We start from the raw sequence: 56,299 nt of genomic DNA, 5'->3' as shown, positions 1-56,299 counted from the left end.
TATTGATAATCCGCATAAAGATCTGCGCAGGGCCAGAGGCTGTACACAATCGATCATCCCGACGACGACAGGGGCAGCCAAAGCACTTGCAGAAGTGCTGCCCCATCTGAAGGGCAAGCTGCATGGCATGGCCTTGCGTGTTCCGACTCCGAATGTCTCGCTTGTCGATTTGGTCGTGGATGTGGAAGAGGATGTCACTGCAGAACAAGTCAATGATGCATTCCGCACGGCAGCAGAAACGGATATGCGGGGCATCATAACCTATAGTGAAGAACCGCTGGTTTCCATCGACTATACGACGACACCACAATCCGCTGCGATCGATGGCTTATCGACAATCGTCATGGAAGGGAAAAAGATAAAAATAATTGCCTGGTACGATAATGAGTGGGGTTATTCCTGCCGGGTGGTTGATTTGGCCCAGCTGGTCGGCAGCGGTATAGTCAAGGCCGAGCGGGCAGAAGTCATATAAGCTGAATTTCCCCTCTTTGTGTTATTTTTGAACGTATGCTTGCCAAACGGGTACAAACACTATATACTACTTTTTGCATGCATTCATTGCTGCACACAAGCATATTTTCAATAATGTTTTCCCGAAGGATTTATGCATTAAGTGACTGCTTAAAGGGTTAGGACCTCTTAGGACTAACTTTCCCCCGTGGCAACTCACGCATCTATTTTTTGGGTAAATATTCAAAGGGGGAAGTTTATATTGGATACAATGGGAAGACATGTAATAGCGGAATTATGGGATTGTAACGCGGAGAAATTGAACGACATGCAGCTGATCGAGCAAATCTTCGTTGATGCAGCTTTGAAATCAGGAGCTGAAGTGCGGGAGGTCGCTTTCCACAAATTTGCACCGCATGGTGTGAGCGGAGTGGTCATCATCTCTGAATCGCATTTGACAATCCACAGTTTTCCGGAACATGGCTATGCCAGCATTGATGTTTATACTTGTGGCAACATCATTGACCCGAACGTGGCAACAGATTATATCATTGATGCACTTGAAGCTAAGACATGTGAGAAAGCAGAGCTTCCGCGGGGCATGGGTCCTGTGGCAGTGCAGCCAAAATCACATTGATATGAGTACAACAACCCTGCTCTCTTTTGAGGCAGGGTTTTTTAATGTGCATATGGCGGGGTATCCGGATTGGGAAAATGGGGAACCTACATAAAGGCATGAATAGCTTTCGGTCGCTTTTTAATTTGACTTCCGATATAATAGCAGGTACTAATAGTTACTGCTAGAAAGAAGGTATATTCTTGAATAGACGTGTTGTAGTTACTGGATATGGTGCTGTCACACCGCTTGGAGCGGATGTAGAGAGCTTTTGGGATAATATCAAGGCTGGTAAGTCTGGCATCAAGAAGCTTGATCCGGAAAAGTTTGCTGGTATAGCTTCGCGAATCGGCGGAATAGTCAGCGGATTCAATCCGGAGCAATACCTTGATAAAAAGGAAATCGAACGTTTTGACCTCTACAGTCAGTTTGCTTATGGAGCAGCTGTCCAGGCGATGGAACAAGCGAATCTGTCAGCTGATACAGTGAATCCCGAACGAGTCGGCATCTATATCGGTTCTGGAATCGGCGGAGTGAATACCATTTTAGATAATCATCAGACGATGCTCGATAAAGGGCCGCGACGTGTGTCCCCATTCATGGTGCCGATGATGATCAGCAACATGGCATCGGGAATCGTTTCTATCAAAACGGGCTTCAGCGGACCCAGCTTTGCTCCTGTATCTGCTTGTGCGACTGGCAACCATGCCATCGGGGAAGCATTCCTGAATATCAAGCATGGCTATGCAGATGCCATCCTTGCCGGCGGAGCGGAGGCCTCCATCACGCCATTCGCTTATGCAGGCTTTACAAAGATGCGGGCGATGAGCACCCAAAATGATGCACCTGAGACTGCAAGTTCCCCATTCGATGCCAATCGAGATGGATTCGTCATGTCAGAAGGTGCAGGCATCCTTGTATTGGAAGAACTCGAGCATGCCCAAAAACGCGGTGCGACGATCCTAGGCGAAATAGTAGGCTATGGTTCGACTACTGATGCGCATCATATCACGGCGCCTAATTACCTTGGTCCTGCCCGTGCGATGAAACTGGCAATGCAAATGGCTGATATGGGGCTTGGGGACGTGGATTATATCAATGCACATGCCACAAGCACACCGGAAGGCGATAAAGTAGAGACAAAAGCAATCAAGGAAGTATTCGGGGATAAAGCAAGCGAATTGCTCATCAGCTCGACGAAATCGATGACAGGGCATTTGTTTGGTGCAGCCGGGGCGGTCGAGGCAATCATAACGCTCAAAGCACTGCAGGATGGCATTGTACCGCCAACGATCAACTATAGGGATGCTGATCCGGAATGCGACTTGTCTTATGTACCGAATGAAGCGGTGGAGCAGGAATTAACCGCTGCGCTGTCGAATGGCTTTGGTTTCGGCGGACATAATGCGGTGCTGGCACTGCGTAAATGGAAAGGGTAGCCCTTGGCTGCCTTTTTTTGTTGGCTGAAGAACGCTTCGATTTTTCACTTGAATCGTGGTAGAATAGGAAAAAGACGATACATAAGTGTCGCAAATGCACGAAGCCTGCCGTGGCTTCGCGGAAGTAATGGGGTGGATCGGCATGAGATGTCCAAACTGCCAATATAAAAGCACAAAAGTATTAGACTCCCGTCCCATCGAGGAAGGGCGTTCCATCCGGCGGCGCAGGGAATGTGAAGACTGCGGCTTTCGCTTCACCACGTTTGAACGTATCGAAGCAACTCCGCTGATTGTTGTGAAAAAGGAAGGGACGCGCGAAGAATTCAGTAAAGAAAAGCTCTTGCGCGGCTTGATCAAAGCATGTGAAAAACGCCCGGTTGCATTGGAGCAAATCGAATATATCGTAGCAGATGTGGAAAAGGAATTGCGTAACAGCGGTACATCCGAAGTTCAGAGTAAGGAAATCGGCGAAATGGTCATGGAACATTTGTCGGAAGTGGATGAAGTGGCCTATGTACGTTTTGCATCTGTTTACCGTCAGTTCAAGGATATCAGCGTCTTCCTGGAAGAGTTGAAGGACTTGATCAAAACCGATAAGAAAGAGTAAGACTTTGCCAGAAGGAAAGGACAGATTGTATGAACAGTCAGCATATCGGGAAGCTCCTGCCGGCTGATGGTTATATGATCCGGATGAAGTCAGCGCTCCCGGAGGAATACTCGGTGGCATTGACTCATCTGTATCAGCCGCTGCTCGGGATACGGGCGGTGACATTATATCAGACGCTAATCAATGAATATATCGTTCATCATGGCACATGTGAACCGAAGACGCATCATATGCTGATGACTTTGCTGGATATACCGATGGATCAATTATATGAGGCAAGGCTGCAGCTGGAGGCGATCGGACTCATCCGGACGTTCCAAAAGCAAGGGGAAGAGGATATATACATTTATGATTTGTACGCACCGTTTCCGCCAGAGGCCTTTTTCCGGGATGACATGCTGTCCCAGCTTTTGTATCACCAATTAGGGGAAAGCAGATTCAAGCAGATGCGCGATGTGCTTATCAGGGAGGAAGAGCTGCCTGAAGAGGCTGAAGAAATCACGGCATCGTTCGAGGCTGTTTTTTCGGCTGGAAAGCTGACGAAGCGTTCTGTCCAGCCGATGGTGACAGCATCAAATGCTGCTGATCAAAAGCGGGGACCTTCCATCGACAGTGATGTAGTCGATTATGACTGGCTGCGTCAATCGCTGAAGCAGCGGATGCTCGATCCGGAATTGATTCTTACACCGCGGAACCGGAAACTGATGGAGTCGATGACGGTCCTGTACAGCCTGACCTCTTTGGAGCTGGACAAGGCTTTGCTTTGGGCGGTTTCGGATAAGCATGAGCTGAATCCAGCAGAGTTCAAAGCAGCTTGTCACGATCTGTTTTTGGCCCGTCCTAAAACAGCCGAGCCAAAAGTCATGGAGCTCCCGCAAAAAGACACGAAACAGCAGCTGCACGCATCGACCAAACAAGAGCAGCTCATCCAGCTGCTGGAGACGATCTCTCCAAAGCAGCTGCTGGAGGACATATCCGGTAATGGAACAGCAGCAGCAGCCGACTTGAAGATCATTCGTGATGTGATGGCCGAGCAAGGCATGGCGCCTGGAATCATGAATGTGCTTGTTTATTATGTTCTGCTGAAGTCTGATATGAAGCTATCGAAAGCTTATATGGAGAAAATCGCGGCACATTGGGCACGTAAAAAAGTCAGCACTGTCCGGGAAGCGATGGAGCTAGCCAAGAGCAGCAACCAGCCGTGGAACACAGCGAGCAGCACGAATCAACCTGCAGCAAGGAGGAAGACAGCTGGTCGTGCGGAGGTTGTCCCGGAATGGTTCGACCAAAAAGACAAGGCAGAAGCACCTGCCGATACAGTCGTGCCGGATACGGATGTAGCAGAGATGCTCAAACAGTTCAATGCGAATAAGCATCGAGTTTGAGAGTTAGCAGGAAGGGGGTGCACGCATGGAACCCATTCAAGCATCCTTACGGAAATGGATGCAGGAAAACAGTAATTTCAAAGAGAATTTCGAGCGCATGCAGCAGCAGGTGAGGCGGGACCCAGAGGTGAAAGCTCTGTTGGAAGCAAATCCGCAGCTTACCGAACAGGATATCCAGCGGAATCTGATGCGCCTTTATGAATATACGACACAATCGAAGCAATGCCAGGACTGTCCATCGCTTGAGGAATGCCGGAATATACTGAATGGCTATACACCGACGCTGGAGGTGGAGGGGAATGTCATTCGTATCGCTTATGACAAATGCCACTCCCGCCTGCAGCATGAAGAGCGGCAAAAGCAGCAATCACGCATCAACAGTCTGTACATGCCGAAGGATATCCTGGAGGCGACGACTGAAATGCTTGATCATGGTGATCCGGAACGTCAGCAGGCCATCCTGAAGACGCTGCAGTTCCTACAGCAGACCGACGATGCCATCCCCGAGAAGGGTCTGTATTTTTATGGACCATTCGGAGTTGGTAAAACATATTTCCTTGGAGCCATCGCCAATTATCTGGCCGAAAGGAATATCTCCAGCATGCTCATATATATGCCGGAGTTTGTACGTGAAATGAAAGCATCCCTCAAGGATGACTCTGTCAATGAGAAAGTCGAGCTGTTCAAGAAGACACCTGTACTGATGCTGGATGATATCGGCGCTGAATCGCAGTCGGCTTGGTTCCGGGATGAGATACTCGGCTCCATCCTTCATTATCGGATGATGGAGCGGCTGCCGGTCTTCTTTACATCCAATTATTCCATTGCACAGCTGGAGCAGCAGATTGCCACGACCAATCGCGGTGATGTGGAGCGTGTGAAAGCAGGCAGGATCATGGAAAGGATCAAACGAGTCGCAACCGAAGTGCCGTTGTTCGGAAAAAATAGAAGGAACGATTGACCTAAAAAGACAAGCCAAAGCCGGCTTGTCTTTTTTTAGGCTCATATTTCCCCTTTCCGCCCATATAATGTAACAGTTGATAGTGGCGAGGGTGGTTGATATTGCGTAAAGTGTTTATCAAATCAAAAAAAGAGATGGATACATTCTGTTCTTGCTTGGCCATGCTGGATGGGACGAAGCAGGTCTATGTGGATGAAGATGATCGCTGGGGCTATGTGGCGACAGTCCATGATGGCTATCATAGGCGGATTGCGATGGCCTTGGTTGAAACATTCCTGCATCATCGAGAGACGGAATGGATCAGACAAATTGCGAAGGAAGTCTATTATTATAAGGATGAAGAAGCGATAAAGCGTATAGCTGAATTGACACATACGATGATCGTCGGGGATAGGTATGAGGAGAAAAAAGAGCCGAGTGTATCCCGCCAGCAAATCACACAGACTTTTCAGGAGATCGCTGCCAAGCATATCAGGGTGTTTTTTGATGCCGTCATCCAATTTCGCAGCAATGGATACAGAGAAGCGCTGATTGAAATAGTCGGTGATGCGATAGAAGAATACAAGCGGGAAGAAGAATATCAAATGTATGTAGAATCGCTGCGTGAATATATCGGGAAAAAACCGATTGATTCCCTTGTGGTACATGTCATCCAAGGCCGTGATTTTTCTTTTTATAAAAATGACGGCACACGATTTTCCGACGATGAAATTGCTGCCTTTGCGGAGGAGGAGCCGCTATTCCTTGCTGGAATCGGCAAACAGGAAAAAAATATAACACCGCTGATTGCCATGTCTCCAAAAAAGATCTATTTATATGGTGAGCACCCTTCTGAACCCAAAACACTCACTATCATCAATATTTTTCAGGAAAGAGCCGCATACCTTCCCTTGCATCAATTTCCCTTCTCCTTGTTTTAGCATGTCCTTGCATTTTCCTGAAATAGCGCTTATACTTAATTTATATCAAGAAGCGACAATAAAGGACATGATGGCAAAATCATTTGCGCTCATAGAGAGGGAAGCCTAGGCTGGAAGCTTCCTGCACAAGTTTTGCTGTTACCGCCTTTTACAGCTCTGCCGGGGGACGAAAGGAAACCGGCGGCGTCTGATCTGCGTTACAGATCCTTGAGCCGGTGAACGTCACCGGGAATTAGGGTGGAACCACGAGACGAATGCTCGTCCCTTTGCATAGTATATATATGCAAAGGGACGGGCTTTTTTATATTTAGGAGGAAAGAACAATGGCAGAAGTATTAGAATTCATTTTCCCGGATGGAGCGAAAAAGGAATTTCCCGCTGGAACAACTGGCGAAGATATCGCCGGCTCCATCTCATCAGGCTTGAAAAAGCAGGCGATCGCAGTCAATGTCGACGGTGCTGCATTTGATTTGCGCACTCCGCTTCCAAACGGCGGTGCAATCGAAATCATCACACTCAAGCAGGAGCAAGGTGTGGAAATCATGCGCCACTCTGCTGCTCATTTGCTTGCACAAGCAGTGAAACGCCTGTATGGCAATGTTCAATTCGGGGTAGGACCGGTAATCGAGAATGGCTTCTATTATGATATGGACCTGGAGGTTTCCCTTACACCGGAAGACCTTCCGAAAATCGAAAAAGAAATGCAGCGGATCGTTGATGCGAACCTTCCGATTGTCCGCAAGGTTGTCAGCCGTGAAGAAGCAAAAGCAATGTTCCGTGAAATCGGTGATGAATTGAAACTGGAATTGATCGACGCCATTCCGGAAGATCAAGATGTAACCATCTATGAGCAAGGCGAATTCTTTGACCTGTGCCGCGGTATCCATGTTCCATCCACTGGCAAAATCAAAGTGTTCAAGCTGCTTAGCATTTCCGGTGCTTACTGGAGGGGCGACAGCAACAACAAAATGCTGCAGCGTATTTACGGTACTGCTTTCGAGAAGAAAAACGAGCTGGAGCATCACTTGAAAATGCTTGAGGAAGCGAAGGAACGCGATCATCGCAAACTAGGAAAAGAATTGGAATTGTTCACTGTCAATCAGAAAGTCGGACAAGGCTTGCCGCTATGGCTGCCAAAAGGTGCGACAATCCGCCGTACAATCGAGCGCTATATCGTCGATTTGGAAGAAAAGCTTGGCTATGACCACGTGTATACACCAGTGCTCGGCAGTGTGGATCTTTATAAAACAAGCGGACACTGGGATCATTACAAAGATGATATGTTCCCGCCGATGGAAATGGACAATGAGGACCTTGTGCTTCGTCCGATGAACTGCCCGCACCATATGATGGTGTACAAAAATGAATTGCACAGCTACCGCAGCCTGCCGATCCGTATAGCGGAGCTTGGCACGATGCACCGTCACGAAATGTCCGGGGCCCTTGCCGGCTTGCAGCGTGTACGCGCCATGACATTGAATGATGCGCATATTTTCGCGCGCCCGGATCAATTGAAAGATGAGTTCATCCGTGTCGTTCAACTTGTACAGGCTGTGTACAAAGACTTCGGTATCGAAGATTATTCCTTCCGTCTTTCTTACCGCGATCCGGAAGACAAAGAGAAATATGTCGATAATGATGCAATGTGGGATAAAGCACAAGCGATGCTCAAAGAAACAATGGAAGACCTTGAGCTTGATTATGTGGAAGCAGAAGGCGAAGCAGCATTCTACGGTCCGAAGCTTGATGTGCAGGTGAAGACAGCCCTTGGTAAAGATGAGACATTGTCCACTGTTCAGCTGGACTTCCACTTGCCGGAGCGTTTCGATCTGACTTACATCGGTGAAGATGGCAAAGAACACCGTCCAGTCGTGATCCACCGCGGTGTCGTATCGACAATGGAACGTTTCGTTGCCTTCTTGATCGAAGAATACAAAGGTGCCTTCCCAACATGGCTTGCACCAGTACAGGCGAAAATCATCCCGGTTTCACCAGAAGCACATTTGGCATACGCACGTCAAGTGGAAGATGCTCTTCGTATGGAAGGCATCCGTGTGCAAGTGGATGAGCGCGAAGAGAAGATCGGCTATAAGATCCGTGAAGCACAAGTACAGAAAATTCCATTCCAGATCGTCGTCGGCGACCAGGAAGCGAGTGACCAAGCGGTGAACATCCGCCGTTACGGAGAAAAACAATCCGAAACGAAAGATCTGAAAGCATTCGTTGCGGATATTAAAGAAGAAGTAGAGAAACGCGTATTGCGTAAATAACTGGAAAAATCCTTTCATCGCTGCTTGCAGTGGTGAAAGAATTCTTTTGTTTGGAAGGCTTTATGCGTGCTGAGGAAGTGCAATGCCTATTAGGATGAGAAGCTCACTTTATTTTGCGCTGCTTCATCAGGCCTTCGACGATAGGATAAAAAACAGCAAGCACCATAATTATCATCAGCCAGGCATGACCATCATTTATCCGGCCAAGAGCTATCAGGGTGAATTCCACTTCAATGAAACAAAAAATCAGTATCATAATATTCTTTATCTTATTGACCATTTTCCGGCTATTTAAATAAAAAGAAGCCGCATTTTTTTCATTCAGTCTTGCCGGGTAATTGTGTACATGAGCATTTTTGCCCAATAGATGCAGGAGTGTAAACATAGGTATACTGATTGCTGGGAGAAGAAGCAGACTTTCTTTTGCCGCCCAGTCATCGACGTGTCCGGTCAGACCCATGTGGAGAGGCACCTGTTCAGGCAGCTGCCGCCAGATTATGATCAAGAAGATGACAGTAGCTAGATAACTTCCGATTCCGATAGTATCCCATACTTTTTCGCCGCGTGTTTTCGGTATGCTGAGCTGTTTCTGCATCTGAATATCACCCCTTTGTTCACTTACGGAATAGCTGGGGAATAGGTTCCGGCTATATTATTTTAAATCGACGGTTGTCAGTATCCAAAGAATGTGTTACATTAGTTGAGCAGGATTACTGGGCTTCAATATGATTGACAGCATACATCAGCTATGATAAGATTGTAAAAGTGAAATAAATATGTGATCTGAGACAAGCAGAAGTACCCACTTCTCACCTGATTGACGCCGTTTGGCAGTTGGCAGGTTTGATAAACAGTGTTTTAGGACTAGTGTGGGTGCCGTATGTGTACCGGCATTTTTTTTATGCTTTTTTACAACCATGTTTAACTGATAAGCGGCGGATATCTTGTCCCCGATCATAAGTTTCCCAAAATATCCTGGAGGTGGATGATTATTAGCAAAGAAATGAACGTCAATGAGAAAATTCGCGCACGTGAGGTTCGACTCATTGATTCCAACGGTGACCAGCTTGGCGTTAAATCCCGTCAGGAAGCATTAGAAATCGCTCAGACGAGAAATCTTGATTTGGTGCTTGTGGCTGCGAATGCAAAACCACCAGTTTGCCGGATTATGGACTATGGTAAATACCGCTTCGAGCAACAGAAGAAAGAAAAAGAAGCGCGTAAGAACCAGAAAGTAATCAACGTGAAAGAAGTACGCTTGAGCCCCGGTATCGAGGATCATGACTTCAACACAAAACTTCGCAACGCGCGTAAGTTTCTTGAAAAAGGCGATAAAGTAAAGGCTTCTGTTCGTTTCCGCGGACGTGCCATTACGCATAAAGAATTAGGCCAACAGGTTCTCGAGAAGCTGGCTGAGGAATGCAAGGACATTGCAACGGTCGAAATGAAAGCGAAAATGGAAGGCCGCAGCATGTTCATGATGCTTGCCCCGACAGCAGAGAAGCAGTAAGCCGAAGGATATAAGGAGGAAATACGATGCCAAAAATGAAAACCCACAGCGGGTCTGCTAAACGTTTCAAAAAAACAGGTTCTGGAAAAGTAAGCCGTAACCACGGTTACACTAGCCACTTGGCTGCCAATAAATCCACTAAACAGAAACGCAAGCTTCGCAAAGATGCACTTGTTTCTGCTGGTGATCTTAAACGTATCAAACAAATGCTGCCTAAATAATAAAATCCAAGAATTTTTTGTCCTATAGGAGGGAATACAATGCCACGTGTAAAAGGTGGAACAGTAACGCGTCAGCGTCGCAAACGCGTTCTTAAGCTAGCTAAAGGTTATTACGGTGCGAAACATGCACTATTCAAAACTGCAAAACAACAAGTAATCAAATCCGGTCAGTATGCATACCGTGACCGCAGACAGAAAAAACGTGACTTCCGTAAACTATGGATTGCACGTATCAATGCTGCTGCACGTATGAACGATCTTTCTTACAGCCGTTTGATGCACGGTCTTAAACTTGCTGGTATCGAAGTAAACCGCAAAATGCTTTCCGAGCTTGCAATCTCTGACGAAAAAGCATTCGCGCAACTAGCTTCCAAAGCAAAAGAAGCATTGAAATAAGTCGAAAAAGCCGCTATCGATGGATAGCGGCTTTTTCTATAGTGAGGGATTCGAATGTGGCTGTTGATTAGTCTGTATCTGCTGGTTGTCAATATCCTGCTCTTCAGCTGGATGGGAATCGATAAACAAAGAGCAAGAACGCATGCGTGGCGTATCAGTGAACGCAGGCTCTGGATCACCGCTGTGATCGGGGGTGCACTCGGAGGCTGGGCGGGGATGCAAGCCTTCCGACATAAAACGAAGCATGCCGCGTTCGTTATCGGGTTTCCATGCCTTGTCGCCATGCATGTCCTGCTTATTCTCTATTTCTTGTAAGATAAATCCCGTGTGCTTGTCATAAAGGCTCGTCTCATGTCATATATATTAGGGACATCTTAGAGGGAGTGAGCAGCGATGGATCAGGTAGGTTCGGCAATGTTGACGGTCGTCGCAACAGGCGGATTGTTTGCACCACTCTTGTTCATCCTCCTGTATCTGCTTCGACCTGTTTTATTTCTGCCTGTCGTTTTTCTATGCATATCAGGGGGGATTCTATTCGGAGCAGTAGCAGGTACGATTCTGTCCATCATCGGCATTACAGCATCCAGTCTGCTATTCTATGCGATTGCCCAGCGTTTTCCGCAATCCGCCAATCGAATTCTCATGCTGAAACAGAAGCTGATCGGCAGGCATACGAGCTTTACGACGACACAAGTCGCACTGATGCGGCTGGTTCCGTTCATTCACTTCCACATCCTGAGTGTATGCTTGATGGAGACAAATCGCAACTGGAGGTCATATGGGAAAGCTTCATTCTTATCGAGCATCCCGCTTGCTGCGGCTTATTCTTTTGCAGGCACTTGGCTTCGCTACTTGCCGCCGGCAGCAATCGGGGGAGTCATGATCATCCTCCTGATCTGTATCTATCTGATGCGCAAGAAGGAATTCACGATCAAATGGGAAGAGTTTTTCAGGGAAAGTGCATAAAACACTGGTGCGCTATACAAGCTCCAGTGTTTTTTTAGATTTCTGTCAGGACGAGCTCCTTTATCGGCTGCTTCCATTCAATGGATGCATAAGGAAAATGGCTCAGGATGCATTCTTCCATTTTATAGAGATCATTCCGGGAAAAGCCGGATAGCTGATCGGGCTGCACTGCGTTCATCACCACCTTGGTCACCTCGATGCTGTCTTCCCTTGGGTGTAAATATTTCTTCCCGATCATCCGATAGCCGCAGTAGCTGAGGGTGAAATGATGATCATACTGATCACGGAACTCCACTTCGCCGGCATCCAGGCAGGAGGGGGCGTGGGTTGAGTTACTCCTTGCTTTCAGGAATGTGTAGGACAAAAGAATTGCTGCACCTGCCAGCAACAGGAGAAAAATAATCTTCATAGCGAGCAGGCCTCCTTTACTTTTTGTATAGATACGATTACGCTAAAGAAGAAGTTTCATCCGTTTTACTATACCCTCACTACATAGGAATAACGCAAGAAGGAGTCTTGACCATGGATTATGAATATCTTTTCAGTAAACAGCGTGAGCTGGATGCCTACATCGAAGACAAGCTGGAAATGGCAAACCGCAGCGATCTTTTCAGAAAGAAGATACTGGCATTGCAAGTGGAAATCGGGGAGCTGGCCAATGAGACCCGCTGTTTCAAATTCTGGAGCAGGAAAGGCCCAAGCGAACAGAACGTCATTTTGGAGGAATATGTGGATGGTCTGCATTTCATCTTATCGCTCGGACTTGATAAAGGTCTTACGTATGCGCCGGCTCCGCTGCCTGATGACCAACTTGATCAGACTGATGCCTTCCTTGAGCTGTATCGTACAATCGGTGCTTTTTATGCTGAACCGGTACAAACAACTTACGAAGCGCTTTTCCAAAGCTTCCTTGTCCTTGGTCGGATGCTTGGCTTCAGTGAAGTTTCGATAGTGGAGGCTTATAAGCAGAAAAATGAAGTGAATCATACAAGACAGGATCAAGGCTATTAATCGGGGAGGTCTGCATGATGAATGATAAATTGAAGATGTTGAAAAGTTTGACTGATGCACCAGGAGTTCCGGGAGATGAGGCAGGTATCCGCAAGGTGATGCGCGATTATATCACCCCATTTGCCGATGAGGTAACGACCGATAAGCTTGGCAGTCTGATTGCCGTCCAAAAAGGTGCCAGGGCAGACGGTCCGAAAGTCATGGTGGCCGGTCATCTCGATGAGATCGGATTCATGGTGACGCGTATCGATGCCAATGGCTTTTTGTACTTCCAGACGCTCGGTGGCTGGTGGAGTCAGGTCATGCTGGCGCAGCGTGTAACTGTCCATACGAAACAAGGGGAACTGGTTGGCATCATCGGCTCCAAGCCGCCGCATCTGCTTTCGCTCGAGAAACGGAAAAAGCCTGCTTCCGTAGAGGAGATGTTCATAGACATCGGAGCCGGCAGCAAGGAAGAAGCAGAGGCATTCGGTGTTCGTCCCGGAGATTCGGTTGTGCCATATTTCGAATTCACGAAGATGAAAAACGAGAAATTGCTTCTGGCAAAGGCTTGGGATAACCGCATTGGCTGTGCCGTGGCGATCGATGTCCTGAAGAATTTGCACGGCACTGACAAGGAAGCGACGGTTTATGGAGTCGGCACCGTCCAGGAGGAAGTCAGACGGCGCGGTGCGACTACTTCTGCCAATAAGATTGGTCCAGATATTGCGTTTGCTGTTGATACAGGGATTGCTGGCGATACTCCGGGTATCAGTGACAGGGAAGCGACAGGCAAGCTGGGCGCCGGCCCGCAGATCGTATTGTACGATGCTGCGCATATTGCACATGCAGGCCTGCGTGACTTGGTCATCCAGACAGCAGAAGAACTGGAAATCCCTTATCAATACGACACGATAAAAGGCGGGGCGACAGATGCAGGCAGCATCCATCTGACTGGTAACGGTGTTCCAAGCATAACGATCGGGATCCCGACGCGATACATTCATACACATGCGGCCATGCTCCATGAAGACGATTACGATAACACAGTGAAACTGCTCACTGCGGTCATCCGCAAATTGGATAAAGATACCGTCGAAAAAATCACTTATAATTAAGAAAAACCAGCTTCCAAATGGAAGCTGGTTTTTTATGCCAGGTAATTGCCCATGATTTTGCTGACATATTTCGTTGTTTCGCTGAGTGGGGGAATGCCGTTATATTTATCGACATTTCCCGGTCCGGCATTATAAGCTGCCAACGCGAGGCTGGTATTGCCGTTATAGCGGTCCAGCATTTGTTTCAGGTATTTTGTGCCCGCCATGACATTCTGCTCCGGATCGAAGCTGTTTGTGACGCCGAGTCCAGCTGCCGTAACCGGCATCAGCTGCATCAAGCCCTGGGCGCCTGCAGCACTCTCTGCCAATGGATTGAAGTTCGATTCCGCTTGAATGACGGAACGGATGAGTTTTTCGTCTACTCCGTATCTGTCGGCTGCTTCCGAAATGATGGCATCGATCTTCTTATTGCCGGAACTTTCGAAGGTGCTGCCTGAACTGCTCTTCGAAACGGATTGCACAGCAGGCGTGCTTTGTGTCATTGTGTCCATTGTTACATATGGGTTCAGCCGAACCTGAGAACTTGCATTCATCATCATCGACTGTACAGCGGGTGTGCTTTCCGCCTGCATCGTGGTGCCCGCGGTTACATATGGGTTCAGCCGGACCGGTGAACCCGCCTTCATCGACTGTACGGCAGGCGTACTTTCCGCCTGCATCGTGGTACCCGCAGTTGCATATGGATTCAGCCGGACCGATGAACCCGCCTTCATCGTCTGCATGAGCGAGTCGCTGAAGGCCTGGCTGGAACCCTGGGACGATGAAAAGGCTGTTCGCTGCTGAGTGGTAGCAAGCGTTGTCGGATTAAGTGTGGAAAGCAGATAAGATGTATCCAAAAAACATATCTCCTGTCACATATTGTTAATCCAATTGTAGCTCAAACGTACCTGGGAGACAAGACCTATTTCACTCGCTCTTATGCCTGGGATTGGACACCCTTGGCTAGTGCATCGACCATTTCCTGCTTTTCCTGGTCGCTGGCATTTTTCCAAATAAGCTCGAATAATACACCCAGGCCAGGCAGCAGGACTTCTCTCCCGTCAATGGAATCCACAATTGTAGCCTCCAGCTGTTCTTCGCTATTATCCTTGATATTGGCATAGATGGCACTACGAATATTTATATCCATGCATGAGCACCTCCTCCACTTTTTTATAGTTTGACCGCTGCTTGTAAAACTATGTATGATAGAGGATATGTCAAGATAGAGGAAGTGAACGTGCGTTGATCACATCGACCCAAAATGCCCAGGTAAAACAATGGCAAAAATTGAAACGGAAAAAGGAACGGACAAAAACGAATACCTTCATGATAGAAGGCTTCCATCTTGCGGAGGAAGCAATCAAGTCCGGCTGGACGATCGGCCAGCTCATTTTGCGGGAGGAGACGGAGCTGCCGGAATGGGCCAAGCATCTGGAACCGATCCGTGTATCGGACCATGTCTTCAAATCGATCACGGAGACAGAGACACCGCAAGGAATCGCGGCTGTCGTACAAATGCAGGATAAGAAACCAAAACGGCATGATCGTATTTTGCTGCTTGATGCAGTGCAGGACCCTGGTAATTTAGGTACGATCATCCGCACTGCGGATGCAGCAGGCTATGACGCTGTCTATGTTGGGGAAGGTTCCGCTGATCGGTATAATGACAAGGTGATCCGTGCGACGCAAGGATCGATCTTCCATTTGCCGGTATTGACTGCCGATTTGGCTTTATTATTACCGGAGCTGCAGGAGAATGGCTATACGGTGTGGGCCGCTGCTTTGGAAGGGGCTGTCGATTACCGCGATTTGAAGGCACCGGAAAAAACAGCATTGCTTGTCGGGAACGAAGGAGCCGGCATCGACAAACGGCTGATCGCCCAAAGCGATATGGCTGTGAAAATCCCGATTTTCGGGAAGGCTGAATCCCTGAATGTGAGTATTGCGACTGGTATCCTGCTGTATCATACAGTGAAAAGATAAAACCAGGTTGCAAGTTGTCCCGGGATTTCCTATAATGAAACAAGATTCATATTGAGATGCGTGGAAAGAGCCAGTAATCCCTGCGGATCGCGAGCAACAGGAAGGCGTGCCTTGACTGAGAGCATGCTGGCAGCGGCAGCGGATGAACCTTCACTCTGGAGCAGGCACCGGGACCTTGTCATTGGGCAAGTAAAGGTGTATCCGGATTGCTAGATCCGTTATCAAGCTTCAAGTTGGGTATACATGTATACCAACAAGGGTGGTACCGCGAATGAAAGCTCGTCCCTTTTCAGAGGGAGGGGCTTTTTTTATGCTCAAAAATCATAGGAGGCAAAAGCATGAGAGAAAAGCTCGAAGCATTACAAGCAGAAGCCATCGAAAAAGTACAGCAAGCAGACAATCTGCAGAGTTTGCAGGATGTGCGTGTCGCATATTTAGGAAAGAAAGGTCCGATCACCGAGGTACTTCGCGGGATGGGGAAACTTTCTCCGGAAGAACGCCCTGTCATCGGGGAACTGGCAAATAAAGTCCGTGAGGCAATTGCAACGGCATTGGATAATAAGAAGAATCTTTTGGAAGAAGCAGCACTGAATGAGCAGCTGCAGAAAGAGGCGATCGATGTCACGCTGCCAGGACGACCAGTCAAAACAGGCGGCCCTCATCTATTGACCAGCATCATCGAAGAAGTGGAAGATCTTTTCCTTGGCATGGGATTCGAAATCAAAGAAGGACCGGAAGTGGAAACGGATTACTTCAACTTCGAAGCTTTGAACTTGCCGCAGGATCACCCGGCACGTGATATGCAGGATAGTTTCTATATTACCGATCATTTGCTATTGCGTACACAGACTTCGCCTGTGCAGGCTCGTACGATGCGCGAATACGATGGCAATAAAGCCATCAAAATGATTTGCCCGGGTATCGTGTACCGCCGTGATACAGACGATGCGACACATTCCCATCAGTTCACGCAGATCGAAGGCCTGCTGGTCGACAAGAATGTCCGCATGAGTGACTTGAAAGGCGTCCTGCTGGAATTCTCCCGCAAACTATTCGGAGCTGATAGGGAAATCCGCCTGCGTCCAAGCTTTTTCCCGTTCACGGAGCCCTCTGTCGAGGTGGACGTGACATGTAAGGTTTGTGACGGAAAAGGATGTAATGTATGCAAGCATACTGGATGGATCGAAATCCTTGGGGCCGGCATGGTGCATTCCAACGTCCTTCGTATGAGCGGCTATGATCCGGAAGAATACTCCGGCTTTGCATTCGGCATGGGGGTAGAACGTATCGCGATGCTCAAGTACGGTGTCGATGATATCCGTCACTTCTATACGAATGATGTACGATTCCTATCGCAATACCATAAGGCATAACGGGAGGCAAAAACATGTATGTATCTTTGAATTGGTTAAAACAATATGTAGATATAGATAATATTTCACCGGAGGAGCTGGCAGAAAAAATCACACGCTCCGGTATCGAAGTGGAAAGCATCGAGCGCGTGGCACCGGAAAGCACGAAGGTTGTCGTCGGGTATGTGGAGAGCTGTGAACAGCATCCGAATGCAGATAAATTGAATCTTTGCCAAATCAATGTCGGCGCAGAGACCTATCAGATCATTTGCGGCGCGCCGAATATCGCCCAAGGACAAAAAATCGCAGCTGCCCTGCCGGGAGCACGTCTTCCGGGCGGTGTGAAAATCAAGAAAGCGAAGCTGCGCGGCGTGGAATCGAACGGTATGGTCTGCTCACTGCAGGAGCTTGGCATCGACGAAAAATTCGTACCGAAGGAATTCGCAGAAGGCATCTTCGTATTCCCGGAAGACACGGAAGTCGGCACACCAGTGGCAGAATTGCTGAATTTGGATGATGTCATACTGGAGCTTGGCTTGACACCGAACCGTGCCGATGCGATGAGTATGCTTGGCGTTGCCTATGAAGTCGCAGCAATCCTTGACAAGGAAGTCAAATTGCCGGAGGAAACATATCCGACAAGCGGCAGCAAGGCGGCTGATCTTGTCCAGGTGAAAGTGGAAAACGGGGAACTGAATCCATATTACGGGGCATTCGTCATCGAAGACGTGACGATTGCGCCATCGCCGCTTTGGATGCGTAATTATTTGATGGCAGCAGGTATTCGTCCGATTAACAACGTTGTTGACATTACGAACTACGTGCTGCTAGTTTACGGACAGCCGCTGCACGCATTTGATTATGACAAAGTGGCCACGAAGGAAATCGTTGTGCGTCCTGCTAAGCAGGGCGAAAAAATCCAGACTTTGGATGACCAAGAGCGCACTCTAAAAGGTGATGAAATTGTCATTACAAACGGTAAAGAGCCGGTTGCTCTTGCAGGTGTGATGGGCGGAGCCAACTCTGAAGTTTCCGATGATACGAAAACAGTATTGCTGGAAGCTGCATACTTCGATGCACGTGCCATCCGGCGTGCGAGCAAGCATCATAATTTGCGCAGTGAAGCGAGCACACGCTATGAAAAAGGGATCGACCCGAATCGTGTGGAGCGAGCAGGAGCCTATGCAGCTCGTCTTCTTGCTGAGTATGCTGGCGGCAAGGTTGCACAAGGTATCGTGGCATTTGATGAGCTTGATCGTGAAGAAAAGAAAGTCAAGATCGATACAGCGAGTGTGAACGCCCGTTTAGGCACAACGATTTCTGATGAGGAAATTGCTTCCATCCTGACAAGATTGCAGTTCGGTTTTGAACAAGATAACAGCCAGTTCACTGTCTCCATTCCGACAAGACGCGGTGATATCAGCTTGTTTGAGGATATGCTGGAAGAAATCGCCCGCATTTATGGCTATGACAATATTCCATATACTTTGCCTGAAGGAGAAGCCTTCGCTGGTAAGCTGACGACAAAGCAATACTTGAAACGTCAGCTGAAGCAATATCTGCAAGGCGCTGGTTTGATGGAAACAATCACCTACTCGCTGACAAGCAAAGCTCGTACAGAAATGCTTGTCAGCCCGGATGTGAAGGAGCAAGAAGTGCATCCGGTCGCATTGAAGATGCCGATGAGCGAGGAACACAGCCATTTGCGGATCAGCCTGCTTCCAGAGCTTGTGGATACACTTTCCTATAATGTGGCGCGTAAGCAAGAGAACTTAGGCTATTTCGAATTTGGCCGCGTATTCCTTTCCAAAGAGGAACGGATAACGGAACAGCCGATGGAAACGGCACGACTTGCCGGTGCACTGACTGGAACCTGGGTGGAGCAGCCATGGCAGCAGGAGAAGAAGCCAGTGGATTTCTATGTGGCAAAAGGCATCGTGGAAGGCATCTTCGCACAGCTTGATCTGGAACCTGTCTTCCAGCAGGCACAGCTTGATGGATACCATCCGGGTCGTACGGCAGTTGTTTCCCATAACGGACGTGCAGTAGGTGTCGTCGGCCAGCTGCATCCGACCGTTCAAAAAGCATTCGATCTCAAGGAAACATATGTGTTCGATTTGGATATCGCTTATTTGATGGATCAATACGAAGAAGCACCAAGCTTCCGTACCATCCCGCGTCATCCGTCCGTTACACGGGATATCGCGCTTGTTGTGAATGAAGCAGCACATGCTGGTGACATCCAACGCACAATCCGGGAAGCAGGCGGAGAACTTGTTCAGCAGGTGCAAATCTTTGATGTATATCAAGGGGAGCACATGGAAGCTGGCAAGAAATCAATCGCGTACACAGTGCTTTACCAGGATCCGACTCGTACATTGACAGATGAAGAAGTGGAAGCATCTTATAACAGCATCATTCAAGCAGTGAAAGAAAAGCATGGTGCAGAATTGAGAAGTTAAAAGAAAAGGATGGCAGGGTCTTTGAGACTCCGTCATCCTTTTTTAGTACATGCAAAATCATAAGTGCCTCACCGAATTTCGATACGGTGAAATCGTGTCTGGCTCCTTTTATCAAATAAAAATGCCCTCCATCCGAGGCGGCGGTTTTGACTACTCCTCCGCTGGACAAATCGTGAATCACAATGACGCTGCATTGGACTTTTGAGGGGGCATTTGTCTTGTCTTAAGCGACCAAGCATGCAATAAGATCGATTCTATATGAGCGGTATTCATCGGTGCACTCCTTGCTTTATTCACTGAATTTTGGGATTATTTTCCGTGGATGACTATAACCGGAACATAATAAAATGGAGGGGAAAGTATGGAAATCATCAAAGCCGAAATAGCGCATGCGGGAGAGATTGCACGTATTTGCGCCACGGGCTGGAGACAGACCGTGGAAGGGAAGCTTAGTGAAGAGGCACAGAAGCAAACTGTCGATGAATGGTATAACCTTATGTTGCCGTGGCAGCAGGAGAAGTGATCGGGGTTATCGGCGGCGGGATGACAGCGCCGGATACTGGTGAAGTGTTTGTGCTGTATGTAGATGAGGATCATCGCTATCGGGGTACGGGCACATTGCTGCTGGAGGCTTTAACCCATGAACAAAAGGAACGGGGTGCTGTCAGGCAATGGGTTTCCGTGAAGGAAGGGAATCGACGGGGCATCCCATTCTATGAAGCAAGAGGTTTCCGCTGTAGGGATCGAAGGACAAAGGTAATGGACACAGGAGAGACGCAAGTGTCGCTCCGCCATTATCGGGAATTGGAATGACAGACGTTAAAAGGCATGATTCCTGTCTATACTGGTAGGAAGAGAGGGGATGGGCTGGCAGGACAGCAAACAGGATGAAGCGAGCTCTGTCAAATGGATTGGGCCGCCTTGACAGAGCATCATCTAATCCCGAAAATATTGACGGCATATTCCAGGACACCGCTTGATCCCATGCCTTGAGCAAATCCATGTAAGGAGCCCGGAGACCTGCTGGTGCGGGACAGCCGCAAGCAGAGCAGGGATGTCAGACGTACTTCTCCGCTTTGGCGCTATTGGCAAAATGCATCTTCGTGAATGCAGGCAATGCTTGCCGGCCCTTTGTCCGGATGAGGCGTCCGGCTGCTTGATCGACAGCTGCACTGGCCCCTTTGGGAATCGTAAACCCTGCTTGCTTGGACAGTTTATCCATTTCTTTTATGAAGCTTGCCCTTGAAATGATCGATGCAGCAGCAACTGCAAGCGAATGGCTTTCTGCCTTTGTCATGAAGTAGGCATCCTGCTGCAGTCTTTCTCCTTCCGTTGCAAGATGCTTGATATAGGTTGCAGGCAGCTGAAATTGATCAATCAGTATCCCATCCGGCTTGGTTGGTGCAATTTTTGCCAGCAGCTTCTGGATGGCATGGTGATGCAGCATCGTTTTCATCTTCCCTTGGGACCAGCCCCGCTGCTGGAGCTGGTTGTATTTTTCATTGCGCAGCACAAGCAGGGAATAGGGAAGCCCGACATGCATCAAATCCTTGGCGATGCGCTGAATGCTGTCATCCTTGAGCAGTTTGGAGTCTTTGACACCAAGCTCCTTCAAAAGGGCGAACTGGCTATGATCGACATATACACTCGCCACTGTAATCGGTCCAAAGAAGTCGCCTGTCCCGGCTTCATCCGATCCGATATGGGAAGCGGTGAAAAGACCTGGGGCAGGAGCATACTTGTGTTCGTTGACGCTTGGTTTCGCCGCGGGGGACTTCTTCGGGGCCGAAGGTGCGCTTCCCCATTTATCCGCCTCTGCTTCCGGTGCTTTGCCCTGGAAAAGCACTTTTCCTGATTTGTAGGCAGTGATGGCGCAGCTTGGCGTCTTTGCTGAAAAGACCGCTCCCGGAGGCGCAGCTTTTTCAGCGTGGCTGTATGTTTCTTTCATTTGCTGGATGGTGTCCAGCGGCAATTGCAATACGATTTGTCCCACGTTCATCTCTCCAATCTGACAATTAGTATAGCATGCCGTTCGACTATACAGAATAGTTTCCTAAATCGACACCTTCATGTTACTATTAAGACTAGTATTATAAGAGAAGTGAGGGGGGAGAACGTGTCCCAATCTGATAAAACACGTGTAACGGTGGAGATACATAACCGCTCCTATACAATCGTCGGACAGGAGCCGGCACATCGCATGCGGATGGTGGCGAGCCTTGTCGATCAGAAGATGTCGGAGATCCATGATGCGAATCCGAATCTTGATACTGCCAAACTGGCCGTCTTGACGGCTGTCAATACAACGAATGATTATTTGAAACTGAAAGAGGATTATGCACAATTGCTAGGCTCTATCACAAGGAAAGAGGCAAGAAAGGATAATGATTGATTTACTTATCATCGCCATGCTCCTGTTCGGCGTGCTCGTCGGCCTAAAGCGCGGCTTCATCATGCAGCTATTTCATTTGGCAAGCTTTATCGTGTCATTCATTGTCGCAGCTATTTATTATGATCAGCTTGCACCGAAGCTGGAATTATGGATTCCGTATCCGGATGTATCCTCCGATAGCGCTTGGTCTGACATATTCGGAGCTGTGCCGCTGGATCAGGTTTTCTATAATGCAATCGCGTTCGCGATTTTGTTCTTCGCGACAAAGATCATTTTACACATCATCGGATCCATGCTCGATTTCATAGCGGACCTGCCGATATTACGCTCCGTGAATAAGCTTCTTGGCGGGGTGCTCGGATTCATCGAGATCTATCTGCTCGTATTCGTTATTCTTTATCTATCGGTATTGCTGCCGATCACGCCAATGCAGGAAGCGCTGGACAAGTCGATACTTGCGGCTTGGATCGTGGAGCATACACCATATATATCTGGTGAGATCAAGGATCTATGGCTGAATCATGTTGCAAATAAATTACCCACTGAATTGATGGGATGAAATGCTTAACCCTTGCGGCATCTTGCGCAAGGGTTTTCTACCTTGTTTTGGGAGGATGAGAATAATGGCAGTCAATAAAAAAGACGTCGTGAAATTGCTTGAGACAATCGCAATTTATCTTGAGCTAAAAGGGGAAAATACATTCAAGGTATCGGCATACCGGAAAGCTGCAGCAGCTCTGGAAGCCAATGACCAATCAATCGATGAGATCGAGGATTTCACATCCTTGAATGGAATAGGCAAGGGCACTGCCGCGGTAATCGAGGAATACATGCAAAATGAAGAATCCGATACATTGCGTCAGCTGCAGGAAGAGGTTCCGGAAGGATTGGTACCGCTGCTTGATCTGCCCGGTCTTGGCGGGAAGAAGCTGGCCAAGCTGTACCAGGAGCTCGGCGTGGTGGATGCATCTTCCTTGAAAGAGGCAGTCGAATCAGGTAAAGTCGCATCGTTAAGCGGATTCGGAAAGAAATCGGCGGAAAAGATCCTTGATGGCCTGGCCAATGTCGGATCCAGGCCAGAGCGGATCCCGATTGCGATGATGCTGCCGCTTGCCGAGAGAATCGAGACTTTCCTGGAGTCATTGGATGGAATCGAACAATACGCCCGGGCAGGGAGCCTGCGGCGGATGCAGGAAACGGTGAAGGATCTTGATTTCATCATTGCAACCAATGATCCGCAGAGTGTTCAGGAACAGCTGCTCACGATCGATAACTTGAAGGAAGTCATTGCCAAGGGAGACACAAAAGTGTCCGTCACATTGGAAGAAGGATATGACATCAATGTAGATTTCCGAATGATCGAACCAGCAGCCTTCGCAACGACGCTGCACCATTTCACCGGTTCTGCGGACCACAACGTCGCCTTGCGCCAGCTGGCGAAAAAGCGCGGGGAGCGCATCAGTGAATATGGTGTGGAGAATGTGGAAACGGGGGAGATGACAACGTTCGAATCCGAAAAGGACTTTTTCGGACACTTCGGTTTGTCCTTCATCCCTCCCGAAATCAGGGAAGCCCAAGGCGAACTCGATAGCTTCAAACAAGAAATGCCGCTCGTCCAGCTATCGGATATCCAAGGGGATTTGCATATGCACTCGACCTGGAGCGATGGCGCGCAATCAATCGAGCAGATGGCGAAACAGGCGATGGAGCTAGGCTATTCCTATATCGCTATCACGGATCACTCCAAGTATTTGAAAGTGGCCAATGGCTTGGACGAAAAGCGGCTGCGGAAACAGCGGGAAGAAATCGAACGCGTGAACGCACTATATCCTGATTTTCATATATTCGCAGGTGTCGAGATGGATATCCTGCCAGATGCTCGTTTGGATTTCGACGATGATTTCCTGAAAGAGATGGATTATGTCATCGGAGCGATCCATTCCAGTTTCTCGCAGTCCAAAGATCAAATCAAGGCGCGTCTGACAGCAGCGCTGGAGCACCCGAATGTCAATGTCATCGCCCATCCGACCGGCCGTCTGATCGGCAGGAGGGCCGGCTATGCAGCCGATCCGGAATGGCTCATTGAAAAAGCGGCGGAAACAGGTACAGTCATCGAGCTGAATGCCAACCCAAACCGGCTGGATCTATCGTGGACTTATTTGAAGAAGGCACAGGAGCTCGGTGTGAAGATTGCTGTCAATACCGATGCCCATAGCTACGCAACGCTTTCCTTCATGGAAGTCGGTGTGGCGATGGCGCGCAAGGGCTGGCTGAAACCGGAGACCGTCATCAACACATGGTCCAAGAGTCAGTTGATGGAGCTTTTTCAGCGCAAATAACAGCTAAAAAAGTGGGGGGAAAACATGAATAAACGAATATTCCGTGTACTGGAATTCGATAAAATCATACAAAAGCTGAGTGAACAGGCAGCATCGTCACTCGGTAAAAAAAGAGCCATGCAAATACAGCCGGCAACAGAGCTGGATGAGGTGCAGCGGCTGCAGGCGGAAACGGATGAAGCGGCTTCCATCATCCGGCTGCGAGGCGGCATACCGCTTGGCGGCATCCATGATATCCAGGCAAGTGTCAAGCGCGCCGTCATCGGCGGGATCTTGAATGCGAATGAATGTCTCGATATTGCAAGTACGATTTATGGCGGGAAGAATCTCAAGCATTTCATCGAAGAGCTGGAAGAACCGGAGCTGCCGATCATCAGGGGTCTCGTGGAACAGCTGGTATCCCTGAGTGATCTGGAGCGTCATATCAAGAATGCCATCGACGATCACGGCCGGGTCATGGACGGGGCGTCAGAACGCCTCCGCGGCATACGGTCCCGGATCCGTACGAATGAAAGCCGGGTCCGGGAGAAATTGGAATCGTATACCCGTTCCAAAAGTAAGATGCTGTCGGATTCCATCATCACAATCCGCAACGATCGTTACGTGCTGCCGGTCAAACAGGAATACCGCGGAGCGATCGGCGGGATTGTCCATGATCAATCTTCCTCTGGCCAGACATTGTTCATGGAGCCGCAGGCCGTCGTTGATTTGAATAACCAGCTGCAGGAAGCAAGAGCACAGGAAAAAGCGGAAATCGAAAGAATCCTGAAGGAAATCAGTATACGTGTTGCAGAGGATGAAGCGATCTTGCTGGCCAATATCGAGATTCTCGGGCAAATCGACTTTATTTCGGCCCGGGCGAAGCTGGGGGCAGCGATGCGCTGTTCGATGCCAAAAATGAATGACAAGGGCATCATTCATTTGAAACAGGCACGGCACCCGCTGATCGATCCGGGGCAAGTGGTGGCAAATGATATCGATCTTGGGGAGGATTATTCCACCATCGTCATCACTGGTCCGAATACCGGCGGTAAAACCGTTACAATCAAGACGATTGGCCTTTGTACACTGATGGCGCAGTCTGGTCTTCAAGTGCCTGCGCTTGACGGCGGGGAAATGGCAGTATTCACGAATGTGTTCGCTGACATTGGCGATGAGCAGTCCATCGAGCAGAGCTTGAGTACCTTCAGCTCGCATATGGTCAACATAGTCGATATCCTCCAGCAAGTCGATCATCAATCGCTTGTGCTGTTCGATGAGCTTGGTGCCGGAACGGATCCTCAGGAAGGGGCGGCGCTCGCCATGAGCATCCTCGACGAAACGATCAAACGCGGAGCGACTGTCGTGGCCACGACTCATTATCCGGAGCTGAAAGCGTACGGCTATAACCGCGACCGTGTGGTCAATGCCAGTGTGGAATTCGATGTGGAAACGCTCCAGCCGACATATCGTTTGCTGATTGGTGTCCCTGGACGCAGTAACGCTTTTGAGATTTCCCGGCGCCTCGGCTTGAAGGAATCGATCATCGATAGCGCCAAGGAATTGATCGGCACCGATTCAAAGAGTGTCGAGAATATGATAGCTTCCTTGGAAACGTCCCGCAGACAGGCAGAGCATGATCATGAAGCAGCACGGTCCCAGCTTGAAGAAGCTGAGGCTTTGAAGCGTGATTTGGAGAAACAATGGCAGGAATTCGATGCCAAGCGGGAGCGCTTGTACCAGAAAGCCGAAGAAAAAGCTGCCAAGGCAATCGAGCGGGCCAGGGAAGAAGCCGAAGAGATTGTTGCTTCCCTCCGTACGATGAAAAACCAAGCGAGCGTAAAAGAGCATGAAATCATCGAAGCCCGTAAACGGCTGGAAGATGCGTCACCGGAGCTTGCGAAAAAAGGTTCGAAGGCAGCGCCGAAAACGAAGGAATCCAAACAGCTCATGCCCGGGGATGAAGTTCTCCTGCTGACGCTGGGACAAAAGGGAACCGTCGTCGAGAAAGTCAGCGACAAAGAATATTTGCTCCAAATCGGAATAATGAAAATAAAAGCGAAACGAAAAGACATCGAATTCGTAAAGAGACAGGACGCATTAAAAGAAAAGCCAGTCGCAACCGTCAAAGGCTCCGCCTATCATGTGAGCACAGAACTGGATTTACGCGGGGAACGCTACGAGGATGCTTTGCGCCGCGTCGAGAAATATGTGGATGATGCGCTTTTGGCTGGATATCCGCAAGTATCGATCATCCACGGCAAGGGAACGGGTGCATTGCGCACAGGCGTACAGGAATTCGCCAAGCGCCACCGTGCTGTGAAAAACTATCGTTCCGGCGGCATGAGCGAAGGCGGGACCGGTGTGACTGTGCTTGAATTTCAGTAATCATCGGGGGAATTCGGGTTATGGAGTCATTTTGGGAAAATACGATCGTCCTGACAGCTGCGCGCTATAGCGTTGCTGTGCTTAGCATCATCGTTTTCATGGCTATTTTCGAGCTGGTGACTTCCTATAAGAATTGGGAAGAAATCCGCCGGGGCAATCTGTCTGTTGCCATGGCAACAGGAGGTAAGATGTTCGGTGTTGCGAATGTGCTGCGCTTTTCCTATGAGCATAATGATGGGATCCTGGAGAGCATCATGTGGAGCTCGATCGGTTTCGTACTGCTGCTGATCGGTTACTTTATTTTCGAGTTCCTGACACCGACATACAAAATCGACCGCGAAATAGCCAATGATAACCGGGCTGTCGGATTTATTTCGCTTGTTATTTCAGTAGGATTATCTTATGTTATAGGAGCAAGTATTTAGTGCGATGTTTAGGAATGGACGCTTCTAAGCAAACTAGTAGCGTTCCGGACTGCAGCAGTGCTATACTCGATGAAAGCTTTTATTTAGGAGGAATGTAACATGGCAATTGTAAATGCTACAGATGCAAGCTTCAATACAGAAACAAGCCAAGGACTTGTCCTTGCTGACTTTTGGGCAACTTGGTGCGGCCCATGTAAAATGATTGCACCAGTATTGGAAGAAATCGACGGTGAAATGAGCGATAAAGTCAAAATCGTAAAACTTGACGTCGATGAAAACCAAGCAACTGCCGGTAAATTCGGTGTGATGAGCATCCCGACACTGCTTCTTTTCAAAGATGGCGAAGTCGTGGATCAAGTGATCGGCTACCAGCCGAAAGAAGCACTTGTGGAGCTTGTCAACAAACACGCGTAAGTAAGAACTTGAGATCCCTTGTTACAATCCTGTAGCAAGGGTTCCTTTATGTAAAGCACTAGTAGAAGGGGAAAGCGAATGAACAAGACGATCACTGATAAACTCGCTGTTCTGCCGCCGCAGCCTGGCTGTTACTTGATGAAGGATAAAAATGGGACGGTCATTTATGTAGGGAAGTCCAAGCTCCTGCGCAACCGGGTCAGGTCCTATTTCACCGGGGCACACGACCGCAAGACCCAGAGGCTCGTTGCAGAGATCGTGGATTTCGAATATATTGTCACCTCCTCCGAAATCGAAGCACTCATCCTTGAAATGAATCTGATCAAGAAATATGATCCGAAATATAACATCCTGTTGAAGGATGATAAAACATATCCTTATTTGAAGATCACAGCAGAAGAACAGCCGCGCTTGCTGGTGACGCGAAAAGTGAAAAAAGATAAAGGCAAATACTTTGGTCCGTATCCGAACGTCATCGCAGCCAGGGAGACCAAGAAGCTGCTGGATAGACTGTACCCGCTGCGTAAATGCAATACGATGCCGGATAGAGTCTGTCTGTACTACCACATGCACCAATGCCTGGGACCGTGTGTCTATCCTGTCTCACAGGAAACAAACCGCAACATCGTGCAGAATATCACGACCTTCCTGAACGGCGGCCACCATCAGATCAAAAAGGACCTGCAGCAGAAGATGCAGGAAGCTGCCGAAGAGCTCGATTTTGAACGGGCCAAGGAGCTGCGCGATCAAATCCAGCATATCGAATCCGTCATGGAGCAGCAAAAGATGACAACGACGGATCAGACAGACCGTGATGTATTCGGCTTTGCCTATGACAAGGGCTGGATGTGTGTGCAGGTATTCTTCATCCGCCAAGGGAAGCTCATCGAACGCGATGTGAGCATGTTCCCGTTCTTCGATGAACCAGAGGAAACCTTCCTTACATTCGTCGGACGTTTTTATCTGCATCAAAACCACTTGCTGCCAAAGCAAGTGCTTGTACCGATAGGGACGAATGCGGAAGGCTTGCAGCAGCTCCTGGAAACGGATGTAGCCATTCCATACCGCGGCCGGAAAAAAGAGCTTGTGGAGCTTGCCGGAAAGAATGCCAAAATCGCAATCAAAGAGAAATTCTCCCTTATAGAGCGCGATGAGGATCGGACGATCAAAGCGGTTGAATCGCTGGGCGAGAAACTGAACATTGCGACACCGCACCGCATCGAAGCTTTTGACAATTCCAACATCCAAGGCACCGATCCGGTTTCGGCGATGATCGTCTTCACCGATGGCCGTCCGGACAAGAAGGAATACCGTAAGTACAAGATAAGGGATGTAAAAGGGCCGGATGACTACGATACGATGCGTGAAGTCATCCGCAGACGCTATAAGCGGGTGCTGCAGGATGATTTGCCGCTTCCAGATTTGATTGTCATCGATGGAGGCAAAGGGCAGATGAGCGCTGCCATTGAAGTTCTGGAAGACGAACTGGGACTGGATATACCGGTTTGCGGCCTTGCCAAGGATGACAAGCACCGGACCAGTGAGTTGCTGTACGGCGACCCGCCGGAAGTCGTCGATTTTGATCGGAATGCCCAGGATTTTTATCTGGTACAGCGCATCCAGGATGAAGTCCACCGCTTCGCCATCAGCTTCCACCGCCAGCTGCGCGGAAAGAGCGCAATCAAATCGAAGCTGGATGATATCCCGGGTGTGGGCGAGAAGCGCAGAAGGTTGCTCATGCGTCATTTTAAATCCGTCACTGCCATTCAAGAAGCATCGGTCGATGAAATCACCAAGCTCGGTATACCTGCACCTACGGCAGAAGTCATCTTGAACCATTTGAACAATCCTCCCGAAACGGAAGGTGAATAGGACTGGACCTTGGAAACAGGGTCTAGTTTCTTTTTGTTAAAAGGATTGCAAATACCTGATCCATCAGCAATAAAAAAGGCATCTGCTTCTGCAGATGCCTTTTTTCAATCTTCTTTGGCAAAATAGACATTGAATTGGACATATTCCTTCTTCGGCACGTTCTCATCCACGCATTCACAAAAAAGTTCCTTGATCTGCTCGATGCTGGCAGCGAGGAATCCAGCTTCCATCCGGTATTCCTGACCGAGACCGACTTCCCATCTATGTATGACTGGAGCTCCAGAGAGTTCGAATGTCATTTCGTGACGCTTTTGCTTGACAAGGTTCAAATTTCCCCAGCCCATCTGAATGAAAAAGTCCTCGACTTGTTCCAGCGATGCCGGCTTTACTTGCCGCGCCAGCTTCTTGCCCATCACATAAAGGATGGAGGAAGCGTCCTCACCTAATAAGTCTGGTATACTGACAAAACGCAATATATCATGGCCGGCTCCGTGGGTGATGAGCTGCTCCATATAATCCTTGTCGAATTGTTGCATTTTCTTTTGCATGCATGTCTTCCTTTCCCGCCTTGTTGCAATTACAAAGTATCTTTACTCACTTTAACACGAAAACCAGGTAAACTGCCAATGCTTTTAGCTGAATGGGCAATGTTTAGGAAACTGACAGGATTCGCTGTGAGCCGCACGGATTATAAAAAATAAAAAAATAGATTAGTAAATTTTTTAAAGCGTTTTCTTGACGCCTAATTTTGATAGTTATACAATAATATTGTTAATAACGGATTCGGTTTTCGATCGATTTTATTTTTAATCGGTTATGAAAACGCAATCATTCTGTTAATTCAGAGAGCTACTGAGGGGGTACGTATGAACGAGAATCGAGAGTTTTTCTACCGCAGGCTTCATTCGTTGTTGGGAGTGCTTCCAATCGGAATCTTCCTTATCCAGCATTTGGTGATCAACCATTTCGCTGCATATGGAAGCGGCAGCTTCAACACTGCTGCCAGTTTCATGCATAACCTGCCATTCCGCTTCGTGCTTGAATGGGTGGTCATCTACATACCGATCCTGTATCATGCCATTCTCGGTGTGTACATCGTGCTGACAAGCAAGAACAATACAAGGAGATTCGGATATTTCCGGAACGTGATGTTCCTGCTGCAGCGGATCACGGGTATCGTGACATTGATTTTCATTGCATGGCATGTTTATCAAACCCGGGTCATGACGATTTTTACCCAGGAAACGATTGATTTTGATTTCATGGAGGCCATCCTGACGCAGCCATTCTTCTTCTGGTTCTACTTGATCGGCGTCATTTCCACGACGTTCCATTTCGCGAACGGCTTATGGAGCTTCCTGGTTACTTGGGGAATCACGGTTTCTCCGCGTTCCCAGCGAATCGCGACATATGCGACGCTGCTTGTGTTCCTTGGCGTAACGTATTTGGGGGTGCGCTCACTGCTGGCATTCAGCATGGGAGTATAAGAAAGCAGCTTTAAGAGAGGGGACTTAAAGATATGAGTAAACGAAATATAGTTGTTGTCGGCGGGGGTCTGGCAGGCTTGATGGCGACCATCAAAGCAGCAGAAGCCGGCGTTCATGTAGATTTGTTATCCATCGTTCCGGTCAAACGCTCGCACTCCGTATGTGCCCAAGGGGGCATCAATGGAGCCGTGAATACAAAAGGGGAAGGGGATTCCACCTGGGAGCATTTCGATGATACGGTGTACGGCGGGGACTTCCTTGCCAACCAAGGACCCGTCAAAGGGATGTGTGAAGCAGCGCCAAGCATCATCCATATGCTCGACCGGATGGGCGTCATGTTCAACCGCACACCGGAGGGGCTGCTGGATTTCCGCCGATTCGGCGGCACGCAATATCACCGGACAGCTTATGCCGGTGCGACGACTGGTCAGCAGCTCTTATATGCGCTCGATGAGCAGGTGCGGCGTCATGAGACAGCCGGGCTTGTTACGAAATACGAGGGTTGGGAATTCGTCCACGCCATCATCGATGAAGAAGGTGTCGGACGCGGTATCCTGACCCAGAACATCCAATCCCATGAATTGCGCGCAATCAGGGCAGATGCCGTCATCATGGCGACAGGTGGTCCTGGTATCATCTTCGGTAAGTCGACAAACTCGATTATCAACACAGGCTCTGCGGCCGGTGCTTTATACGAGCAAGGTGCAATTTATGCGAATGGAGAGTTCATCCAGATCCACCCTACGGCCATCCCTGGTGACGATAAGCTACGTCTGATGAGTGAATCCGCCCGCGGGGAAGGCGGTCGTGTATGGACGTATAAGGATGGGGAGCCTTGGTACTTCCTTGAAGAGAAATATCCAGCATACGGCAACCTTGTGCCACGTGATATCGCGACAAGGGAAATCTTCGATGTCTGCGTGAATCAGAAGCTCGGCATCAATGGGGAGAACATGGTTTATCTCGACCTGTCCCATAAGGATCCGAAAGAGCTTGATATCAAACTGGGCGGAATCATCGAGATCTACGAAAAATTCGCGGGGGACGATCCGCGCAAGGTACCGATGAAAATCTTCCCGGCAGTGCATTATTCCATGGGCGGACTTTGGATCAGCGATGATCAGATGACGAATATACCAGGGATCTTTGCAGCCGGCGAATGTGATTATTCCCAGCATGGTGCCAACCGCCTCGGCGCAAACTCCCTTCTGTCGGCGATCTATGGCGGAATGGTTGCCGGACCGAATGCAATCAAATATATCGAGGGTCTGGATAAGCATGCAGATGATCTTTCCAGCAAGCTGTTCGATGATGCTCTTGCCAAAGAGCAGGCTGCATTCGATAAGATGATCAAAATGGACGGCAAGGAAAATGCGTACAAGCTGCACCGTGAGCTGGGGGAATGGATGACGGATAATGTGACCGTGGTCCGGGAAAATAGCAAACTGCTTAAAACGGATGATAAGCTGCAGGAGCTGCAGGAGCGCTGGAACAATATCAATATCCACGATACATCGCTATGGAGCAACCAAGGCGTCATGTTCACCCGCCAGCTGAAGAATATGCTGCACTTGGCCCGAGTGATGACGATCGGTGCATATCAGCGCAATGAGAGCCGCGGCGCCCATTATAAACCGGAATTCCCGGAACGGAATGACGAGGAGTTCTTGAAAACGACGATGGCCAGATATGACGAATCCTCCAATTCGCCAGATATCTATTACGAAGATGTCGATACTTCCTATATCAAGCCGAGAAAACGCGACTACAGCCAAGCGAAAGCGAAGGAGGCAAAAGCATAATGGAAGCGACGAAAACGAAGCAAGAGACGATTACACTGATTGTGACCCGTCAGGATGATCCGAGCAGCGCTCCTTATGAAGAAACGTTCAAGGTGCCATACCGGGAGAATATGAACGTCATCTCTGCATTGATGGAGATACGGAGAAACCCGGTGAATGCGGAAGGGAAGGAAACGACCCCGGTCTATTGGGATATGAACTGTCTGGAAGAGGTCTGTGGAGCATGTTCCATGGTCATCAATGGTAAACCAAGGCAATCCTGTGCAGCACTGATCGATAAATTGGAGCAGCCGATCCGTTTAGAGCCGATGTCCACGTTCCCGATCATCCGTGATTTGGCAGTCGACCGTTCCCAGATGTTCGACAGCTTGAAAAAAGTGAAGGCTTGGGTGCCGATTGACGGTACGTATGATCTTGGTCCTGGTCCGCGTATGCCAGAGAAGAAAAGGCAATGGGCCTATGAGCTTTCCAAGTGCATGACCTGCGGTGTGTGCCTGGAAGCTTGCCCGAACGTAAACGACAAATCCGATTTCATCGGACCGGCCCCGATTTCCCAAGTGCGCTTGTTCAACGCCCATCCGACTGGCGCGATGAATAAAGCAGAACGTCTGGAAGCACTGATGGGTGAGGGAGGCATCGGCAGCTGCGGTAACTCACAGAACTGTGTGCAGGTTTGCCCGAAAGGTATTCCATTGACCACATCCATCGCCGAAATGAACCGTGCGACAAATATCCAGTCGTTCAAGAACTTCTTCGGAAGCGATTCGAACTATTGAGAAATTATAATAACAAAACGGAACTCTTATATAGAGTTCCGTTTTTGCTTTGATCGGGCTTTTATATTGCAGTACGTTTCACGAAGAGTCAATCATGCTTCATGTTAATTTCAATCACTGAGAGTAGGCAAGCAAGACGATATTCAGAGTTTACTGCCCAGTCGGGATTCCCTGTCATCCAAAAATGCAACTTGGATCGGCTCCAATAACCAAGGGATTACGAGCTTAAACCGCGTTCGAATATATCAACCACTTCTTCAAGGGATGCTTCCAAGCCGACGTCCAGCTTAAATCCATCTCGATTAATCAAGTCGACGAATCCATGCAGCATACTTCTGAAGCCGCGGATTGCATGGATCTTTTTTTCATTTTCCAACTCATAAGATTGAAGGGCGGCTCCGACGAGTTGAACGAGAGCATTTGCATATTCCCCATTACCGCCTGGCAGGGAAGCAGCATACAACCCGGGATTGGTATTCGCGAAAGTCACATACGCCTTTGCGAGTGACAGCATTGGCTGTGCCGTCTGTTCTGTACCTTTCAAAGCCTCATACAGTTGCTTTTGGGAAGCTTCAGCCATTGCCTGCTTGATCTCCTCTAGGTTTTTGAAGTGGTTGTACAGGGAGGGCGGTTTGATTGTCAGGGATCGGGCAATGTTTGCCATGGTGACAGCTTCATAGCCGTGCTGCTCTGCTAAAGAAAGTGCGGCATCTAGAATGTCAGTTTTTGTGAGATGCATTTTAGGCATGACGTCTTGTCCCTTTGTCAGCAAGCAGGATTGCTTCGTTCATTTTGGCTGCCGGGCTGTGCAGTAGATCGCCATGTCCAATCGCCAGGATAGTAGGTTCTAAGTCTGCCAGCTTCCTGGCAGATTGAATCGCGCACTCCTTATTCCAAGTTGCCCAGCCAGGGAATGGGAATCGCCATCTGACATCCCCGGAGACTGCCATTCCTCCGCGGAGCTGAAAGGCATCTCCGGCAAGAAGCGCGCCATTCCGACGATCGACAAATGCCAGCATACCTGGTGAGTGCCCGGGGGAGGAAATGACTTCAAGTGAGCAGACTCGATCACCTTCGTTCAAGAGATCATCTGGTTTTGTCCTGATATCTTTTGGATAGCTGCCTTTGATCGGAAGCCCCTCTGCTGTTTTCTCTTTATTGTGGAGTATATCCCACTCCATCCCTGACAGCATGACCTTCACATCAGGCAAGGCAGCTTTCAAGCCGTCCAAAGCGCCGATATGGTCCGAATGTGCGTGTGTCAGCACGATCCTGGTAATCGGTTTTCCGATTGTACGGGCGGCTGAAAGAATGGATGATACGGAGGAAGGCAGGGCAGCATCAACCAATGTCAATTCGTTTTCTTCTTCAATTAAATAACAGTTCACTGGAAATAAACGAGGCATGAAAGTAAGCTGATATAAACTATCTTGTTTACGAATACGCATGAATCACACTCCAAACTAATGATATTAGTTAAACTATAAACTAATGGCATTAGTTTAGCAAGGAATTATTTCCCATGAGTTGGATTTATGATAGGGTGAGCATAAGAAATTTCGACTAAGCAGGAGGGCTTCATTCGTATGCTGGGAGAAACAGACGCTGCGGATGGAGGATTTGAGCAGACGGCAGTGTGGAGATTCGGCTGGTCATTCGACGCCACTCACAGCTGCTGGTTTCGTTGTTTGCTTGCAGTTTATGCATATGGAGGAGGGGAGTTCAGTGAAACGGCAGGTCATTGCCCTTGGCGGCGGAGGATTTTCAATGGAGCCGGACAACTTGGCACTTGATCGATATATTCTTTCGCAAAGTGAGGAAAAAGAACCTAGAATTTGCTTCATTCCGACAGCCAGCGGCGATAAGCCGGAGTATATCCGGCGTTTTTATGAAGCATTCGGTCGGCTTACATGCAAACCTTGTCATCTGTCTTTATTTGAGCCGTTGTTTCAGAATCTGCATGATTTTGTGTTGGAACAGGATATTCTCTATGTCGGTGGAGGCAGTACGCGGAATTTGCTGGTATTGTGGCAGGAATGGGAGTTGGATGGGATAATAGCCGAAGCTTATCAAAATGGCGTGATCCTGGCGGGGATTAGTGCAGGGGCTAATTGCTGGTTTGAAGATGGTGTGACAGATCCATTGAATGGACCGCTGTATGCAATAGAGGGGTTAGGTATGCTATCGGGCAGTATCTGTCCGCATTTTGATGGCGAGATAAAGCGGAGGCCGGCATATTTGGAGGCCATCGGGAAAGGGACCATGAAAGAAGGATACGGGGTGGATGACGGTGCCGCCCTGCATTTCGTGGATGAACAGTTGATTCATGTAATCTGTTCCAGGAGGAATACCCCCGCATATAAAATAAGCAGGCAAGGAGTTGAAACTTTTGAAGAGGCTATACCGGCTGCTTACCTGGATTAGATTCTCTATCACATTTGTATCCAACACAACATGCTGGCTGCCTTGGTCAGGCAGCAGAGATCATCCTTATTTCTCGCATGTATAGCGGTTTTTTGAAAAAATAAAAAGCAGCCTTGCAGCGATTGTCTGCAAGGCCGCTTTCTTAGCGGAAGAAAGGCAGGTCAGTTGCTCCGACCAGGCGAGCGTAAAGGAATAGCTGTCCTTTATGGTGCAGCTCATGATCATACATAGCCTGCAGATAGAGTTCTTTTTTGCCTTGCATACCGGGGATTTTTGCTTCATTTTGCAAAGCCAATTCTTCATCTGTGACCTTATCAAAGGCTTGTATGGTCTGATCCGTGAAATGCTGAACGGCTTTCTTCAGGTCGTCCATCGTATGGACTTCGGGAAGCTCCGGTGCCGTCATTGTTTCTGTTTTTACCATATTCACGAACATGTCATTCGATCCGACTATGTGAAGTACCAGGTCGCGAAGTGTCATCGCATCTTCCCATGGCTTGAAATCAAGATGGCCATCTTCGATTTGGTCCAGCAGGCTGATCAATACATTGCGGTGCTGCAGCCAGTTTTCTTTCCAATATGCTGTTTTGCTCATATGTACACTCCTTTTAGATTATTCATGTCCACTATAAATGATAGCAATCGGTATGTCATCCGTAGAAAACTGCGTGAATCGGATAAGGTGTACCTGTTTGATCGCAATCAGCGCTAGGATCAATCCTCATTCACAAGCATAGTCGTCCTTATCCCGGTCAAACTTGCGCTGATAAGCAGGGTGGGTGCTTGGTACACCATCAGGGTATGTTTTTCTCAATTCCGTGCAATTGGCAAAGTTCGCTGATTCATTTGAGTTGTCCTCATTTGGTGCATCAGAGGTATCCTGATTGGTGGCACAGCCGTCAAAGCCGCGTTCCGTAGCATATCCGTCTTGCTTCCAAACTGCAGCACCTTTGTTTTTGGCAGATGCTTCGGCTTCCTCGAATGCATCAAGATATCGCGTATTTGGCGGATACACATAAGCCACCCGTGCCAATCCTTCCTCGAGCAAGGTCTGCTGGACGCTTACTCCATCTGCGTAAACATAAGCAAGCAGCCGTCCATATTTGTCCATTCTTTCCCCTACATCGAACTCCAGCTCCAGTTTATCTGCATTCGTCACCAATTCTTCGTTTCGTTTGGAAGCTTCTTTCCCGTAAGGCTGCACACATTTGTTTGGTGCCTTCGTCTCGGGGGTATCGATGAGTAAATAGCGGACTGTTTCTTCTTGACCATTGTAATTCACTTTGATGGTGTCCCCATCCACGATCCTCACCAGTGAAACTTCGGCTCTATCTGTCGTTCCGGACGTCGTCGTTGCCTGTGTCTTCGAATCCGGATGCTCATTTGAGGTATTGGCTGTTCCGCATGCACTGATCAAAAACAAGGAGATGATCAGCCAAATTGTACTATGTATCGTATTTTTCATGTTGTGAATGCTCCTTCATAGCTGTAGCTATCCTTATGATACGAAGGAAAACGCCGGCTAACAAGAGCAAAAAGCAGTGCATCTTTACCGGATGCACTGCTTTTTTCATTCTGGTATATATGGCAGATCCAACGTCTTTGGCATATTGATGACATGCGTTTCAGCATAGGCGAGAAGACCTTCTTTTCCATATTCGCGTCCGATTCCGGATTGCTTCACGCCGCCGAACGGGAAGCGGACATCCAGTCCCTGGATGGCAGCTGTATTGATCATGGTCGTACCGGCTTGGATGTGTTTCGCTACTTCAACGGCATGCTCTTCCTTGCCCCATACCGAGCTGGTCAGCCCATAAATGCTGTTATTGGCAAGCTGAATGGCATGCTTGTCGTCCTTGAAGGGCAGGATGGGCACGGTAGGTCCGAACTGTTCCTGCGCTACGATTGGATCATCATAATCAGCACCCAGCACAAGCGTGGGCTGCATAAAGTAACCCTGCTGATATAATTCTTCATCCATTATCTTTCCAAGCTTGATGACTTCGGCGCCTTTTTGCTGGCTCTGATCGATCAGGCTCTGGACAAATTCCATTTGCTTTTTGTTATTGACAGGACCCACCGTGACTCTTTCATCAAATGGATCTCCGACTCGGATCCATTTATCGGCTGCTTCCCGGTATTTTTCGATAAACTGATCGAAAATGGATTCATGTACGTATACCCGCTTGGCAATCATACAAATCTGCCCGGCTGTCAGGAAATTCGAAATAACAAGCCGCCGCATCGCCTTTTCGTCATTCACATCAAAATCATCCAGCACGATGGCGGCATCATTACCGCCGAGTTCCAGTGTCATATGCTTGATCGTATCGGCTGCAGCTTTCATGATATGCTTCGCCGTTTCGGTTCCGCCTGTAAAAGCGATTTTGGCAACCTTCGGATTAGAGGTCAATTCTACGCCAACCTCGGCTTCGCCGTGCACCAGATTCAATACACCCGGCGGGAATTCATCGGCGATCAGCTCCGTTATTTTGCTGACCGCAAGAGGGGCCAGCGGGCTTGGTTTCAGCACCATCGTATTTCCGGCAAGCAGCGCCGGCGCAATTTTGATGGTGGAGAGCGAAATCGGATAGTTCCAAGGGGAAATGGCAGTGACGACGCCAACTGCATCATGGGCGATGATCGTTTTGCCGCCGCTATGCTCCTGTACCTCATTTTGGAGGGCCTCGGCAATATTATCGCAAGCAAATTCCATCCACATCAAGGAAACGCCAATCTCTCCTTCGGCATCATACAATGCCTTGCCGTGCTCCCGTGACAGAAGGGCTGCAATTTCCGGAGTCTTATCTTTGATTTTCTGGATGGCGCGTCTCATGCGGGCGATTCGATCATCGAAGGTTGTCTCCCGCCAGGTGGTGAAAGCTGCATCTGCTGCATCGATCGCTTGGATGGTTTCTTCTCTCGTATTCAATGGTGCGTACCCGACGATTTCCTCCGGATGTGCCGGATTCTCGCGGGGGGCTTGTTTCTCTGCTTTGTGTTTCTTGCCATCGATGATGGCATCGATGACGATAGGTTCGGTCGGCATAAAGCAACCCTCCGTTTTAGATTGAAAACATAGTAATAATCTACCCGGAAATCGGAGGTTATTAACCTATTTAGTAAAATATTTTTATAAAGAATGAAGCCCAGGAGGCTTAAATGTATCAGGGTGGGATTTCTGAAGAGGGGTAAAAATGGAAAAAGAGCTGACCGGAGAACGATCAGCTTTTTTCCAATTTGCCGTACCCTAAAAGATGCAGCGCATTCTTGAGGCTGGATAATGTGGAGAGTGATTTGAAATCCAAACCGAGCGACACCATCGTCTGGGCGATCTCCGGTCGGATACCAGTGATGATCGTTTCGATACCGCTGATTTTAAGGGACTGGACAATTTGATAAATCTGGTCGGCCACCATCGTATCGATCATCACAACACCCGAAACATCCAAAACGAGATGATTCAGTTCCAGGGCATTTCCCTGTGTCAACGCTGTTTCCATGATCAGCTGGGCACGGTGCGTATCGATATCCCCGACAATAGGTATCACTGCCAATCCTTCAAAAATTGGAACGACCGGAACGGACAGTTCTTCCAGCGCACTGTACGCAATATTCATCATCTTCGTATTATGGCTCTCGAACTGCTTGCCAATCTCAAAGCTGACCATCTCCAGCATCGGGTCGATGATCTTCGATACGTCAAGCATCGTAATGGGAGCAAAATGGCGTTCCTCCAGTTCCTCTGTGAAAATGTTCCATATGACGCTCCGGAAGCTGGATACATACTGTAATGTGGCAGTCAAAGAGGTATTCATTTCAGTAGCGGTCTTTCCGGCCCTGGCTCCCCAGCAAAGGAAGTTCTGTTTTACTTCTTCCTTATTATCTTCCGCGAAAAGAATGGCACCGATGTTGAAAACAAGTTCTGCATTGAATTCGGATAACTCTTCTTTTGGAAGGGATAAAATGCGAAGCTCCTGGTTCAGCTTCGAATCGAGGTTCTGCAGGACAGAATCGGCTATGATGTCCTTGTTCTTCTGTATCTTCCGACCAATATATCTTAATTCGTCTTTCATTCTGATTCCCCTTTAAATGTACTGCTTTATGAACATACTTCTTCAATGATAATCCATGAGAATGGGTAAGGAAAGCTAAAAGGGATTGGAAAAGCCCCCCCTTATTTGTGAAACAAACAGCTTTCCGTACAAGTCTGCCTACTGTTATTCCCGATACGGCCCGTGATTAAACAAAGTCCATTTCTGGCAGGGAAGTGTTTGAAAAGTAAGAAGCGTATCCAAGTGATGGCTTGAATACGCTTTTTATAGTGTGATCTTGATAGGAACCAACTAAAAGGCTTTCCGTCGATAAATGAATGTAGTGATACCCCAGGAAGCTGTGTAAATGACTATGCCAAGAAGCAGGGCGCTCGTATAAAGGATTGGCATAGATAAACCGAGAAGGAAATCCGTTACGGATGTCAGCCTTTCTCCTAAGTAGGATACTATAGGAGGAACGATACCAGCCAAAACCAGGAAGCTGACCAATGCAAATGGGGAACTATAACCTGGTTTCATGATATAAGTCATCGGCAGGTAAAAAGATAGCAGCAATAAGGCCAGACTGCTGCTTATGGCAATATCTGCGATTGAAAAAGGCCTATTGAAAACATACAATAAAACACTCGTCACCCCGATAGATAAAATGATGAAAACAATTGTCCCGAGAAAGCGGGAAGCAATGATTTCGAAGCGCGTATAAGGCATCGAATTCAATAAAATGTTTGTTTCCGGTTTTTCATCATAAGCAATCATATTCACGGGCATTATGAGACTGGCAAGCAGAAAGATAAAAACTGAATCCTGTCTTCCCACTATGACAAAAAATAATATCAGTAATAGATAGAGCAGCAGTTGACGTTTCTGGATGATGAAGTCCCGCCTGATTAAATTAAACACGCTGCACACCGCCTTTCAAATGAAACATAATATCCTCAAGTGTGGCCCTTTCAATAACCACGCTGTCCCCAAAAATTTCTGCCACGGCATCCACATTTTCCGTCAGTGCTTCAAAGCCTGTTGACAAACGATTTATGTGCACGAATGCCTTTTCCGTATCTCGATCCAGAAACTCTGTCCTTCCTTTGACAAGCGCATAATTTTCCGTTATGTCGTGGATGGAATCATTAAAAATTAATTCCCCCCGATTTATGAAGGCTATGTAATCTGCGATGCGATTCAAATCTGTGGTGATATGGGTGGAGAAGAAGATGGTGCGGTTCCCATCCAGCATTATTTCCTGTAAAAGCCCGAGCAGCTCCCGTCTGAAAATAGGATCCAGGCCTGCTGTCGGCTCATCCATGATGATCAGCTCTGCATGATGGGATAAAGCGATCGCCAAGGATGCCTTCATTTGCATACCTTTCGAGAAATGTTTGATCGATTTATGGAGCGGAAGCTCAAACTGTTCCGCATATTGGGCGAATAATGCATCATCCCAATGTTTGTACGCTGGAGCTACAATACGTTTTATATCTTTTAAATGCAGACCTTCGAAATACACATTGTCATCGTAGACAAATCCAATTCGTTGCTTGATGGCTTTCTCATGTGTCTTGTAGTCCAACCCAAATACCTTCACTCCACCGGCATCCGGCTGCAGCAGATTCATCATCATCTTGATCGTCGTTGACTTACCAGCACCATTTGCACCGATAAAGCCATGCACAAAGCCGCGCTTCACTTGCAGATTCATGTCATTGATAGAGAAATCTTTGTAACTCTTTGACACATTGCCCAATTCCACTACATTCTCCATTTGCATCACTCCTCGTATAAAATCCTTAATAACTGCTGCAATTCATCCAGGGACAAACCAATTTCCCGACTATTTGCAATGACAGCATGCAGCTGCTCTTCAATGACTTTCAGTTTTTTCTCTTTGATAAAGTCTAAATCTTGTTCCGCAACAAAGGAGCCTTTGCCGACAATGGAGTAAATGAATCCTGCCTTTTCCAATTCCTCATAAGCCCGCTTCGTCGTTATAACGCTGATTTGTAAATCCTGTGCCAGCTTGCGCATGGAAGGTATGGCTGCACCCTCCGGCAGCTCCCCCGATAAAATGGACGATTTAATTTGATTTGTAATCTGTTCATAAATCGGCTCCTTTGAATTATTGGAAATAATGATTTGCATGCCGATCCCTCTTCTTCATTTTTTGGAGTTAAGTATTCTGTTCACATCCGCAATCGCCACAACTAGCAGTGCAAGGATGTGAACGGTCATTACCATATTGAAATATGGATAGGAGTATGGAGCGATCCATTCCGTGAAAAGCGCTGAATCCAAAATACTTCGGAACATCCTTAGGAGGAAGCTGTCGCCATCGTTGATATTCGGCTCCCAGGACGTACCATCGACCAGAAAGAAGACCAATTGGACAAGAAGAAAAATAACGAGGTAGGTTATCCAGCGCCTAGCCAGATGTAAAGTAGGGGCTTTTTCCGTACTATGCATTCTCGATTACGCTCCTTTTACTCATGATAATATTGTATATGTACTATGTATACAATATATACAAAGGTGGAGAGATGTGCAACCATTTTTGTTAATAAAAGGAGAATTGATTCGGATTTGGATGCTGAATAAGGACAAAGAGAGAGCGCAATGTAGGCTTCTCTACAACCTAGGGCACTAATTTAACTATTATTCTGCATGAAAAATAGTGAACCAAATCCAGTTTCTGTTAAAATTTAGTTAGGGTGAAGAGGCTATAAAAGAATTTTTATCATTATGATGCATTTAGTAAAGAACGTAATAAGGGAAATCCGGCGGGAGTCGTGTTAAATGGAGACGAATTGACAGATTCTCAAATGCAGGAGGTCGCTTCGAAACTCGGCTTTAAAGAAACTGCATTTTGATGGAATCGTATAAAGCTGAATATCGAATACGGTTCTACACACAGTGAATGGATCTCCAAGCACTTTGGTGGTTGAGTGGTTTCAACTGATTTTCTGGAGGGAGAACAATGGATACACGCATAAAGGAGGCAATCTCATACTTAAGGCATACAAACGAAATTATGGAATTAAAGAAGGGCTTTTCTTATGATCAGAAGTATGTAATCGGTCGGAAATATCTTTTAAGATTATTTTCCATAGAAGAAGCAGCTGAAAGGGAGGCAGAATTTTTAACTCTGAACAGGCTTTGCGAGCTATCAGAATGCGTCCCGAAAGGATTGGAATTTGGATATGTAAAGGACCTCCGGAAAGCTTATATGGTTCTGTCCTATCTGCCAGGGATCGATGCAGAGGCTGGGTTAAGCAAGCTGACGAAAGAAGAACAATATGCCGCAGGAGTGTCGGCAGGAAGTGAACTAAAGAAGCTCCATGCATTATCCGCCCCATTACACCAGCCACCTTGGTATGACGTAAAATCGAATAAAATTAAAAATTATATGCTGGAGTTTGGAAAATTAAATCTGGACCAAAACATAATGGACATCCTTCAAATGTATATCGAAACCAACCTTCATCTTATGAAAGACAGGCCGAATATGTTTCAGCATGATGATTTTCATCCCTCCAATCTCTTAATACATAATAAATGCTTCTCAGGGATAATTGATTTTCAGAGGATGGACTGGGGAGACCCGATACATGATCTGCAAAAGCTGGGCTTCTTTTCAAAGCGAGTGAGTACAGAGTTTACAAATGGTATATTGGATGGTTATCATGACGGACAGCTTATACAAGATTCATTCTGGGAACTATATTCTTTTTATAGTGCAACCCACATCGTATCAGCACTGGTATGGGGAAAGAAAAGGAGCCAAAGCCACTTTGATCTGCTTCTTGCTTACTCACTTGATGTCCTGAAAGATCATGATTACTTTAGCAGCATAATTCCTGAATGGTATAGCAGGAAGTGAGTTGTGATAAAGAGCTGCAATTAAGCACCTTTTTAAATAGACTGAGCGATATTTATAATCTCGTACCCTTGCTGAAGCCTGAATGAAGGGGGAGACCCTCATCTCCCCAGTACGATCGATTTTTTTGTTTTTAATAGGTATAGGAATGGTGCTGACAGCAGTAGAGAAGAAAACTAAGGGAGGATAAACGATGACTGGTAAAGAGAAAAGAGCACAAGCACCGTATCATGCAGTCATATTCACATCCCAAAGAACGGAAGGCGACAATGGATATGGACATATGGCACAAGTGATGGAAGATCTCGTATCGAAGCAAAAGGGCTTTTTAGGAATGGAGAGTGCACGGGATAGCGGGTTGGGAATAACGGTTTCGTATTGGAAATCGCTGGATGATATCAAGAGCTGGAAGGAAAACGCAGCCCATGTGGCGGCACAAGAAAAGGGGAAAGCGATATGGTATAAAAATTATAATGTAAGAATTTGTAAGGTGGAAAGAGAGTATTCTTTTGAGATGTAATGCCTGAGTCAGAGGGAGATCAAAGACATAAAATATATCATAAGCACCAGAGTGCATGACTGCCCTCTCCTTATGGCTATTAGAGAAAAAAAGCCCCAGGGGGCTTTTTTACTGTACTGTAACTGTAAATTCGACTGGCTCGGTTGTCAAATAGTCTGCAGATGTTACATCTCCAAGGATTAGTTTGATTTCTTTAACGGATGCTGGATCGATTGTTTTTCCGCCTAGGATATCGCCACTGATATCCCCATCTGTCATGACCATATTGGCATCTACTTGCATATCGCCAATAACGGCGGAATCCATGTCTGGATAAAAACTCACTGCGTCAGAATTGGTGTTTTCTACGTTGATACCAACTTGAATTTTATCTTCAAGAATTTTGATATCACCTAGACCGACCTTTAATCCGGCAGCAGTCATGGATTGATCAGATACGTCGATTTTCTTGGAAGTATCCTCGGATTCAGTTGTTTTCTCTTTTTCAGATGATTCAGCTTTAGCTGAGTCAGATCCTGTATATACATTTTCGGCAGAACCATAAGCTGCAAGAGCTAGCGTCAGTGCCAAAAGTAGACTAAGACCTAGTAACTTTCTCAAATTATAAACCCATTTTGTATGTATGGTTTTAAGCGGCTTGCTTTACGTTTTTGTTCTTTCTGAATACGCCCATTAAACCTGCGATAGCGATTAATACGGCAGAAATTAAATAGAAGAAAGAGATGCTGATTAGTCCTCCGACTGCCGAGATTAAAAGTAAAATACCGCCAAATTTTGGTTTTGATTTAACGACGATTGAACCAATGATAGCAAGAGTTGAGAATAAGAAGGCAAACCATCCCAACCCGGTAAGTGAACTTGTACCGGTTTCGCTAAAAGCAGCATCGACGCTGCCGATAAATAAAGCGAAAATTGCCCCGAAGAACCCTAGTATACCTCCGATTAGGCCTAATACGAATTCTGTAGTTCTGCTCATAAAGTTACTCCTTTCTTTGATAGTGAGTAAGTTAATATAACTAATCAAATGGAAGGAATATAGATCTATATTCATGAAAAGGAATAAAATAAATAGTTATATAAACTTACCAAAATGCATTATATACCATTAATAGATAAAACGCACTATATATATTATAAATTTGTATATTTATCTTTTTGTGGAATGTATGGAACGCAATATGTTTAAGTCACTATCGAGAATGACCTTTGCAGCGTACATTCAGATTCTAAGTAAGGCTCCATAAGAAAAGTTAGCAGCATGATTAGCGCAAGGGAATACATCTTGGATTGGATGAAGAAAGAGCGTTGGTCAGAAAAGAGGGAAAGTAATTGGTTAAGTTTGACGAAGCTAATTTAGGTGGTGGGGAAGTGATACCTAATATGCAAATCCATTCAAAAGTGGTACTTGCTAATATCTTAGCAACGTTAGTTCCGTCACTTCTCCGTCAAACAATCGCGAACAATTCGCGAAATCCGTTCACCCTCCGGCGTCGGTTTACATAAGCTACATGGACTAAATAAATACCTGACGCAGCAACCCTGAAGAGAGCAAGGAGGGGTTAACTTTTGAAGGATAATGACTACAGGCCAAAACAATTACTCACCAAACGAGAAAAAGAAGTCTTTGAACTATTGGTTCAGGATAAGACAACCAAGGAAATCGCCCAAGAGCTGTTTATCTCAGAAAAAACAGTACGTAACCACATATCTAATACGATGCAGAAACTGGGAGTAAAGGGACGGTCTCAGGCTGTAGTGGAGCTCCTTCGCATGGGGGAACTGAAGCTCTGACAGGCATGGGCTCTGCCTGTCGACTGACATAGCTGTCTGTATGCATATAGAGAACAATGGTCTGCTGAGCAGCTAATTAAAACCGACTGTAATGGTCGGTTTTTGTTTGGTGTGATATGGTGTTTGTATGCTCTGCAGTATCATGGCTAGACAAAAATCCAGAACACGCTATTGAAAAATGAGCAGGTTTTGCTGTAACTGGGGTAACGCAATGATCGTTACTCTTAAAATTCATGGACTTCTAATCGCATATTTTTGGTATCTATACGTATCTCTCCTCCAATAGGCAAGGTCATTATTGGCTGTGTATGACCGAAATCCATATCATAAATAACGGGTATGTTTTTTAATTGCGGGTGTTTATCCAAAATAAAATGAAGCTGCTTTTCGGATACATTTGATTTCTTTTGAAAACGTCCTAACAAAAGTGCTTTTATGCTTTTGCTTGTTTGGAGCAAGGATGTTAAATCTCTAGCGAAAGTTTCAGGGGTAGTCAATTCATCGTCTTCTAAGAATAAGATACGTTCTTGGATATCGGGTATGTATTCGGTTCCTTGCAGCAGATTGAGAGTACAAAGGTTCTCTCCAATCAATGTTCCTGTTGTGCTTCCGCTTGCATAAACCTTCCATTCCGTTTCCTCATACGTGCGATCATCCTGATCCAGGAACCAAACATCATCACTCCATTCATTCGAAGGCTGCAGTTCAAAGGATTGCCCTTCCATCAGGCATTTCTTGAAATAAGCTGTTTGGTATGCTTGTAACCCATCCATTTGGAAACTTGAAAAGTGCGGTCCGGAATATGTAATGAAATTGCATTTTGCACTTATGGCATTTGCAAGTGCTGTAATATCACTAAATCCACATAATATTTTGGGATTTTCCGTTAGTAATGCATAATCTACATAAGGCAATAACTCATTGCTATTGAATCCGCCAATTGCCGTTAGAATTGCTTTCACATTCTTGTCAGCAAAGGCTTCGTGCAAATCCTCCAAGCGTTGTTCAATGGAAGAAGAATCTTGTAAGTCACACACTTCGACATTTTTACCGAATGTGACATGAAAGCCTAAAGCTTGAAGCCGTTTGGCTGCTGTTTGAATGCCGTTCCCAGACAAGATTCTTAGAGAGCGGCTGGGTGCAATGATTCGGATTTCGTCACCTTTTTTTAGTTTGTTGGGAATGATCATCATCTACATCCTCACTTTTAAATTTATCCAATTATACACAAGCAGAGAAACGCTTAAAAGCAAATGAAATAGAGATGCTCAATTTTAAACACTTGTATTTTTACAGGTGTTTTTTGATCTAAAGAAGAAAAGAGCATGGAGATTCTTTAAAAAATGCTTCAAAAGGTACGGGGTGCAGTATGAAATTGCTCACCAGCGACAGAATACTTAGCCTATCTTGTTTTTACATGACGTGCAAGATAAAGCAGGCAGCGAGCAAGACACACTTGCTCCTGCTAAAAAGATTTTCGAATTGGATCCATGTAAGAAAGCTGCCAAGAGCTTCTTGGCAAATGGATAGCGCTGGTTCTATGTTATGCTGGAGGGGGTTTTTAATTTCGTTATTTACCATGGTGTCATACTATTTTAGCAGAGGAGTTGATTGCTATTCTTTTATGGATCATTGCACCGCTAATTGTACTTATCATCATCCTATTAGCGCTGCTTCCAAAGAAAAAAGGGAAAAATTCCGATTTATCCAGACAGGAAAACAGGCACCAATCAAAAAGTAAATCTGATAAAGATGGCGATGTTTCCTTATATACTTCGATGATGATGGTGGATTCCGAAAATGATGGCGGCCATAAGCGATATCATGATACAGATCTAAGCTCCCAATCCTATGATGCTGGTCCGAGCAGTCCTTCCTATGATGGCGGGGGTTCCGATGGCGGAGGGGACGGAGAATAAGAAAAGTAACTTTCCGTATTAGATTATTTATTATATCCACTGTATGAAACCGGCCTGTCATAGCCGGTTTTTGCTTGGGAATTGCAGGTATCCCTCCAATTCTGTCGAAACTGTACAGAAAAGGAGGGTTTTCCATGGAAATTGTGAAAAGTCCGTCTGTCGCTCCTGTCATCGCGTCACTGCCTGCTTTGCAGCGGCAGCTTTACCAGGATGTCCGGGATGCTCTTGTTCAAGTCACGGAAGCGGGAGCGTATTATATGGCCGATGAAGATGATGTCATTGTCATGACGCCGATTGCCGAGAAGCATCATTTGACGCTTGCGGAAGTGGCTTCGCATTACAGCGATGTGGAATGCAGCATCGCGCAATTCCAGGCAGAACAGCTGGGAAGCTCTCCGCCGGCGGATTTTGAAAGGTGGGCGATGAAAAAGGGAAATACGGTCGTCAGCAGATATGATGATGTGCAGAAATGCTTGGTGATCAGCATCAATGGATGCAGGGCCATTCCCTATCATGAATTGCCGCTATCATCCTTCTCGGAGTTATTTCGATCGTATACGCTCAGTCCTTTGTTTAAGTGAATAGAGCTGGGGGAAGGCCGACTCGGGTGAGTCGGTTTTTGTATGAAAAGGTTCGGTCAGGGCGAAATACATGCAGTTGCGTGTTTTTAACGGTAAAATTGAGGATAGGATAAAGAAGTCAGAAATTGATCGACACCTTGTAGGGGGATGTACATGCATGATTATATGATTACCAATCAATTTATTTTTCTCTTCGCGCTGCTGCTTGTTGTAAGTGTCGTGGTGACGAAGTTTTCGACGAGGCTTGGTGTCCCGGCGCTTGTCTTGTTCATCGCGGTCGGGATGATCGTCGGGAGCGATGGCTTTGGTCTTGTTTATTTCGATAATGCCCATTTGGCGGAGGCAATCGGTATTTTTGCCCTGATTGTCATTTTATTCGAAGGCGGTCTCCACGCGAATTGGCATTCGATGAAGCCGGCACTTGCCCCTGCCATGACGATGGCAACGATCGGTGTATTGCTGACAGCGGCCATCGTCGCTGTGGCGGCTCATTATATCTTCGATCTGACATGGCTGGAATCCGTCCTCATTGGATCGATCGTCGGATCGACGGATGCAGCGGCAGTGTTTTCTGTCCTCAAGGGACAGAATGTCAAAGAAAAGCTTGCCGCGACACTGGAAGCAGAATCCGGCACGAATGATCCGATGGCGATGTTCCTGACGATCACCTGTATCGAGTTGATCAGCGGCCATGGTTCCAATGTGGTCAGCATGATCGGCAGCTTTATCTGGGAAATGGGAGCAGGTGCTGCGATGGGGCTGCTCATTGGATATATCGCCGTGACGGCAATCAATCGGATCAACTTGGATACGAGCGGCCTTTACCCGTTGTTTGCGCTTGCTTTCGCTTTGATAAGTTATGGATTTACGTCCATCATCCATGCTTCCGGATTATTGGCGGTATATGTGAGCGCGCTTTATATCGGGAATGCGGAAATTACATATCGCCGATCCATCATCCGCTTCAATGAGGGCTTCGGCTGGCTCATGCAGATCTGCATGTTCGTTTTGTTGGGATTGTTTGTGTTTCCGACGCAATTATTCACACCCAGCCTCATGATCAAAGGCTTCCTGCTGTCGCTTGTTTTGATATTCCTGGCTCGTCCGCTGGCAACCTTCCTGTCATTGATTCGCTTCAAATACACAGCAAAAGAGAAGCTGTTCATCTCGTGGGCCGGGCTTAAAGGGGCCGTACCGATTGTACTTGCACTCTTTCCGCTCATCGCCGGAATCGAGAACAGCCAGCTCATCTTCAATGCTGTCTTCTTCGTCGTCCTGTTATCGACTGTATTGCAGGGCTCGACTGTCACACCGCTTGCGGCGAAGCTGAAATTGGTGGAGCCGCCGACCACGAATGAGATAGAAACGCTTGAATTGATCAGCATGGGACGGAACAATCTCGAGATGGTAGAATATAAACCAACGGATTTGAATGAGATCACCGGCAAACGGCTGGAGGATCTCAATTTCCCGGAGACGACATTGATCAATGCCATCCTGCGCAGCGGTGAGATCATCTCGCCGAATGGACAGACAGTCATCAAAGCTGGCGACACGCTGTATATCATGGTCGCTTTGCCATATAAGAAACAACTCGCAAAATATTTACGCAGGAATAAACTAATATAAGCATAGCAGGAGGAATGTATGGTGCACGACACACTGACAGCGGAAAGAATTGCAGCAATCGAGAAGGAGCTGCGGCATATTTCTGCAATCATCAAGCAAAAAGGACGGGAGATCCTCCTGCAGTACCCGATTACTGCACCGCAGTTCGTCGCGCTGCAATGGCTGGCGGACAAAGGGGATATGACGACCGGCGAGCTTTCCCAGACAATCAGGCTTGCCATCAGCACGACGACCGATATCGTCGATCGCTTGGAAAAGAACGAGCTGGTAAAGCGGGTGCGTGATGAAAGGGATCGGCGTATCGTCCGGGTGCATATCCTTGAAAAGGGAGAGCAAATCATCGCAGAAGTGATCAAAAAGCGTCAAGCATATCTGAAAAAGCTGCTGGAAACTTTTTCTCCTGAAGAGGCTGACCAGCTGCAGTTGCTCTTACATAAGTTACACGGTAAAATGAATGATTACGAACAGCTAGAGGCTGAAACAGAGAAGAAAAAGAGGAGATAAACGTGGATTATCCGATTGGTGTCATTGATTCAGGAGTAGGCGGTCTGACCGTTGCGAGGGAGCTGATGCGTCAGCTGCCGAAGGAAAACCTCATCTATGTCGGCGATACATTGCGCTGCCCGTACGGTCCGAGACCGGAAGAGGAAATAGTGGAATATACGTGGGATATGGTGAACTTCCTCCTGGAAAAGAACATCAAAATGCTTGTGATTGCCTGCAATACAGCGACGGCTTATACGTTGGAAGAGCTGAAGCAGAAGCTTGATATACCGGTCGTGGGTGTCATCGAGCCAGGCGCGCGTGCAGCAATCAAGACAACGAAAACGAATCATATCGGTGTACTCGGTACGGAGGGGACGATCCGCAGTCATGCGTACCGGAAAGCGCTGAAAAATATAAATAGTGAGCTGGAAATCGAGGGGCTTGCCTGCCCGGCATTTGCCCCGATGGTGGAAAAGGGTGTTGTTTCGGGTCCATTGGCGCGCCAAGTCATTGAAGAGGCGCTGGTAGACTTGAAGGATTGGAAGGAAATGGACACCCTCATCCTTGGCTGCACGCATTATCCGATCATCAAGCCGGTGATCGAGGAAGTGGTCGGGGATGCTGTGGAAGTGATCAGTTCCGGAGATGAAACGGCACGGGAAGTGAGTGCCATCCTAGGCTTCAAACGGAAGCTCTATGAAGGGGATCGCCCCGTTTCCCATAAGTTTTATGCAACGGGGGATACAAAGCTTTTCATGAAAATCGCGAATATGTGGCTGAAGCAGCCGGTGACGGAAGTAGACAGGATACAGCTTGGCAGTGCGCAATCAATCTGAATAAAGATGGTCTAAAACCTTTGATGGCTCGTATACATGTTAGTACAAACCATCAAGGGGGAAGAAGTGCGTATGAATAAGAAAATAGCAGGTCTTTTCACTAGCGTAATAGGCCTTTCCATTTTATTGGCCGGATGCTCCTTGAAAGGAGAGCAGGCTGTCGATGAAGTCGACGTGCCGCAGGATACAACCTATGTGGACGAGCTGGAGGAAAATGCACTTGAACCGGGTGCAGCAGAAGGCGAAGCGCCGGCTGAAGGAGAGGCACCGGCAGAAGGCGATGAGGAGAAGCAGCCTGAAGAAGGTGCCAAGGAAGGCGAATCTGCCACTGCCAAGCGTCAGCTGTTCCTATTGGATGCCAATGGAATGGTGGTGCCGATGACCTTCGAACTGCCGCAGACAAATGAAGTAGCCAAAGAAACCTTGGAATACCTTGTGAAAGACGGTCCCGTGACGGACATGCTTCCGAATGGCTTCGAGGCAGTATTGCCGGCAGGTACGACCATCAATGGAATCGACGCCCAGAAAGATGGTACTTTGGTCGTCGACTTCTCGAAAGAGTTCAATGAATACGAAGCAGCAAACGAGAAAAAAATCCTCGAGTCCATCACGTACACGCTGACACAGTTTGAGAATGTGAAGGACGTAGCAATCCGTGTAGAGGGACAAGATTTGGCGAAAATGCCAGTGGATGGCACACCGATCGGGAAAAGCTATTCCCGTGCCGATGGCATCAACTTGATGGACAATGGCATCACGACTGTGGACAGCGAGTCTGTCACGCTTTACTTCCCGGCCGAGGCAGTCGATGGTACGCCTTATGAAGTGCCAGTGACAGAGCGGATGAACAGCAATGCCGACAACGACTATGAAGAAATCGTCAATGCACTGATCGACGGACCATCGATGGACAGCAATTTGTCCAATGTCTTCAACACAGGCTCCGCCCTCACATCCGAGCCAACATTGAAAGATGGCGTGCTCAACCTGGAATTCAACAAGGAAGTATTGAGTAATGTCGATGAAGCTGCCATCACAGACCAACTGATGGAAACACTTGTGATGAGCTTGACAGAACGTGAGGAAGTGGAAGCAGTCTCCGTCAAGGTGGAAGGCGTCGAAGAAGTGTTCAATGAACATGGGGAAGCCTATGCTGAACCTGTGACAAGAGAACAGTACGTTCCGGCTGAAAAACTATGATAGGAAGCCTGGTCATGTGACCAGGCTTTTTTCGTGCGTATATTGACAGCCTCCTATTTAAAGGTTATCGTAGACACGTAAAGTCTATGATTGGAGTGCGGCAAATGAAATTCACCAAAGCGACGAACTATGCTCTGCACACAATGCTTTATTTAGCCAAAGAAAGAGCGGATCAGCAGCCGATTGGGGTGCAGCAGCTTGCAGATCATCAGCAGGTTTCCCCGACGTATTTATCCAAGATTCTCACGAAGCTGGTAAAAGAAGGCCTGATTACCTCTTCTTCGGGAGCAAACGGCGGATACAGGCTCAGGAGTGGATGGCAGCAGCTCTCCTTTTTCGATATCATTCAAGCGATTGAGGGGAAAGCCTCCATCTTTGAATGCAGCTTGCATGACGAGCCGGCTTGTGTTGTGAAACGTGTAATGGAAAAAGCAGAAGTGCAAATGGAGAAGGAGCTTCGTCAGACAACGATAGCTTCTTTGCTGGAAGATAAAAGCAGCGAATGAATAGCTGTTTTTTCTTTCTTTCAATTGTAGATATTACGAGTCTTTTAAATCCGTTAAGGGGTGTTGGCAATGGGAAAATGGGATTGTGCGATAATCGGCGGCGGTGCGGCAGGGATGAGTGCAGCGCTGCAGCTTGCCAGGGCGCGAAAGCGTGTGGTTATTTTTGATGATGATACAAACCGAAACCGAGTAACACAGGAATCGCATGGGTTCTTGACAAGAGACGGCATCACCCCAGCGCAATTCAGGGAAGAAGCCAGACAGGATCTGGGTAAATATCCGACTGTCACATTTGTTGCAGCAGAAGTGACAGGCATCAAGAAGCAAACGACAATGGCTGATTTCCAAGTCCAAACGAATGACAGCAGCTATCTTGCAGACAAGGTTTTGCTGGCGACGGGTATCCGTGAATCATTCCCTGCCATTCCTTCCATAGCCTCCTTTTATGGAAGGAGTATTTTCTCCTGTCCTTATTGCGATGGCTATGAACGCAGAGAGGAGCCGCTGATCCTATTCGCGGAAGCGGAAGCAGGCATTCTCCATATGGGAAAATTGCTGCTTAACTGGACAGGAGATCTTGTCATCGCCTCCAATGGAAATATACTTGGTGAGGAGACATTTTCTTTATTCGAAAAGCATGGGGTGCGCGTGGAACAGGCAAAGATCACGAAGCTGATCGGGGAAAATGGCATGCTGCGGGAAGTCGTCTTTGAAAATGGGAAACGCATAAAACGATCAGGCGGCTTCGTCGTGCCGCAGTTTATCCGCAAAGACAGCTTGGCAGCCGATATGGGATGTACATTTGATGAAGAAGGAAAACTGATCACGGAAGCATCCGGACAAACGAGTGTGCCGCATGTCTATGCAGCAGGTGAATACGTCAATCAAGCTCCTTCCTCGCTTATACTGGCAGCGGCAGAAGGTGCGAAGGTCGCAGCAAGTATGAATTTGCATTTTGTTGAATCCCGCTTCAGCTGATTTTTGAATTACGACAAAAGGCAAGCTATACTGAAGTAGAGCTTGCCTTTTTTATTACATACTATTAAACAAGTTCCAACGAGGGTACAAGATACACAGAAGTTCGAATGGAGGGACTAGTAATGGATAAAATCATCATCGCAACAAAAAATGCCGGTAAACTGAAGGAATTCAAGGCCTTTTTCTCGGACTATGATATAACGGCTTATGGGCTCGACGATTTGGCAGAGCAATTCGATGATATCGAAGAAACGGGTACGACATTCGAGGAAAACGCTGCACTGAAGGCAGAAACAATCGCAGGCCACCTGCAGGTTCCCGTACTTGCAGATGATTCCGGGTTGGAGATCGATGCACTCGATGGCCGCCCAGGCGTCTACTCGGCACGTTATGCCGGTGAAGCCAAAAGTGACCAGGCGAATATGGATAAAGTGCTGACAGAGCTGCAGGATGTGCCGGAAGGGGAGCGCAGTGCCCGATTTGTATGTGTATTGGCTGTTTCCCAGCCTGGTAAAGAAACATTCTATGCCAGGGGACATGTGGATGGCTCCATTACCAAAGTGCCGCGCGGCGACCATGGCTTTGGCTATGATCCTGTTTTTCAGCCGGATGGCTACGAAAAAACAATGGCTGAACTAAAACCGGAAGAGAAGAACCAAATCAGCCACCGGAAGCAGGCAATGCTCCATCTGGAAAAATGGCTGAATGACCAGGCAAAGTGAGGGATACGGATGAAAATACTGATAACGAGTGACAGTCATGGGCTGACGAAAGAAGTGGCTATGCTGAAGCAGCGTCATGAAGATGATGTCATAGCGAGGATACATTGCGGCGATTCGGAGCTGCCTTTTGAGGCTCCTGAAATGGACGGCTACTATCGGGTTGCTGGAAACTGCGATTATGACAGGGCCTATCCGGACATCGAAGAGCTTTCGGTAGCCGAGCTGCCGATACTCATCACCCACGGGCATCTGTATGGGGTGAAATCGAGCCTGGGTCCGTTGGAGGAGCTGGCTGCAAAAAAAGACGCCAAGGTCGTCTGCTACGGTCATTCCCATGTGGCGAGGGCGGATGTGATGGACGGCAGGCTGTATATCAATCCTGGCAGCATCCGTCTGCCGAAGCAATCGCCGCATCCGACCTATGCCATCCTTACCTATGAAGATGGAATTGCGACGGTCCGCTTTTATACATTGGATGGCAATGAAGTGCCGGAACTGGAGAAATCTGTTTCGTTCAAATAGACCTGGACAAAAAATTGTAACGTTTTTATTGCCGAATCAGCTCATACTTACGTTATACTAGTGTTTGAATTGAGGTGATTCTGTATGAATGAAGCCGATTTCGGTTATAAACCAAATCATAAAAAACGCAATTATCGTCCGCTTGTTATCTGGCTGACCATCATCATCGATGGATTGGTTGTCGTACTGAGCGGCTTACCGCCTGTCGAAAATTTCGATCTGTTTGACGTACACATCCTGCCGATGCTGAATGCCATTTTCAACAGCTTTACGTTCATTTTCCTGCTGTTGGCCCTGATCTTCATCCTGAAGAAGAACATCATCTGGCATAAGCGCTTCATCTATTCGGCCTTTGTCACAACCACATTGTTCTTGATCTCCTACGTGGCGTATCACTATCTGGCAGGGGATACACCCTTCGGAGGCGAAGGCATCATCCGTCCAATCTATTTCTTTATCCTGATCACGCACATCGTGCTGGCAGCAGTCATCGTACCGCTGGCCCTCGCATCGATCACCCGTGCCTGGAACATGGACGTGCCCCGTCACCGCAAGATCGCCCGCTGGACCATGCCGCTATGGCTTTATGTCAGCCTGACAGGCGTCATCGTCTACTTGATGATCCGCCCGTATTATTGACACGATTGCTCCGGGAAACCGGGGCAATTTATTAATTTCAAAAAAACTATTGACTGTACGTGCAATTTCATGTAGAATAAATCTTGTCCTTAAGAGAGGGCAACATACATAAAAGCAACAC

64 protein-coding genes, 2 pseudogenes and 1 other annotated feature (1 of these 67 cut by a window edge) are annotated in these 56,299 nt (G+C 47.5%); of the genes and pseudogenes, 46 read left to right on the top strand and 20 right to left on the bottom strand.

Annotation, left to right across the window (positions count from 1 at the left end; translation table 11 throughout):
• The 8 genes from CHH53_RS08325 to thrS all read left to right on the top strand — a co-directional run.
• Positions 1-472, top strand: partial view of a glyceraldehyde-3-phosphate dehydrogenase gene (locus CHH53_RS08325; RefSeq protein WP_095215664.1) — the 3' end only. 560 nt of this gene lie to the left of the window's left edge; 472 of the gene's 1,032 nt are visible here — the last part of the coding sequence; its start codon lies off the left edge, out of view; the stop codon is at positions 470-472.
• Positions 473-712: 240 nt separating this feature from the next.
• Positions 713-1,087 carry an adenosylmethionine decarboxylase gene (gene speD, locus CHH53_RS08320; protein ID WP_095215663.1) on the top strand — a complete coding sequence of 125 codons (375 nt, stop codon included), beginning with the start codon at positions 713-715 and terminating at the stop codon, positions 1,085-1,087.
• A 182-nt stretch (positions 1,088-1,269) separates the two neighbouring features.
• The gene (gene fabF, locus CHH53_RS08315; protein ID WP_095215662.1) at positions 1,270-2,505 is read left to right on the top strand and encodes a beta-ketoacyl-ACP synthase II; all 1,236 of its coding nucleotides are present in this window, start codon (positions 1,270-1,272) and stop codon (positions 2,503-2,505) included.
• A 142-nt stretch (positions 2,506-2,647) separates the two neighbouring features.
• Entirely contained in the window at positions 2,648-3,112 is a 465-nt protein-coding gene (nrdR, locus tag CHH53_RS08310; RefSeq protein ID WP_095215661.1) for a transcriptional regulator NrdR, read from the top strand.
• 29 nt (positions 3,113-3,141) lie between these two features.
• Positions 3,142-4,497: a replication initiation and membrane attachment family protein gene (locus CHH53_RS08305; protein ID WP_095215660.1), complete on the top strand. Its 1,356-nt coding sequence runs from the start codon at positions 3,142-3,144 to the stop codon at positions 4,495-4,497.
• Between the two features lie 25 nt (positions 4,498-4,522).
• Positions 4,523-5,458: a primosomal protein DnaI gene (dnaI, locus tag CHH53_RS08300; protein WP_095215659.1), complete on the top strand. Its 936-nt coding sequence runs from the start codon at positions 4,523-4,525 to the stop codon at positions 5,456-5,458.
• A 110-nt stretch (positions 5,459-5,568) separates the two neighbouring features.
• Positions 5,569-6,378: a sporulation protein YtxC gene (gene ytxC / locus CHH53_RS08295; RefSeq protein WP_233134953.1), complete on the top strand. Its 810-nt coding sequence runs from the start codon at positions 5,569-5,571 to the stop codon at positions 6,376-6,378.
• A 323-nt stretch (positions 6,379-6,701) separates the two neighbouring features.
• Entirely contained in the window at positions 6,702-8,648 is a 1,947-nt protein-coding gene (gene thrS / locus CHH53_RS08290; protein ID WP_095215657.1) for a threonine--tRNA ligase, read from the top strand.
• A 103-nt stretch (positions 8,649-8,751) separates the two neighbouring features.
• Here the strand turns inward: thrS and CHH53_RS08285 are convergent, their stop codons facing one another.
• Positions 8,752-9,243, bottom strand: coding sequence for a DUF1648 domain-containing protein (locus CHH53_RS08285; protein ID WP_095215656.1), 492 nt, complete (start codon positions 9,241-9,243; stop codon positions 8,752-8,754).
• A 189-nt stretch (positions 9,244-9,432) separates the two neighbouring features.
• Positions 9,433-9,554: a sequence feature (ribosomal protein L20 leader region), on the top strand.
• Positions 9,555-9,651: 97 nt separating this feature from the next.
• On the opposite strand from CHH53_RS08285, the gene infC reads away from it, so the two are divergent.
• From infC to CHH53_RS08260, 5 genes are all read left to right on the top strand, one after another.
• Positions 9,652-10,158 (top strand): translation initiation factor IF-3, encoded by a 507-nt coding sequence (gene infC / locus CHH53_RS08280; RefSeq protein ID WP_143594482.1) that lies wholly within the window; start codon positions 9,652-9,654, stop codon positions 10,156-10,158.
• A gap of 26 nt (positions 10,159-10,184) precedes the next feature.
• Positions 10,185-10,379, top strand: a complete 195-nt coding sequence (gene rpmI / locus CHH53_RS08275) for a 50S ribosomal protein L35 (protein ID WP_093728217.1) — start codon at positions 10,185-10,187, stop codon at positions 10,377-10,379.
• A gap of 39 nt (positions 10,380-10,418) precedes the next feature.
• A complete protein-coding gene (gene rplT, locus CHH53_RS08270) occupies positions 10,419-10,775 on the top strand; it encodes a 50S ribosomal protein L20 (RefSeq protein WP_095215654.1) in 357 nt (118 codons plus the stop codon).
• A gap of 54 nt (positions 10,776-10,829) precedes the next feature.
• Entirely contained in the window at positions 10,830-11,090 is a 261-nt protein-coding gene (locus tag CHH53_RS08265) for a DUF1294 domain-containing protein (protein WP_095215653.1), read from the top strand.
• Positions 11,091-11,168: 78 nt separating this feature from the next.
• Positions 11,169-11,741, top strand: a complete 573-nt coding sequence (locus CHH53_RS08260; protein WP_095215652.1) for a TVP38/TMEM64 family protein — start codon at positions 11,169-11,171, stop codon at positions 11,739-11,741.
• A gap of 34 nt (positions 11,742-11,775) precedes the next feature.
• Here CHH53_RS08260 and CHH53_RS08255 read toward each other — a convergent pair whose 3' ends face one another.
• Positions 11,776-12,150, bottom strand: coding sequence for a hypothetical protein (locus CHH53_RS08255; RefSeq protein ID WP_095215651.1), 375 nt, complete (start codon positions 12,148-12,150; stop codon positions 11,776-11,778).
• A gap of 113 nt (positions 12,151-12,263) precedes the next feature.
• Between CHH53_RS08255 and CHH53_RS08250 the strand changes: the two genes are divergently transcribed.
• Both CHH53_RS08250 and CHH53_RS08245 read left to right on the top strand, forming a co-directional pair.
• Positions 12,264-12,752: a dUTP diphosphatase gene (locus tag CHH53_RS08250; protein WP_095215650.1), complete on the top strand. Its 489-nt coding sequence runs from the start codon at positions 12,264-12,266 to the stop codon at positions 12,750-12,752.
• 17 nt (positions 12,753-12,769) lie between these two features.
• The gene (locus CHH53_RS08245; protein WP_095215649.1) at positions 12,770-13,849 is read left to right on the top strand and encodes a M42 family metallopeptidase; all 1,080 of its coding nucleotides are present in this window, start codon (positions 12,770-12,772) and stop codon (positions 13,847-13,849) included.
• Positions 13,850-13,881: 32 nt separating this feature from the next.
• On the opposite strand, the gene CHH53_RS08240 is transcribed toward CHH53_RS08245, so the two are convergent.
• Entirely contained in the window at positions 13,882-14,685 is an 804-nt protein-coding gene (locus tag CHH53_RS08240; RefSeq protein ID WP_369819869.1) for a lytic transglycosylase domain-containing protein, read from the bottom strand.
• 80 nt (positions 14,686-14,765) lie between these two features.
• Positions 14,766-14,978, bottom strand: a complete 213-nt coding sequence (gene sspI / locus CHH53_RS08235) for a small acid-soluble spore protein SspI (protein WP_095215648.1) — start codon at positions 14,976-14,978, stop codon at positions 14,766-14,768.
• A gap of 95 nt (positions 14,979-15,073) precedes the next feature.
• Here sspI and CHH53_RS08230 point away from each other — a divergent pair, with 95 nt between their 5' ends.
• The 3 genes from CHH53_RS08230 (at position 15,074) to pheT (ending at position 19,628) form a co-directional block, all read left to right on the top strand.
• Positions 15,074-15,814 (top strand): TrmH family RNA methyltransferase, encoded by a 741-nt coding sequence (locus tag CHH53_RS08230; RefSeq protein WP_095215647.1) that lies wholly within the window; start codon positions 15,074-15,076, stop codon positions 15,812-15,814.
• A 338-nt stretch (positions 15,815-16,152) separates the two neighbouring features.
• On the top strand, positions 16,153-17,187 hold the full coding sequence (gene pheS, locus CHH53_RS08225) for a phenylalanine--tRNA ligase subunit alpha (RefSeq protein ID WP_095215646.1): 1,035 nt from the start codon (positions 16,153-16,155) through the stop codon (positions 17,185-17,187).
• A gap of 14 nt (positions 17,188-17,201) precedes the next feature.
• Positions 17,202-19,628 carry a phenylalanine--tRNA ligase subunit beta gene (pheT, locus tag CHH53_RS08220; RefSeq protein ID WP_095215645.1) on the top strand — a complete coding sequence of 809 codons (2,427 nt, stop codon included), beginning with the start codon at positions 17,202-17,204 and terminating at the stop codon, positions 19,626-19,628.
• On the opposite strand, the pseudogene CHH53_RS17955 reads toward pheT, so the two are convergent.
• Positions 19,582-19,830, bottom strand: a pseudogene (locus tag CHH53_RS17955) (YunG family protein); the annotation flags it as partial. The gene pheT and the pseudogene CHH53_RS17955 sit on opposite strands and share 47 nt — an antisense overlap.
• A gap of 159 nt (positions 19,831-19,989) precedes the next feature.
• Between CHH53_RS17955 and CHH53_RS17640 the strand changes: the two are divergent.
• Together CHH53_RS17640 and CHH53_RS08215 are read left to right on the top strand one after the other, a co-directional pair.
• Complete coding sequence (locus CHH53_RS17640; protein WP_233134946.1) at positions 19,990-20,151, top strand: hypothetical protein; 162 nt, start codon at positions 19,990-19,992, stop codon at positions 20,149-20,151.
• Positions 20,148-20,441 (top strand): GNAT family N-acetyltransferase, encoded by a 294-nt coding sequence (locus tag CHH53_RS08215; protein ID WP_233134944.1) that lies wholly within the window; start codon positions 20,148-20,150, stop codon positions 20,439-20,441. Before CHH53_RS17640 ends, CHH53_RS08215 begins: the two co-directional genes overlap by 4 nt.
• Positions 20,442-20,685: 244 nt before the next feature.
• Here CHH53_RS08215 and rnhC read toward each other — a convergent pair whose 3' ends face one another.
• Positions 20,686-21,621, bottom strand: a complete 936-nt coding sequence (gene rnhC / locus CHH53_RS08210; protein ID WP_095215644.1) for a ribonuclease HIII — start codon at positions 21,619-21,621, stop codon at positions 20,686-20,688.
• 123 nt (positions 21,622-21,744) lie between these two features.
• On the opposite strand from rnhC, the gene zapA reads away from it, so the two are divergent.
• The 7 genes from zapA (at position 21,745) to uvrC (ending at position 29,437) form a co-directional block, all read left to right on the top strand.
• Positions 21,745-22,020 carry a cell division protein ZapA gene (gene zapA, locus CHH53_RS08205; protein WP_095215643.1) on the top strand — a complete coding sequence of 92 codons (276 nt, stop codon included), beginning with the start codon at positions 21,745-21,747 and terminating at the stop codon, positions 22,018-22,020.
• Positions 22,013-22,579 (top strand): CvpA family protein, encoded by a 567-nt coding sequence (locus CHH53_RS08200; RefSeq protein WP_095215642.1) that lies wholly within the window; start codon positions 22,013-22,015, stop codon positions 22,577-22,579. Before zapA ends, CHH53_RS08200 begins: the two co-directional genes overlap by 8 nt.
• A gap of 64 nt (positions 22,580-22,643) precedes the next feature.
• Complete coding sequence (gene polX, locus CHH53_RS08195; protein ID WP_095215641.1) at positions 22,644-24,359, top strand: DNA polymerase/3'-5' exonuclease PolX; 1,716 nt, start codon at positions 22,644-22,646, stop codon at positions 24,357-24,359.
• Between the two features lie 24 nt (positions 24,360-24,383).
• A complete protein-coding gene (locus tag CHH53_RS08190) occupies positions 24,384-26,726 on the top strand; it encodes an endonuclease MutS2 (RefSeq protein WP_095215640.1) in 2,343 nt (780 codons plus the stop codon).
• A gap of 20 nt (positions 26,727-26,746) precedes the next feature.
• Entirely contained in the window at positions 26,747-27,151 is a 405-nt protein-coding gene (locus CHH53_RS08185) for a DUF350 domain-containing protein (RefSeq protein WP_095215639.1), read from the top strand.
• Positions 27,152-27,250: 99 nt separating this feature from the next.
• The gene (trxA, locus tag CHH53_RS08180; protein WP_095215638.1) at positions 27,251-27,565 is read left to right on the top strand and encodes a thioredoxin; all 315 of its coding nucleotides are present in this window, start codon (positions 27,251-27,253) and stop codon (positions 27,563-27,565) included.
• A gap of 78 nt (positions 27,566-27,643) precedes the next feature.
• Positions 27,644-29,437 (top strand): excinuclease ABC subunit UvrC, encoded by a 1,794-nt coding sequence (gene uvrC / locus CHH53_RS08175; protein WP_095215637.1) that lies wholly within the window; start codon positions 27,644-27,646, stop codon positions 29,435-29,437.
• Positions 29,438-29,541: 104 nt separating this feature from the next.
• Here the strand turns inward: uvrC and CHH53_RS08170 are convergent, their stop codons facing one another.
• On the bottom strand, positions 29,542-29,985 hold the full coding sequence (locus tag CHH53_RS08170; RefSeq protein WP_095215636.1) for a DUF2507 domain-containing protein: 444 nt from the start codon (positions 29,983-29,985) through the stop codon (positions 29,542-29,544).
• Positions 29,986-30,303: 318 nt separating this feature from the next.
• Here CHH53_RS08170 and CHH53_RS08165 point away from each other — a divergent pair, with 318 nt between their 5' ends.
• The 3 genes from CHH53_RS08165 to sdhB are packed head-to-tail and all read left to right on the top strand — an operon-like array spanning position 30,304 to position 33,502.
• On the top strand, positions 30,304-30,924 hold the full coding sequence (locus CHH53_RS08165) for a succinate dehydrogenase cytochrome b558 subunit (RefSeq protein WP_095215635.1): 621 nt from the start codon (positions 30,304-30,306) through the stop codon (positions 30,922-30,924).
• A gap of 32 nt (positions 30,925-30,956) precedes the next feature.
• Positions 30,957-32,726, top strand: coding sequence for a succinate dehydrogenase flavoprotein subunit (sdhA, locus tag CHH53_RS08160; protein WP_095215634.1), 1,770 nt, complete (start codon positions 30,957-30,959; stop codon positions 32,724-32,726).
• Entirely contained in the window at positions 32,726-33,502 is a 777-nt protein-coding gene (gene sdhB, locus CHH53_RS08155; RefSeq protein ID WP_095215633.1) for a succinate dehydrogenase iron-sulfur subunit, read from the top strand. Before sdhA ends, sdhB begins: the two co-directional genes overlap by 1 nt.
• Before the next feature lie 217 nt (positions 33,503-33,719).
• Here the strand turns inward: sdhB and CHH53_RS08150 are convergent, their stop codons facing one another.
• Together CHH53_RS08150 and CHH53_RS08145 are read right to left on the bottom strand one after the other, a co-directional pair.
• Positions 33,720-34,250 carry a TetR/AcrR family transcriptional regulator gene (locus tag CHH53_RS08150; protein ID WP_095215632.1) on the bottom strand — a complete coding sequence of 177 codons (531 nt, stop codon included), beginning with the start codon at positions 34,248-34,250 and terminating at the stop codon, positions 33,720-33,722.
• Positions 34,243-34,950, bottom strand: a complete 708-nt coding sequence (locus tag CHH53_RS08145; RefSeq protein WP_095215631.1) for an MBL fold metallo-hydrolase — start codon at positions 34,948-34,950, stop codon at positions 34,243-34,245. Before CHH53_RS08145 ends, CHH53_RS08150 begins: the two co-directional genes overlap by 8 nt.
• A 277-nt stretch (positions 34,951-35,227) precedes the next feature.
• Between CHH53_RS08145 and CHH53_RS08140 the strand changes: the two genes are divergently transcribed.
• Positions 35,228-35,926, top strand: coding sequence for a Type 1 glutamine amidotransferase-like domain-containing protein (locus CHH53_RS08140; RefSeq protein WP_255374707.1), 699 nt, complete (start codon positions 35,228-35,230; stop codon positions 35,924-35,926).
• A 142-nt stretch (positions 35,927-36,068) separates the two neighbouring features.
• On the opposite strand, the gene CHH53_RS08135 is transcribed toward CHH53_RS08140, so the two are convergent.
• The 8 genes from CHH53_RS08135 to CHH53_RS08100 all read right to left on the bottom strand — a co-directional run bounded on the left by CHH53_RS08135 (position 36,069) and on the right by CHH53_RS08100 (position 42,438).
• The gene (locus CHH53_RS08135; RefSeq protein ID WP_095215630.1) at positions 36,069-36,521 is read right to left on the bottom strand and encodes a DinB family protein; all 453 of its coding nucleotides are present in this window, start codon (positions 36,519-36,521) and stop codon (positions 36,069-36,071) included.
• A 126-nt stretch (positions 36,522-36,647) separates the two neighbouring features.
• A complete protein-coding gene (locus CHH53_RS08130; protein ID WP_095215629.1) occupies positions 36,648-37,391 on the bottom strand; it encodes a thermonuclease family protein in 744 nt (247 codons plus the stop codon).
• 105 nt (positions 37,392-37,496) lie between these two features.
• Complete coding sequence (locus CHH53_RS08125; RefSeq protein ID WP_095215628.1) at positions 37,497-38,975, bottom strand: aldehyde dehydrogenase family protein; 1,479 nt, start codon at positions 38,973-38,975, stop codon at positions 37,497-37,499.
• A 175-nt stretch (positions 38,976-39,150) separates the two neighbouring features.
• Positions 39,151-40,002: an STAS domain-containing protein gene (locus tag CHH53_RS08120; RefSeq protein WP_095215627.1), complete on the bottom strand. Its 852-nt coding sequence runs from the start codon at positions 40,000-40,002 to the stop codon at positions 39,151-39,153.
• A 270-nt stretch (positions 40,003-40,272) separates the two neighbouring features.
• Entirely contained in the window at positions 40,273-40,881 is a 609-nt protein-coding gene (locus CHH53_RS08115) for an ABC-2 transporter permease (protein WP_095215626.1), read from the bottom strand.
• Positions 40,874-41,740: an ABC transporter ATP-binding protein gene (locus CHH53_RS08110; protein ID WP_095215625.1), complete on the bottom strand. Its 867-nt coding sequence runs from the start codon at positions 41,738-41,740 to the stop codon at positions 40,874-40,876. The genes CHH53_RS08115 and CHH53_RS08110 overlap by 8 nt, the downstream gene beginning before the upstream one ends.
• A 5-nt stretch (positions 41,741-41,745) precedes the next feature.
• Complete coding sequence (locus tag CHH53_RS08105; protein ID WP_095215624.1) at positions 41,746-42,117, bottom strand: GntR family transcriptional regulator; 372 nt, start codon at positions 42,115-42,117, stop codon at positions 41,746-41,748.
• Positions 42,118-42,132: 15 nt separating this feature from the next.
• Complete coding sequence (locus tag CHH53_RS08100; RefSeq protein ID WP_095215623.1) at positions 42,133-42,438, bottom strand: YfzA family protein; 306 nt, start codon at positions 42,436-42,438, stop codon at positions 42,133-42,135.
• Positions 42,439-42,707: 269 nt separating this feature from the next.
• On the opposite strand from CHH53_RS08100, the pseudogene CHH53_RS08095 reads away from it, so the two are divergent.
• From CHH53_RS08095 to CHH53_RS08085, 3 genes and pseudogenes are all read left to right on the top strand, one after another.
• A pseudogene (locus CHH53_RS08095) lies at positions 42,708-42,883 on the top strand (PhzF family phenazine biosynthesis protein); the annotation flags it as partial.
• A 66-nt stretch (positions 42,884-42,949) separates the two neighbouring features.
• Positions 42,950-43,852, top strand: coding sequence for an aminoglycoside phosphotransferase family protein (locus CHH53_RS08090; RefSeq protein WP_095215622.1), 903 nt, complete (start codon positions 42,950-42,952; stop codon positions 43,850-43,852).
• A gap of 190 nt (positions 43,853-44,042) precedes the next feature.
• Complete coding sequence (locus tag CHH53_RS08085) at positions 44,043-44,369, top strand: antibiotic biosynthesis monooxygenase family protein (protein ID WP_095215621.1); 327 nt, start codon at positions 44,043-44,045, stop codon at positions 44,367-44,369.
• A gap of 108 nt (positions 44,370-44,477) precedes the next feature.
• Here CHH53_RS08085 and CHH53_RS08080 read toward each other — a convergent pair whose 3' ends face one another.
• Positions 44,478-44,969: a hypothetical protein gene (locus CHH53_RS08080; RefSeq protein ID WP_095215620.1), complete on the bottom strand. Its 492-nt coding sequence runs from the start codon at positions 44,967-44,969 to the stop codon at positions 44,478-44,480.
• A gap of 28 nt (positions 44,970-44,997) precedes the next feature.
• Entirely contained in the window at positions 44,998-45,345 is a 348-nt protein-coding gene (locus tag CHH53_RS08075) for a DUF4064 domain-containing protein (protein ID WP_095215619.1), read from the bottom strand.
• 590 nt (positions 45,346-45,935) lie between these two features.
• On the opposite strand from CHH53_RS08075, the gene CHH53_RS08070 reads away from it, so the two are divergent.
• Entirely contained in the window at positions 45,936-46,160 is a 225-nt protein-coding gene (locus CHH53_RS08070) for a helix-turn-helix domain-containing protein (protein ID WP_038562019.1), read from the top strand.
• Between the two features lie 224 nt (positions 46,161-46,384).
• On the opposite strand, the gene CHH53_RS08065 is transcribed toward CHH53_RS08070, so the two are convergent.
• Positions 46,385-47,350 (bottom strand): S66 family peptidase, encoded by a 966-nt coding sequence (locus CHH53_RS08065; protein ID WP_095215618.1) that lies wholly within the window; start codon positions 47,348-47,350, stop codon positions 46,385-46,387.
• A gap of 417 nt (positions 47,351-47,767) precedes the next feature.
• Here CHH53_RS08065 and CHH53_RS08060 point away from each other — a divergent pair, with 417 nt between their 5' ends.
• The 11 genes from CHH53_RS08060 to CHH53_RS08010 all read left to right on the top strand — a co-directional run bounded on the left by CHH53_RS08060 (position 47,768) and on the right by CHH53_RS08010 (position 56,178).
• Positions 47,768-48,079 (top strand): hypothetical protein, encoded by a 312-nt coding sequence (locus CHH53_RS08060; RefSeq protein ID WP_095215617.1) that lies wholly within the window; start codon positions 47,768-47,770, stop codon positions 48,077-48,079.
• A gap of 134 nt (positions 48,080-48,213) precedes the next feature.
• Positions 48,214-48,660: a hypothetical protein gene (locus CHH53_RS08055; RefSeq protein ID WP_095215616.1), complete on the top strand. Its 447-nt coding sequence runs from the start codon at positions 48,214-48,216 to the stop codon at positions 48,658-48,660.
• 153 nt (positions 48,661-48,813) lie between these two features.
• A complete protein-coding gene (locus CHH53_RS08050; protein ID WP_095215615.1) occupies positions 48,814-50,289 on the top strand; it encodes a potassium/proton antiporter in 1,476 nt (491 codons plus the stop codon).
• Positions 50,290-50,307: 18 nt separating this feature from the next.
• Positions 50,308-50,793 carry a MarR family winged helix-turn-helix transcriptional regulator gene (locus CHH53_RS08045; RefSeq protein WP_095215614.1) on the top strand — a complete coding sequence of 162 codons (486 nt, stop codon included), beginning with the start codon at positions 50,308-50,310 and terminating at the stop codon, positions 50,791-50,793.
• Between the two features lie 2 nt (positions 50,794-50,795).
• Complete coding sequence (gene racE / locus CHH53_RS08040) at positions 50,796-51,611, top strand: glutamate racemase (protein WP_095215613.1); 816 nt, start codon at positions 50,796-50,798, stop codon at positions 51,609-51,611.
• A 72-nt stretch (positions 51,612-51,683) separates the two neighbouring features.
• Entirely contained in the window at positions 51,684-52,811 is a 1,128-nt protein-coding gene (locus CHH53_RS08035; RefSeq protein WP_095215612.1) for a GerMN domain-containing protein, read from the top strand.
• A gap of 104 nt (positions 52,812-52,915) precedes the next feature.
• The gene (locus CHH53_RS08030; RefSeq protein ID WP_095215611.1) at positions 52,916-53,317 is read left to right on the top strand and encodes an Rrf2 family transcriptional regulator; all 402 of its coding nucleotides are present in this window, start codon (positions 52,916-52,918) and stop codon (positions 53,315-53,317) included.
• A 69-nt stretch (positions 53,318-53,386) separates the two neighbouring features.
• Positions 53,387-54,295, top strand: coding sequence for an NAD(P)/FAD-dependent oxidoreductase (locus CHH53_RS08025; protein WP_095215610.1), 909 nt, complete (start codon positions 53,387-53,389; stop codon positions 54,293-54,295).
• 122 nt (positions 54,296-54,417) lie between these two features.
• A complete protein-coding gene (locus CHH53_RS08020) occupies positions 54,418-55,017 on the top strand; it encodes an XTP/dITP diphosphatase (RefSeq protein ID WP_095215609.1) in 600 nt (199 codons plus the stop codon).
• 9 nt (positions 55,018-55,026) lie between these two features.
• Complete coding sequence (locus tag CHH53_RS08015; protein WP_095215608.1) at positions 55,027-55,539, top strand: YfcE family phosphodiesterase; 513 nt, start codon at positions 55,027-55,029, stop codon at positions 55,537-55,539.
• Positions 55,540-55,623: 84 nt separating this feature from the next.
• Positions 55,624-56,178, top strand: coding sequence for a DUF420 domain-containing protein (locus CHH53_RS08010; protein ID WP_095215607.1), 555 nt, complete (start codon positions 55,624-55,626; stop codon positions 56,176-56,178).
• Positions 56,179-56,299 lie beyond the last annotated feature (121 nt).

The organism is Terribacillus sp. 7520-G (genome assembly GCF_002271665.1).
Classification (GTDB): Bacteria; Bacillota; Bacilli; order Bacillales; family Amphibacillaceae; genus Terribacillus.
This window is presented reverse-complemented; position numbering and strand designations above follow the sequence as displayed.

Bases quoted from the DNA above. Each gene is read 5' to 3' on its own strand.
- CHH53_RS08025 (WP_095215610.1), top strand. From the start codon at position 53,387: ATGGGAAAATGGGATTGTGCGATAATCGGCGGCGGTGCGGCAGGGATG.
- CHH53_RS08150 (WP_095215632.1), bottom strand. From the start codon at position 34,250: ATGCCTAAAATGCATCTCACAAAAACTGACATTCTAGATGCCGCACTT.
- CHH53_RS08010 (WP_095215607.1), top strand. From the start codon at position 55,624: ATGAATGAAGCCGATTTCGGTTATAAACCAAATCATAAAAAACGCAAT.
- CHH53_RS08170 (WP_095215636.1), bottom strand. From the start codon at position 29,985: ATGCAAAAGAAAATGCAACAATTCGACAAGGATTATATGGAGCAGCTC.
- CHH53_RS08305 (WP_095215660.1), top strand. From the start codon at position 3,142: ATGAACAGTCAGCATATCGGGAAGCTCCTGCCGGCTGATGGTTATATG.
- CHH53_RS08085 (WP_095215621.1), top strand. From the start codon at position 44,043: ATGACTGGTAAAGAGAAAAGAGCACAAGCACCGTATCATGCAGTCATA.
- CHH53_RS08165 (WP_095215635.1), top strand. From the start codon at position 30,304: ATGAACGAGAATCGAGAGTTTTTCTACCGCAGGCTTCATTCGTTGTTG.
- CHH53_RS08110 (WP_095215625.1), bottom strand. From the start codon at position 41,740: ATGGAGAATGTAGTGGAATTGGGCAATGTGTCAAAGAGTTACAAAGAT.
- sdhA (WP_095215634.1), top strand. From the start codon at position 30,957: ATGAGTAAACGAAATATAGTTGTTGTCGGCGGGGGTCTGGCAGGCTTG.
- CHH53_RS08020 (WP_095215609.1), top strand. From the start codon at position 54,418: ATGGATAAAATCATCATCGCAACAAAAAATGCCGGTAAACTGAAGGAA.
- CHH53_RS08030 (WP_095215611.1), top strand. From the start codon at position 52,916: ATGAAATTCACCAAAGCGACGAACTATGCTCTGCACACAATGCTTTAT.
- CHH53_RS08200 (WP_095215642.1), top strand. From the start codon at position 22,013: ATGATTGATTTACTTATCATCGCCATGCTCCTGTTCGGCGTGCTCGTC.
- CHH53_RS08105 (WP_095215624.1), bottom strand. From the start codon at position 42,117: ATGCAAATCATTATTTCCAATAATTCAAAGGAGCCGATTTATGAACAG.
- CHH53_RS08015 (WP_095215608.1), top strand. From the start codon at position 55,027: ATGAAAATACTGATAACGAGTGACAGTCATGGGCTGACGAAAGAAGTG.
- CHH53_RS08245 (WP_095215649.1), top strand. From the start codon at position 12,770: ATGAATGATAAATTGAAGATGTTGAAAAGTTTGACTGATGCACCAGGA.
- CHH53_RS08120 (WP_095215627.1), bottom strand. From the start codon at position 40,002: ATGAAAGACGAATTAAGATATATTGGTCGGAAGATACAGAAGAACAAG.
- CHH53_RS08130 (WP_095215629.1), bottom strand. From the start codon at position 37,391: ATGAAAAATACGATACATAGTACAATTTGGCTGATCATCTCCTTGTTT.
- rpmI (WP_093728217.1), top strand. From the start codon at position 10,185: ATGCCAAAAATGAAAACCCACAGCGGGTCTGCTAAACGTTTCAAAAAA.
- CHH53_RS08075 (WP_095215619.1), bottom strand. From the start codon at position 45,345: ATGAGCAGAACTACAGAATTCGTATTAGGCCTAATCGGAGGTATACTA.
- CHH53_RS08050 (WP_095215615.1), top strand. From the start codon at position 48,814: ATGCATGATTATATGATTACCAATCAATTTATTTTTCTCTTCGCGCTG.
- CHH53_RS08265 (WP_095215653.1), top strand. From the start codon at position 10,830: ATGTGGCTGTTGATTAGTCTGTATCTGCTGGTTGTCAATATCCTGCTC.
- CHH53_RS08100 (WP_095215623.1), bottom strand. From the start codon at position 42,438: ATGCATAGTACGGAAAAAGCCCCTACTTTACATCTGGCTAGGCGCTGG.
- nrdR (WP_095215661.1), top strand. From the start codon at position 2,648: ATGAGATGTCCAAACTGCCAATATAAAAGCACAAAAGTATTAGACTCC.
- CHH53_RS08045 (WP_095215614.1), top strand. From the start codon at position 50,308: ATGGTGCACGACACACTGACAGCGGAAAGAATTGCAGCAATCGAGAAG.
- CHH53_RS08250 (WP_095215650.1), top strand. From the start codon at position 12,264: ATGGATTATGAATATCTTTTCAGTAAACAGCGTGAGCTGGATGCCTAC.
- pheT (WP_095215645.1), top strand. From the start codon at position 17,202: ATGTATGTATCTTTGAATTGGTTAAAACAATATGTAGATATAGATAAT.
- CHH53_RS08125 (WP_095215628.1), bottom strand. From the start codon at position 38,975: ATGCCGACCGAACCTATCGTCATCGATGCCATCATCGATGGCAAGAAA.
- pheS (WP_095215646.1), top strand. From the start codon at position 16,153: ATGAGAGAAAAGCTCGAAGCATTACAAGCAGAAGCCATCGAAAAAGTA.
- CHH53_RS08145 (WP_095215631.1), bottom strand. From the start codon at position 34,950: ATGCGTATTCGTAAACAAGATAGTTTATATCAGCTTACTTTCATGCCT.
- infC (WP_143594482.1), top strand. From the start codon at position 9,652: ATGAACGTCAATGAGAAAATTCGCGCACGTGAGGTTCGACTCATTGAT.
- trxA (WP_095215638.1), top strand. From the start codon at position 27,251: ATGGCAATTGTAAATGCTACAGATGCAAGCTTCAATACAGAAACAAGC.
- CHH53_RS08090 (WP_095215622.1), top strand. From the start codon at position 42,950: ATGGATACACGCATAAAGGAGGCAATCTCATACTTAAGGCATACAAAC.
- CHH53_RS08065 (WP_095215618.1), bottom strand. From the start codon at position 47,350: ATGATCATTCCCAACAAACTAAAAAAAGGTGACGAAATCCGAATCATT.
- sspI (WP_095215648.1), bottom strand. From the start codon at position 14,978: ATGGATATAAATATTCGTAGTGCCATCTATGCCAATATCAAGGATAAT.
- CHH53_RS08285 (WP_095215656.1), bottom strand. From the start codon at position 9,243: ATGCAGAAACAGCTCAGCATACCGAAAACACGCGGCGAAAAAGTATGG.
- dnaI (WP_095215659.1), top strand. From the start codon at position 4,523: ATGGAACCCATTCAAGCATCCTTACGGAAATGGATGCAGGAAAACAGT.
- CHH53_RS08135 (WP_095215630.1), bottom strand. From the start codon at position 36,521: ATGAGCAAAACAGCATATTGGAAAGAAAACTGGCTGCAGCACCGCAAT.
- CHH53_RS08190 (WP_095215640.1), top strand. From the start codon at position 24,384: ATGAATAAACGAATATTCCGTGTACTGGAATTCGATAAAATCATACAA.
- uvrC (WP_095215637.1), top strand. From the start codon at position 27,644: ATGAACAAGACGATCACTGATAAACTCGCTGTTCTGCCGCCGCAGCCT.
- thrS (WP_095215657.1), top strand. From the start codon at position 6,702: ATGGCAGAAGTATTAGAATTCATTTTCCCGGATGGAGCGAAAAAGGAA.
- CHH53_RS17640 (WP_233134946.1), top strand. From the start codon at position 19,990: ATGGAAATCATCAAAGCCGAAATAGCGCATGCGGGAGAGATTGCACGT.
- sdhB (WP_095215633.1), top strand. From the start codon at position 32,726: ATGGAAGCGACGAAAACGAAGCAAGAGACGATTACACTGATTGTGACC.
- CHH53_RS08185 (WP_095215639.1), top strand. From the start codon at position 26,747: ATGGAGTCATTTTGGGAAAATACGATCGTCCTGACAGCTGCGCGCTAT.
- CHH53_RS08260 (WP_095215652.1), top strand. From the start codon at position 11,169: ATGGATCAGGTAGGTTCGGCAATGTTGACGGTCGTCGCAACAGGCGGA.
- CHH53_RS08255 (WP_095215651.1), bottom strand. From the start codon at position 12,150: ATGAAGATTATTTTTCTCCTGTTGCTGGCAGGTGCAGCAATTCTTTTG.
- CHH53_RS08035 (WP_095215612.1), top strand. From the start codon at position 51,684: ATGAATAAGAAAATAGCAGGTCTTTTCACTAGCGTAATAGGCCTTTCC.
- CHH53_RS08055 (WP_095215616.1), top strand. From the start codon at position 48,214: ATGGAAATTGTGAAAAGTCCGTCTGTCGCTCCTGTCATCGCGTCACTG.
- rplT (WP_095215654.1), top strand. From the start codon at position 10,419: ATGCCACGTGTAAAAGGTGGAACAGTAACGCGTCAGCGTCGCAAACGC.
- polX (WP_095215641.1), top strand. From the start codon at position 22,644: ATGGCAGTCAATAAAAAAGACGTCGTGAAATTGCTTGAGACAATCGCA.